Annotated in this window: 29 protein-coding genes and 9 pseudogenes; 10 read left to right on the top strand and 28 right to left on the bottom strand. The window is 64.9% G+C overall.

Annotated features, from left to right (window positions below; genetic code table 11):
• Nucleotides 1-74: 74 nt before the first annotated feature.
• Nucleotides 75-669: pseudogene (locus ACSKB9_RS41435) on the bottom strand (aldehyde dehydrogenase family protein); the annotation flags it as partial.
• Between the two features lie 121 nt (nucleotides 670-790).
• Here ACSKB9_RS41435 and ACSKB9_RS41430 point away from each other — a divergent pair.
• Nucleotides 791-1,705, top strand: a complete 915-nt coding sequence (locus ACSKB9_RS41430) for a LysR family transcriptional regulator (protein ID WP_225641331.1) — start codon at nucleotides 791-793, stop codon at nucleotides 1,703-1,705.
• Nucleotides 1,706-1,720: 15 nt separating this feature from the next.
• Here ACSKB9_RS41430 and ACSKB9_RS41425 read toward each other — a convergent pair whose 3' ends face one another.
• Nucleotides 1,721-1,960: a DUF1127 domain-containing protein gene (locus tag ACSKB9_RS41425; protein ID WP_438079987.1), complete on the bottom strand. Its 240-nt coding sequence runs from the start codon at nucleotides 1,958-1,960 to the stop codon at nucleotides 1,721-1,723.
• Between the two features lie 171 nt (nucleotides 1,961-2,131).
• Here ACSKB9_RS41425 and ACSKB9_RS41420 point away from each other — a divergent pair.
• Nucleotides 2,132-3,709, top strand: a pseudogene (locus ACSKB9_RS41420) (winged helix-turn-helix domain-containing tetratricopeptide repeat protein).
• Between the two features lie 44 nt (nucleotides 3,710-3,753).
• On the opposite strand, the pseudogene ACSKB9_RS41415 reads toward ACSKB9_RS41420, so the two are convergent.
• Both ACSKB9_RS41415 and ACSKB9_RS41410 read right to left on the bottom strand, forming a co-directional pair.
• Nucleotides 3,754-4,433, bottom strand: a pseudogene (locus ACSKB9_RS41415) (TetR/AcrR family transcriptional regulator).
• A gap of 60 nt (nucleotides 4,434-4,493) precedes the next feature.
• A pseudogene (locus tag ACSKB9_RS41410) lies at nucleotides 4,494-5,045 on the bottom strand (PaaI family thioesterase).
• 222 nt (nucleotides 5,046-5,267) lie between these two features.
• On the opposite strand from ACSKB9_RS41410, the gene ACSKB9_RS41405 reads away from it, so the two are divergent.
• The gene (locus ACSKB9_RS41405) at nucleotides 5,268-6,038 is read left to right on the top strand and encodes an enoyl-CoA hydratase (RefSeq protein ID WP_438079985.1); all 771 of its coding nucleotides are present in this window, start codon (nucleotides 5,268-5,270) and stop codon (nucleotides 6,036-6,038) included.
• Nucleotides 6,039-6,221: 183 nt separating this feature from the next.
• Here ACSKB9_RS41405 and ACSKB9_RS41400 read toward each other — a convergent pair whose 3' ends face one another.
• From ACSKB9_RS41400 to ACSKB9_RS41390, 3 genes are all read right to left on the bottom strand, one after another.
• Nucleotides 6,222-7,634: a sensor histidine kinase gene (locus ACSKB9_RS41400; protein ID WP_438079984.1), complete on the bottom strand. Its 1,413-nt coding sequence runs from the start codon at nucleotides 7,632-7,634 to the stop codon at nucleotides 6,222-6,224.
• Nucleotides 7,635-7,775: 141 nt separating this feature from the next.
• Nucleotides 7,776-9,035 carry an MFS transporter gene (locus ACSKB9_RS41395; RefSeq protein ID WP_438079982.1) on the bottom strand — a complete coding sequence of 420 codons (1,260 nt, stop codon included), beginning with the start codon at nucleotides 9,033-9,035 and terminating at the stop codon, nucleotides 7,776-7,778.
• 222 nt (nucleotides 9,036-9,257) lie between these two features.
• Nucleotides 9,258-9,902 (bottom strand): hypothetical protein, encoded by a 645-nt coding sequence (locus ACSKB9_RS41390; RefSeq protein WP_438079981.1) that lies wholly within the window; start codon nucleotides 9,900-9,902, stop codon nucleotides 9,258-9,260.
• 350 nt (nucleotides 9,903-10,252) lie between these two features.
• Between ACSKB9_RS41390 and ACSKB9_RS41385 the strand changes: the two genes are divergently transcribed.
• Both ACSKB9_RS41385 and ACSKB9_RS41380 read left to right on the top strand, forming a co-directional pair.
• Nucleotides 10,253-11,449, top strand: coding sequence for an acetyl-CoA C-acyltransferase (locus ACSKB9_RS41385; protein ID WP_438079980.1), 1,197 nt, complete (start codon nucleotides 10,253-10,255; stop codon nucleotides 11,447-11,449).
• Nucleotides 11,450-11,690: 241 nt separating this feature from the next.
• Nucleotides 11,691-12,995 carry an MFS transporter gene (locus ACSKB9_RS41380; RefSeq protein ID WP_438079978.1) on the top strand — a complete coding sequence of 435 codons (1,305 nt, stop codon included), beginning with the start codon at nucleotides 11,691-11,693 and terminating at the stop codon, nucleotides 12,993-12,995.
• A gap of 27 nt (nucleotides 12,996-13,022) precedes the next feature.
• On the opposite strand, the gene ACSKB9_RS41375 is transcribed toward ACSKB9_RS41380, so the two are convergent.
• The 4 genes from ACSKB9_RS41375 to ACSKB9_RS41360 all read right to left on the bottom strand — a co-directional run bounded on the left by ACSKB9_RS41375 (nucleotide 13,023) and on the right by ACSKB9_RS41360 (nucleotide 16,349).
• On the bottom strand, nucleotides 13,023-13,235 hold the full coding sequence (locus ACSKB9_RS41375) for a carbohydrate porin (protein ID WP_438080623.1): 213 nt from the start codon (nucleotides 13,233-13,235) through the stop codon (nucleotides 13,023-13,025).
• The gene (locus tag ACSKB9_RS41370; protein ID WP_438079976.1) at nucleotides 13,163-14,353 is read right to left on the bottom strand and encodes a carbohydrate porin; all 1,191 of its coding nucleotides are present in this window, start codon (nucleotides 14,351-14,353) and stop codon (nucleotides 13,163-13,165) included. The genes ACSKB9_RS41375 and ACSKB9_RS41370 overlap by 73 nt, the downstream gene beginning before the upstream one ends.
• Nucleotides 14,354-14,401: 48 nt before the next feature.
• Entirely contained in the window at nucleotides 14,402-15,421 is a 1,020-nt protein-coding gene (locus ACSKB9_RS41365; protein ID WP_438079974.1) for a transporter, read from the bottom strand.
• A 142-nt stretch (nucleotides 15,422-15,563) separates the two neighbouring features.
• Nucleotides 15,564-16,349 carry an acetoacetate decarboxylase gene (locus ACSKB9_RS41360; RefSeq protein ID WP_438079973.1) on the bottom strand — a complete coding sequence of 262 codons (786 nt, stop codon included), beginning with the start codon at nucleotides 16,347-16,349 and terminating at the stop codon, nucleotides 15,564-15,566.
• A 221-nt stretch (nucleotides 16,350-16,570) separates the two neighbouring features.
• Here ACSKB9_RS41360 and ACSKB9_RS41355 point away from each other — a divergent pair, with 221 nt between their 5' ends.
• The gene (locus ACSKB9_RS41355) at nucleotides 16,571-17,734 is read left to right on the top strand and encodes a patatin-like phospholipase family protein (RefSeq protein WP_438079971.1); all 1,164 of its coding nucleotides are present in this window, start codon (nucleotides 16,571-16,573) and stop codon (nucleotides 17,732-17,734) included.
• 105 nt (nucleotides 17,735-17,839) lie between these two features.
• Here the strand turns inward: ACSKB9_RS41355 and ACSKB9_RS41350 are convergent.
• Both ACSKB9_RS41350 and ACSKB9_RS41345 read right to left on the bottom strand, forming a co-directional pair.
• A pseudogene (locus ACSKB9_RS41350) lies at nucleotides 17,840-19,400 on the bottom strand (acyl-CoA carboxylase subunit beta).
• Nucleotides 19,330-20,301, bottom strand: coding sequence for an IclR family transcriptional regulator (locus ACSKB9_RS41345; protein ID WP_438079969.1), 972 nt, complete (start codon nucleotides 20,299-20,301; stop codon nucleotides 19,330-19,332). Before ACSKB9_RS41345 ends, ACSKB9_RS41350 begins: the two are co-directional and overlap by 71 nt.
• A gap of 129 nt (nucleotides 20,302-20,430) precedes the next feature.
• On the opposite strand from ACSKB9_RS41345, the pseudogene ACSKB9_RS41340 reads away from it, so the two are divergent.
• The 4 genes and pseudogenes from ACSKB9_RS41340 (at nucleotide 20,431) to glsA (ending at nucleotide 26,058) form a co-directional block, all read left to right on the top strand.
• Nucleotides 20,431-20,653, top strand: a pseudogene (locus tag ACSKB9_RS41340) (acetyl-CoA carboxylase biotin carboxyl carrier protein subunit).
• 153 nt (nucleotides 20,654-20,806) lie between these two features.
• Nucleotides 20,807-21,970, top strand: coding sequence for a TAXI family TRAP transporter solute-binding subunit (locus tag ACSKB9_RS41335; RefSeq protein ID WP_438079967.1), 1,164 nt, complete (start codon nucleotides 20,807-20,809; stop codon nucleotides 21,968-21,970).
• Nucleotides 21,971-22,113: 143 nt separating this feature from the next.
• Nucleotides 22,114-24,176, top strand: a pseudogene (locus ACSKB9_RS41330) (TRAP transporter permease).
• A 22-nt stretch (nucleotides 24,177-24,198) separates the two neighbouring features.
• A complete protein-coding gene (gene glsA / locus ACSKB9_RS41325) occupies nucleotides 24,199-26,058 on the top strand; it encodes a glutaminase A (RefSeq protein ID WP_438079966.1) in 1,860 nt (619 codons plus the stop codon).
• Nucleotides 26,059-26,248: 190 nt separating this feature from the next.
• Here glsA and ACSKB9_RS41320 read toward each other — a convergent pair whose 3' ends face one another.
• The 15 genes and pseudogenes from ACSKB9_RS41320 to ACSKB9_RS41250 all read right to left on the bottom strand — a co-directional run bounded on the left by ACSKB9_RS41320 (nucleotide 26,249) and on the right by ACSKB9_RS41250 (nucleotide 41,843).
• Complete coding sequence (locus ACSKB9_RS41320) at nucleotides 26,249-26,686, bottom strand: carboxymuconolactone decarboxylase family protein (RefSeq protein ID WP_438079964.1); 438 nt, start codon at nucleotides 26,684-26,686, stop codon at nucleotides 26,249-26,251.
• 666 nt (nucleotides 26,687-27,352) lie between these two features.
• The gene (locus ACSKB9_RS41315) at nucleotides 27,353-27,712 is read right to left on the bottom strand and encodes a Zn-ribbon domain-containing OB-fold protein (RefSeq protein ID WP_438079963.1); all 360 of its coding nucleotides are present in this window, start codon (nucleotides 27,710-27,712) and stop codon (nucleotides 27,353-27,355) included.
• Entirely contained in the window at nucleotides 27,709-28,845 is a 1,137-nt protein-coding gene (locus tag ACSKB9_RS41310) for a thiolase family protein (RefSeq protein ID WP_438079961.1), read from the bottom strand. Before ACSKB9_RS41310 ends, ACSKB9_RS41315 begins: the two co-directional genes overlap by 4 nt.
• Before the next feature lie 125 nt (nucleotides 28,846-28,970).
• Nucleotides 28,971-30,137 carry an acyl-CoA dehydrogenase family protein gene (locus ACSKB9_RS41305; protein WP_028344637.1) on the bottom strand — a complete coding sequence of 389 codons (1,167 nt, stop codon included), beginning with the start codon at nucleotides 30,135-30,137 and terminating at the stop codon, nucleotides 28,971-28,973.
• A gap of 11 nt (nucleotides 30,138-30,148) precedes the next feature.
• Nucleotides 30,149-31,348: a CaiB/BaiF CoA transferase family protein gene (locus ACSKB9_RS41300; protein ID WP_438079958.1), complete on the bottom strand. Its 1,200-nt coding sequence runs from the start codon at nucleotides 31,346-31,348 to the stop codon at nucleotides 30,149-30,151.
• Nucleotides 31,349-31,511: 163 nt separating this feature from the next.
• Nucleotides 31,512-31,721 (bottom strand): hypothetical protein, encoded by a 210-nt coding sequence (locus ACSKB9_RS41295; protein ID WP_057019739.1) that lies wholly within the window; start codon nucleotides 31,719-31,721, stop codon nucleotides 31,512-31,514.
• Nucleotides 31,722-31,865: 144 nt separating this feature from the next.
• A complete protein-coding gene (locus tag ACSKB9_RS41290) occupies nucleotides 31,866-33,404 on the bottom strand; it encodes a class I adenylate-forming enzyme family protein (RefSeq protein WP_438079956.1) in 1,539 nt (512 codons plus the stop codon).
• A gap of 1 nt (nucleotide 33,405) precedes the next feature.
• A complete protein-coding gene (locus ACSKB9_RS41285) occupies nucleotides 33,406-34,575 on the bottom strand; it encodes an acetyl-CoA acetyltransferase (protein ID WP_438079955.1) in 1,170 nt (389 codons plus the stop codon).
• 45 nt (nucleotides 34,576-34,620) lie between these two features.
• Nucleotides 34,621-35,271 carry a bifunctional 4-hydroxy-2-oxoglutarate aldolase/2-dehydro-3-deoxy-phosphogluconate aldolase gene (gene eda, locus ACSKB9_RS41280; RefSeq protein ID WP_438079953.1) on the bottom strand — a complete coding sequence of 217 codons (651 nt, stop codon included), beginning with the start codon at nucleotides 35,269-35,271 and terminating at the stop codon, nucleotides 34,621-34,623.
• Entirely contained in the window at nucleotides 35,268-36,224 is a 957-nt protein-coding gene (locus tag ACSKB9_RS41275; RefSeq protein WP_438079952.1) for a sugar kinase, read from the bottom strand. The genes eda and ACSKB9_RS41275 overlap by 4 nt, the downstream gene beginning before the upstream one ends.
• 131 nt (nucleotides 36,225-36,355) lie before the next feature.
• Nucleotides 36,356-37,342: a D-erythronate dehydrogenase gene (gene denD / locus ACSKB9_RS41270; RefSeq protein ID WP_438079950.1), complete on the bottom strand. Its 987-nt coding sequence runs from the start codon at nucleotides 37,340-37,342 to the stop codon at nucleotides 36,356-36,358.
• 52 nt (nucleotides 37,343-37,394) lie between these two features.
• A complete protein-coding gene (locus ACSKB9_RS41265) occupies nucleotides 37,395-38,318 on the bottom strand; it encodes a carbohydrate ABC transporter permease (protein ID WP_057019735.1) in 924 nt (307 codons plus the stop codon).
• Nucleotides 38,311-39,270, bottom strand: a complete 960-nt coding sequence (locus tag ACSKB9_RS41260) for a carbohydrate ABC transporter permease (RefSeq protein WP_225160629.1) — start codon at nucleotides 39,268-39,270, stop codon at nucleotides 38,311-38,313. Before ACSKB9_RS41260 ends, ACSKB9_RS41265 begins: the two co-directional genes overlap by 8 nt.
• Before the next feature lie 109 nt (nucleotides 39,271-39,379).
• Nucleotides 39,380-40,700, bottom strand: a pseudogene (locus tag ACSKB9_RS41255) (ABC transporter substrate-binding protein).
• A gap of 76 nt (nucleotides 40,701-40,776) precedes the next feature.
• Nucleotides 40,777-41,843, bottom strand: a pseudogene (locus ACSKB9_RS41250) (ABC transporter ATP-binding protein).
• Nucleotides 41,844-41,889 lie beyond the last annotated feature (46 nt).

Below are 41,889 nucleotides of genomic sequence, written 5' to 3'. Positions count from 1 at the left end.
CGAACCGAAGAACAGGCACAGCTCAATCGCTAAGGTTAAGCATAGTTCTGCATGAGCCGGGCTGCAGCACCGAGGATGCCGGCCGGCAGGCCCGCCTCGATCATCAGCTCGGCGAGCATCATCGGCACGCCGGGATCGCGCTCCGACGGCTTGAGGATGAAGGCGTTGCCGCAGGCGATCGCCGGCGCGAACTTCCACATCGGGATCATCGCCGGGAAGTTGAACGGCGTAATGCCGGCGACCACGCCGAGCGGTTGGCGCATCGAATAGATGTCGATGCCGGGGCCGGCGCCCTCGGTGTACTCGCCCTTCATCAGATGCGGGATGCCGCAGGCAAACTCGGCGACCTCGAGGCCGCGCTGGATGTCGCCCTTGGCGTCGGGAACGGTCTTGCCGTGCTCGCGCGCCAGCAATTCGGCGAGCTTGATCGTAGTCGCGCTGCACCAGCTCGAGGAACCGCATCATGACGCGGGCGCGGCGCTGCGGGTTGGTGGCGGCCCATCCCGGCTGCGCGGCCTTGGCGTTCTCGACCGCAGCGCGGAGCTCGGCCTTGGAGGCCAGCGCCACCTTGGCCTGGACCTCGCCGGTCATCGGCTCGAAGACGTCAGCCGTGCGGCCCGACGTGCCCTTGACCTCCTTGCCACCGATGAAATGTCCGATTGAGCGCATGGAAAAACCTCCCTGAAGCACCTGAATCGCCGCTCCTCGCGGCGGGATCGCTTTACAAACCCTATTGACCCTGCATTTTATGGGATTCAAGTCCGATAAATTGCACCATAGATGTGCGGAAATGCTGGATCAAGGCGGCGGCACAATCGACTGGGACGACTTCCGTTTCGTGCTTGCCATCGTGCGCGGCGGGTCGGTTTCGGCTGCCGCCAAGCAGCTCGGCGTCGATCATGCCACAGTGATCCGCCGTGTCGACCGGCTGGAGCGCCACCTCTCCGCAAAACTGTTTGATCGGCGCAAGACCGGCTATCTGCTGACCGAGGCCGGCCAGCGCGTCGCCGACAGCGCGGAGGCGATGGAATCCACCATCGTCGCCAACCAGGAGGCGGTCGGCGGCTCGCGCGCCCACCTCACCGGCACGGTGCGGATCGGCGCGCCCGACGGCTTCGGCAGCCACTTTTTGGCCTCGCGGCTGGTCAAGTTCACCGAGCGGTATCCCGATCTCGATCTGCAGCTCGTCGCCACCGCGCGGCTGTTCTCGCTCTCCAAGCGCGAGGCCGACATCGCGATCAGCCTGACCATGCCGAAGGAAGGCCGCATCGTCGGCCGCAAGCTCCTGGACTACACGCTCGGGCTTTATGCCGCACCCGCCTATCTCGCCCAGGCGCCGGCAATTGTTGCGCGCGCCGACCTGCCGCGGCACCGCTTCGTCGGCTACATCGAGGAGCTCCTGTTCACGCCGGAGCTCGACTATCTGCCGCAGGTCTCGCCGAAGATCTCGGCGAAATTCCGCAGCGCCAATCTGATCGCGCAGCTCAACGCCACCATCGCCGGCTTCGGCATCGCCGTGCTGCCGCACTTCATGGCAACGGCCCACCCCGAGTTGCAGCCGGTGCTGCCGGACGAGGTGCGGATCTCCCGCACCTTCTGGCTGCTGATGCACGCCGACAGCAAGGACCTCGCCCGCATCCGCGCGGTGGCGGACTACATCTACGAGACCGTGGAAGCCGAGCGCGCGCTGTTCAGCGGGGTGTAGCGCTCACCGACATCGTCAGACGGACCGGATGCCGCGCGGGTCGGTATCCCGGTTCGAGGCGACGTAGTCGACCTCGCCACGCGAGATCCCGATGTCCATGAGCTCCCGGTCACTCAGGCTGCCGAGATCGGCACGCAGCCGCTCCCATTTGCGCCATTCCTGAATTGCATCCCAAAAGCCCTTGAAGGCGCTCGCGATCCGCGGCGTCGATGCGGTCGCCTGGGCTGAACGCGCTGGATGGTAGGTCGTGCTCATTGCTGCACCTCCGGGATACGTCCTTTCCCACCGGACAAGATGCCCGCGGCATGCGCTTGCGCGCTTAACAGGCGGCTTACAATTTCCTCATCGGCGGCTTATTCTTGGCACACCAAGCGGTGCCAAGGCGCCTCAGCGATCGTTCCGAGGCACACCCAAGGGATTCGCAGCTTGCGCTATCTCTTCGAGGAGTACGCACTCGACACGGACCGGCGCGAGTTGCATCGCGGGACGGACATGGTCTCCGTCGCGCCGCAGGTATTCGACCTGCTCGACTTCCTGATCCGCAACAGGGAGCGCGTCGTCAGCAGAGACGACGTCATCGACGCCATCTGGAATGGGCGCAGCGTGTCCGATGCAGCCTTGACCACTCGGTTAAACGCTGCCCGGAGCGCAATCGGCGACTCCGGTGAGGAGCAGCGCCTCATCAAGACACTGCCACGCAAAGGTTTCCGGTTCATCGGTGCGGTCCGGGAAGAGCGGACGACGAGCAGAGTGCTGCAAGGGGCGCCGAGCCGATAGAGACAGCGGCAGCCTCCCCTCAAGCTCCCCGACAAGCCCTCGATTGCCGTGCTGCCCTTCCAGAACCTTAGCGCCGACCCGGAGCAGGAGTATTTCGCCGACGGCGTCGCAGAAGACATCACGATGGCCCTGTCGCGGTTTCATTGGCTGTTTGTGATCGCGCGCGATTCGAGCTTCACCTACAAGGGCCGGCCCATCGACATCAAGCAGGTCGGCCAGAACTCGCGGTGCGCTATGTGCTCGAAGGGAGCGTGCGCAGAGACCGGAAACCGCATTCGTATCGCCAGTCAGCTTATCGATGCTGAAACCGGCGCGCATCTCTGGGCCGACCGCTTTGACGGCGCGCTCGAAGATATCTTCGATCTACAGGACCAGGTGACGTCTACCGTGGTAGGCGCAATCGCACCCATGCTGCAGCGCGAGGAAATCAAGCGAGCCACGCGCAAGCCAACCGAAAATCTGGACGCATACGACTATTACCTGCGCGGCTTGGCGACCGCTCGCCGGTGGACGAAGGATGCAAACAGCGAAGCGCTCCAGCTCTTCTACAAGGCGATCCAGCTCAATTCCGGTCTGGCGTGCGCCTACGGCATGGCCGGATGGTGCTACATCCAGCGCAGAGCGCGACGCTGGATGACCGATCGTGCGCAGGAAACTGCCGAAGCTACGCGGCTCGGATGGAAGGCCGTGCATCTGGGAGCAGATGACCCGGCTGCGATGTGCATGGGTGCATATGTACTCGCCTTCATAGCCCACAAATTCGATGATGCTATTGCGTTCGTGGATCGCGGACTGGCGATCAATCCGAACTTGGCAATGGCTTGGAATCTCGGTGCTTGGGTCAGAGCCTTCAGAGGCGAGCCCGAACTCGCGCTTGACTACGCTGCGCGTGCGATGCGCCTGAGCCCGCTCGATCCGTCGATGTACGCCAGCCACGGAGCCGTATCGTATGCGCATTTTCTCTCGGGCCACTACGATATGGCATCGTCATGGGCCGAAAAGACATTGCGCGAACGATCCGGATTTCCTGCTGGCCATCTGCATGTTCGCCGCCAGCAATGCGCTCACCGGACGCCTCGAGCCGGCTCAAAAGGCCATCGCACGTGTCCGCGAACGCGCTGCCCAATTTGTGCATCTCCAATCTGGAAGAGCTGGCGCCATTTCGTCGAGCGAAGGATCTTGCGCGCTTCATCAGAAGGTCTCCGCGAAGCAGGGCTTCCGGACTGATCGCCGGTTCGCGGCCTACGGACCGTGGAATCTGAGCGCGCTGTTCAGCGGGCAATAATTTCGCCCTCGTCCCGGCGAAGGACGGGACGACGGCGAGAAGCAGACCGTCTAGATTTCCTCGTCTTCTTCGCCGGTGCCTTGGCCGCGGCGGCGCGCCCCAGCACCGCCTCGCGGCCCGCGCTCAGGATCGTCGTCGGACATTTCGCCGCTGCCGGCGATGCGCGACATTACTATGGTGCCCATCATGGTCGCCAGCGTCGCCATCGCCTGCTTGCGGGCGGTCTTGCGCGGCACGTCGATGATCTGGTCGGCCACCATGTCGATCATCTGGTCGAGCTTGAGGGCAAACGCCTTGCGGGTCTTCGGGCTCTCGCGGGCGATCTCGGCGCCGAGCGCCGGGATCGCGCAGCCCTGGCCGGGATCGTCGCGGTGCACCGCCGAAAGATAGCCGTCGATGATGGTCGAAAGTCGCTTCTCCGGCGGCGTGTCCGCGGCGACCTTGCGCCACGCTCGATGGCGCGGTCCATCGCGTAGCTGAAGGCCTCGATCACCAGCGCCTCGCGCAAAGTCGAAATGCGCCGTAGAAGCCGCCATGGGTCAGGCCGGCGTCCTTCATCAGGTCGGCGACGCCGATGCCGTGGGCGCCCCGCTCGCGCAGCCGCGTCGCGGCCTTCTTGACGATCCGCGCGTGGGTCTCCTGCTTGTGTTCTTTCGAATAGCGCATGCCGGTCTCATGGAATGTTTCTAATCATATAATAGCAGATTTGCGGCCGGAATGCTGCAGTTATTTCGCCTTGCCGGCCATTTTGGGTTCCCCGCCGAGCATCGAAAACGTCGCGGTCGCGTGCACCGCAAGATTGCCCCTGCCGTCGCGGACGAAACCCTCGGTGTAGCTGCTCTGGCGGCCGAGCTTGATCACCTTGCCTTCGGCGCTGATGGTGCCCTGAACGTGCCGACAGCGGCCGCAGATAGGTCAGCTTGAGGTCGAGCGTCACCGAGGTCTGCCCGCCGGCAGCATGGTCGAGATCGCGCAGCCCATCGCGGTATCGAGCAGCGCCGCGGCGGTGGCGCCATGCAGCAGGCCGATGGTGTTTTCCAGGCTCTCATGCGGCTCGAGTTCCATCACGATGCGGCCTTCGTCGACCACCGCCATGCGGAAGCCGATCAGTTTGGCCATCGGGGGCGGCGGCAACCGGCCGTCGCGGATCGCGCGCATCGCCTCGATCCCGGACATCGGCAGCGCCGCCTTCGCCACCGGTCCGGGCGCCTGCCATTCCACCACGCGGGTGCGCAGCAGATCGGGCGAATGAAGATCGATGCTTTCGGCGGCGGTCATGACGGCTCCATTTATATGATGAATATAATTCTATAGATCCGCATCCCTCGGCGCAACCGCCGCACCCGGTCCCTTGACAGAGCCATGCTTTGTCCGGGACATGGCCCAAGTCATTCCGTGACGACGCAAGCGTCGAACCCGGAATCTTGAGATTCCGGGTCTGGTGCTTGCGCACCATCCCGAAATGACTTGTCGATCAATTCCTGCGCCGGGACTTTTTCCATGGACATGCTCAATCCCCACTGCGGCATCGCCCGCGACGACAGAGGCGTCGTCCGCCTCACCATCTGCAACGCCGGCAAGCTGAACATCGTGAGCTCCGCCGTCACCAACGGCGTGCGCGAGGGTTTTGAGCATCTGGCCGCCGATCCGACCATCCGCGCGGTGATCCTGGCCGGCGAAAGCGAGCGCAGCATGATCGGCGGCGCCGACATCAAGGAAATGGCGAGGCTCGACCAGACATCCGCCGAAGCATTCATCAGCCGGCTGCGCGACCTCTGCGAGGCCGTGCGCAAATTCCCGGCGCCGGTGATCGCCCGCCTGCCCGGCTGGTGCCTCGGCGGCGGCCTCGAGGTCGCGGCCGCCTGCGACGTCCGCGTCGCCGCGCATGACGCGATGTTCGGCATGCCCGAGGTGCGCGTCGGCATCCCCTCGGTGATCCACGCCGCACTGCTGCCGCGCTTGATCGGCTGGGGCCGCGCCCGCTGGCTGATGATGACCGCGGAGAACATCGACGCCAAAACTGCGCTCGCCTGGGGCCTGGTCGACACCGTGGCAAATCCCGGCGGCCTCGACGAAGCCGTCGAGCACACCGTCAACGCACTGCTGGAGTGCGGCCTCGAGGCGCTGCGGATCCAGAAGGACCTGTTGCGGCAATGGGAAGAGCTGCCGTTGACCGAGTCGGTGAACCTCAGCGTCGGCGTGTTCGGAAAGTCGTTCCAGACCGGCGAGCCGCAGCGCCTGCTGCAGGGGTTTTTGGATCGGAAGCGGTAGCGGTTCAGCACCTGTGGCCCGTATGAGCGCCGCGACATGTCATCTGTAGCCCGCATGAGCGAAGCGACATGCGGGGGCCGGATGCCCCGGATCTCGCTTCGCTCATCCGGGCGACGCTTGCTGCGCCCTCGCCACACATTCGCCGATGCGTCGATCGGCCAGAGGCCGGGCTACCACCAGCGGCTAGCTCGAGACCGGGATCTCGATCAGCACCAGCGTGCCGCGGCCCGGTTCGCTCTCCAGCGCGATCCGGCCGCTGAGCGACGACACCACGGTATTGAAGGCGATGTGCAGGCCGAGCCCGATATTGCCCCGCTCCCGCCCGGTGGTGAAGAACGGATCGAACACGCGGGCTTGCAAATCCTCGCGGATGCCGACGCCTTGGTCGGCGCAGGCGATCCGGGCGAGCGCCTGATCCGGCTGCGTCACCGTCATGGTGAAGCGTCCGCCGCGGCCGTCGGGATAAGCGTGCGCCGCCGCGTTGAACGCCAGGTTGCTGATCACCTGCGCCAGTGCGCCGGGATAGCTGCTCAGAACGATCCCTTGCGGGCAGTCGAGTTCGACGATCAATCCCTGCCGGGACAGCAGCGGCCCGAGCTTTGCGATCAGCTCGGACAGCCATCCGCCCAGCTCGAACGTGTGACGCTCCTCGTCGGCCTGATGGATGGCGACTTGCTTGAAGCTGTGCACCATCTCGGATGCCCGATGCAGGTTTTCCGAGGTCAGTCGAAGGCCGTTCTCGATCCGTGCAATGCCCCTTGTCAGGTCGGAGCGCCGGACGGCGGTGCCGCTCAGCGCCTCGCCCATCGCGCGAAGGTCCGTCTCCATCGTCGTTGACGTGGTCAGCGCGAGACCAAGCGGCGTGCTGACCTCGTGTGCGACACCGGCGACGAGCTGCCCGAGCGAGGCCAGCTTCTCGGCCTGCACGAGCTGCGATTGCGTCGCGTGCAGATCGCGCAACGAGGCTTCCGAACGCTCCTTTTCCTGCTTGAGCGCCTGCGCCGTTCGAAACTGCTGGCGCGCGCGGAACTCGCGGGCGGCGACGGCGTAAAGCGACAGCGCATAGGCGTTGAGGACCAGGGAATGATTGATGAAGCGCAGCCCCGGCGGCAACGCCGGCCCGAGCGATTCAGCGATGCATAGGGCAATCCATGTCGTGAGACAGAACACCGCCAGCGGCCCGATCCGGAGCGGCAGCATGGTCGAGACGAACAGGATCACCATCATCACGCCGGGTGCCGCATAGGTGAATCCCGAGGGCAGCACGAGGTAGACGCTCGGCAGCACGCAGCCTGGAACGACGCAATAGACGAGGAAGATCGTCTCGGCCCACGGTTTCATCGCCGGCACCGAGAGGAAGGCGGTGAGCGGCAGCAAGACCAGCACGGCGACCCCGCCGCGGATCGCCAGCGTGGTCGCCACGACGTCGGGATAGAGCACCCAATCCCAGAACGCATATCCGGCATAGGTGAAGGCGCCGAGCAGCATCGCGACCTGCGTCCAGCCGATATTGCCCCGCACGTACTGGTCGACAAATCGGCGCTCCTCGACGAGGTCGTCGAAGCGCAGTCCAAGGCGGGTCAAAAGACGGAGCATTACAATATCAAACGAAAAAGGCCTGGCACTGGAACTTGGCACTGGAAATGGGAGCGTCGAAGATGATCTACGACAGCTTGCCCGCGCTGTCGCGTCCTTTTGGCGCATCGGCGACCGCGGCGCGGCATCGCGCCGCGCCCCTCACCGGGCGTTGGCCGGGGCGTGGGTCGGCCAGAGGTCGGCGCGCCAGTGCAGCGCGATCGCCAGCATGGCGATGAAGCCGGCGGCGGCGAGCAGCGTGCCGGTCGCGGTGTAGCCGATCAGGTCGATCAGGCTGCCGGCGGCGAGCAGCCCGAGCGGCAGGCCGTAGATCACCATCATGCGCACGCCCATGACGCGGCCGCGCAGATGCGCGCTGGCATTGCGCATCAGCATCACGGCGGCCGAGATCATCGACATGCTCTGCGCGATGCCGGCGAGCAGCAGGCAGGCCATCGCGACCGGCATGGTCCGGAGTTCGACGAACACCAGCAGCATGGCGTACCAGGCGAGCGTGGCGCCGATCAGAAGCCGCGCGATACGTACCCCGCCGGCCATGCTGAGCGTGATCGAGCCAATCAGCGAACCCACCGCGAAGCTTGCCGAGAGATAGCCGAGCCCGGTCTGGTCGGTATGGAAGATGTCGCGCGCGACATAGGGCAACAGACCGTTGGTGAGCGGAAACGCGGTGAGGTTGGCGAGGAACGCGACGCAGAGTGCGGCGCGCATGCCCGGGCCGCTCCAGGCATAGACGATGCCCTCCTTGAGGTCGCGCAGCAGCTTTGAACCCGGCGCGTCGCCGGCGGCGAGATCGGTCGTGCCATGCGACTTGGGGCGGCTCATGCAGAGCATCAGGATGGCGGCGACGAAATAGAAGCCGGCGATCCCGACATAGACGTAGCCGATGCCGAGCGCCGCGAACAATCCGGCCCCGGTCAGGGCTCCTGCGATGCGCGCGGAGTCCTGCGTGGTGCGCGCCAGGCTGATGGCGCCGACCAGCTGCTCCGGCGGCATGATGTCGGCGAGCAGCGCGCCGCGCACGCCGAGATCCGACGGGCGGATCACACCCATGATCGCGACGATGATCATGACGTTCAGCGGGGCGAGATGCCCGGTCAGCGCCAGCGTCATGATGGTGCCGGCGAGCGCCGTATAGGCAAAGCGCATCACGGCGAGCAGATCGCGGTGCCCCATGCGGTCGCCGATCATGCCGACGACCGGCGCGACCAGCGTGCCGACATATTGCAGCGACGCCAGCACGGTCAGCAACAGCACCGAGCCCGTCTCGACCATGATGTACCAGCCGAGCACCAGCGTCTCGACCTCGAACGCCCAGGAGGTGAGCAGATCGGACGGCCATTGAAAGCGATAGCTGCGGATGCGAAATGGCGCGAGCGCGGAGGTCCGCGTGGTCCCGCTCAAGACGCGATGACGCGTGTCACGGCGTGTCCTGCCCTTTTTCCTTGTTCTTCTGGGTCTTGCTTCTTGGTCGTGCTTGCGGCGCTTTGAATTGTCTTGAGTCGCTGGGAAAATGCCCTGTTCCCGCAGCGTACCGCCGAGGCGATTGGTGTCAATCGAAGCCGCCGCATGCGGCGATGCACGATGGTATCCGCAGCGACGGGATGGCGTAGCGAGTTGCAGGCCCTACATCGGCGGCACGGCGCGCCGCAGCATGAAATGGGTGGGTATGAAGGCGAGCAGCGGCAGGCCGATCATCAGGCCGGCCAGCCACACCAGCGGCGGCACGAAGCCTTGCGCCGCCCTGTCGCTGGTGCCGAAGACGTAGTTGATGTTGACCGGAGTCATTCCCGGGTCCGGCCGCGGTCCTGGCATCACAAAGTAGCAGATCAGCAGCAGCGCCCATGCGAGCACGCTCCAGGCGATCAGCGCGCGCTGGTCATAGCCGAGCCGCCAGACCAGGAACAGCAGCAGGAACGGCAGCCAGCCGTGGAAGCCCGACAGGAACCGCAGGAACAGCGACAGGTTCTGGTCGAACATGTAGTCGGTCATTCCGGTGAGCGAGTAGCCGGCGACATGGGCGAGAAAGTCGATCACCCAAAATGTTTGCGGCACAAGGAGTCCGACGGCGCACATCGAAATCAACAGCGCGCTCTCGGTCCAGACCCCGATCAAGGTGAGGATCAGGCAGACGTCGCAGAAATACAGAAAGTTGGTCGGCCCGTAGCAGTAGGTGTACACCGGCACCAGGACGGCCATGAAGGCGCTGAAGCCGATCTTGACGGTGAGCGAAATGCGGGCGGACGGCTGCTCGACGGCGATTACGGACATTGCGGTGGGACTTTCCATTGCACAATCCGCCAGCCCTAGCGCCGGATCGGTAAACAGACCCGTATTCCGCAACCTTGAATTGATCGGCGTTCGGGAATTCGGTTAACGCCAACTCAGCGGCGCCGGTACAGTTTTATCCGCCCGCGCTCGAGGTGGCCGCTGCCCCTCCAACAACACCAGTCGGTGGCTATGGGTCCCGGCCTTCGCCGGGACGACATTAGTGATGGCGGAACGATCCCATCCCCAACTCATGCGAACACGACATTTTGTCATGGCAGTTGCATTTTTTGCATTGCATCATATGATGACAATAATTCAATCAAATCCCCGACATTGAAGGGACTCCTGCCATGGCAACCAGCACCGATCCCGTCGTCATCCTCTCCGCCGCCCGCACCCCGCTCGGCCGCTTCATGGGCGAGCTCTCGCCATTGCCGGCGCACAAGCTCGGCTCGCATGTGATCGGGGCGGCGCTCGAGCACGCAAAACTCGCGCCCGAGCGTATCGACGAGGTGTTCATGGGCAACGTGCTGACCGCCGGTCAGGGGCAGGCCCCTGCCCGCCAGGCCGCGCGCGGCGCCAGACTGCCGGATGCCACCGGCGCCACCACCGTCAACAAGGTCTGCGGCTCCGGCATGAAGGCGACCATGCTCGCCCACGACATCATCAAGGCCGGCTCGGCCGAGATCGTGCTGTCCGGCGGCATGGAGAGCATGAGCAATGCGCCGTATCTGTTGCAGAAGGCGCGCGGCGGGTATCGCGCCGGCCACGACCGCATCATCGATCACATGATGATGGACGGGCTCGAGGACGCCTATGAGACCGGCCGCTCGATGGGCGATTTCGGCGAAGCGACCGCGGAGGCCTATCAGTTCACCCGCGCCGACCAGGACGCGTTCGCGATGGAGACGTTGAGCCGCGCCCGCAAGGCGGTCGAGGGCGGCGCCTTCAAGGCCGAGATCGCCCCGATCACGCTCGCCGAGAAGGCCGGCCCGCGCATCGTTGCCAATGACGAACACCCGCTGAAGGTCGATCCAGCGAAAATCCCCGGCCTGAAGCCGGCATTCCGCGCGGGCGGCACCATCACGCCGGCCGCCTCATCGGCCAATGCCGACGGCGCCGCAGCACTGATCCTCAGCCGGCGCTCGCTCGCCGATCGCGATGGACTGCCTGTTCTGGCCGAGATCAAGGGCCACGCTACCCACAGCCAGGAGCCGCAGTGGTTCACGACAGCGCCGATCCCGGCGATCAGAAAACTGCTCGACAAGGTCGGCTGGAGCGTCGGCGATGTCGACCTGTTCGAGATCAACGAGGCGTTTGCGGTGGTCGCGATGGCGGCGCAGCGCGACCTCGGCATTCCCAGGGACAGGCTGAACATCAACGGCGGCGCCTGCGCGCTCGGCCATCCGATCGGCGCCACCGGCGCGCGGCTGATCGTGACGCTGCTGCACGCGTTGGAGGCGCAGAACCTGAAGCGCGGCGTTGCGGCGCTGTGCATCGGCGGCGGCGAAGCCACCGCGATCGCCGTCGAGCGGGTCGCGCACTGATCCGGTATGCCGTCATTGCGAGCGAAGCGAAGCAATCCATCTCTTTTCACAAACCGAACGATGGATTGCTTCGTCGCTTCGCTCCTCGCAATGACGGTTAGTTATGAAAGGCGTCCATGAGGCAGTACGACGGCCTGGCGCCTGAGTCCGAAAACGAGGGAACTATGGCATTTTAGCCATGGCTCTCTCGTGCCATATTGCGCATCACGCAAAGCTTTCATCGCAATCGATCCGGAACACAATGATCTCGAACTGGCTTGCTTCCACCCTCGCCCGCCGCAACATCCACTACGGCTGGGTGATGGTGGCCGTGACTTTCCTTGCCGCGCTGATCTCCGCCGGCACCGTCGGCGCGCCCGGCGTGTTCATCGTGCCCCTGCAGAAGGAGTTCGGCTGGTCCACCGCCGAGATTTCCTCGGCGCTGTCGATCCGCTTCATCCTGTTCGGGCTGATGGCGCCGTTCGCCGCCGCGCTGATGAACCGCTACGGCCTGCGCAACGTGACGCTGGCGGCGCAGCTGATCGTGGTCTCCGGTCTATTGGCCTCGCTCGCCATGACCCAAGTCTGGCAGCTCATCCTGCTGTGGGGCGTCGTGATCGGAATCGGCACCGGGATGACCGCGCTGGTGCTCGGCGCGACCATCGCGGCGCGCTGGTTCGTGGCGCGGCGCGGCCTCGTGGTCGGCATCCTCACCGCAAGCGTCGCGACGGGACAGCTCGCCTTCCTGCCGCTCCTGGCGACGCTGACCGAGCGCTACGGCTGGCGTGTCGCGCTTGGGCTGGTCTGCGTCATGCTCGGCGTCGCCGCCTTTGCCGTGCTGATGGTGATGCGCGACCGGCCGAGCGACGTCGGCCTGCGTCCGTTCGGCGACGAGGGAAGCACGCCGCTTCCCGCGCCGCCGCCGGCCAATGCGCCGATCGTGGCCGCCGCGCTCGGCACGCTGCGCGACTCCGCGAAGTCCTCGGTGTTCTGGATCCTGTTCGCGACCTTCTTCGTCTGCGGCGCTTCGACCAACGGCCTGGTCCAGGTTCACCTGATCCCGATGTGCCTCGACTACGGCATCCCGCAGGTGCAGGCGGCAAGCCTGCTCGCCGCGATGGGGATCTTCGATTTCTTCGGCACCATCGTCTCGGGCTGGCTGTCGGACCGCTACGACAACCGCTATCTGCTGTTCTGGTATTACGGCCTGCGCGGCCTGTCGCTGCTGTTCCTGCCGTTCTCCGACTTCACGTTCTACGGGCTGTCGCTGTTCGCGATGTTCTATGGCCTCGACTGGATCGCGACGGTGCCGCCGACGGTGCGCCTCACCGCGCAGCGCTTCGGCGCCGAGCGCGCCAATCTGGTGTTCGGATGGATCTTCGCCGGCCACCAGCTCGGCGCAGGCGCCGCCGCGTTCGGCGCCGGACTGTCGCGCACGATCTATCAGAGCTACCTGCCGGCGTTCTTCATTGCCGGTGCGCTGTGCATCTTTGCCGCGCTGATCGCGCTGGCGATCGCGCCGCCGCAGCCGAAATCGGTGGCGGAGCCTAAGCCGGTCGCGGCCTGAGGCCGCCGCCTGCGCGACGTCCGCCGGTCAGTACGACAGGATGGTGCGCATCCCGAACACCACACTGTCCTTGATCCGATGCGTTTGCGTCGGATCGTTGGGATCGACGGCGCCGCCGCCGGGATGGGCGATGTATTGAAACATCGGCTGCATGGTGAAATTCGGGTTCACCACGTGCTGGTAGGTGATCTCGAGGATCGCCTCGTAGTCGCGGATCGGATACGGCGTGCCCGTGAAGATCTGGGTGTCGCGGTCGAGCGCACGCGCGGCGTCGGAAATCCTGGCATAGATCGCGGCGCATAGATCGCGGCGATGCCGAACCGATCGTCCGAATACGCCTCGCTGAAGCCGGTGAACAGGAAGCCGCCGTCGACATAGGTGCTGATCAGGTTGCGGTCCGACGGGCTGACCGAGGCGCGCATGAAGAACGCGACGCCCCTGTCAGCGTCCGGCCTGGCGCGCGCAAGCAGCTGCTCGTAGACCATGAAGATGCCGTTGTCCCGCCGCAGCCAGCGCGTGTCGCCGGAGCTGTTGGGATCGGCGAGCGACAGCCCGTCGGCCGAGAAGCGCTGGTCGGCAAACGAGCCCATGTGATACCAGGCGCCGCCGGTGATGGTCGCCGGCAGCCTGCTCTCGCCGATCTCGAACTTGTATTTGAGCTGGCCGATCCACCATGGCGGATCGTTGACCCGGAAATTGAGCCCGTGGGCGTTCAATATCTGCGGATCGTCCGTCCCCTGCGGCGGCGAAGCCGAACCGTCGAACAAGGCCAGATAGGCGGTGATGCGGTCGGACAGATTGGCCTTGAACCGGATGCCGGGCACCGCAAGTGGCGGCGACGGTCCGCCGGCCGGCAGAATGGTGCCGACAATGCCGGGCCAGCCGAGCGCCGAATTGATGAAGATGTCGTCGTACTGGCTGTCGATGAACTCGACGTCCGAGCCCTGCTGGCCGACGCGCACCGAGAGTTTGCCGCCGAGCAGCTTCTGCTCGATCCAGAGTTCATAGAGCCGCGTCGCCGGCAGCGACTCGACGCCGGACACCAGGAACAGGTTGCCGACATAGCTCCGCGACAGCCCGTCGCCGTGGATCTGGTACATGTTGGCGTGGAAGGTCGCACCGGTCCAGCCCATCGCCTTCTCGAGGTCGATGGTGGTGCCGAGATCGAGACGGCCGGTATAGGCCGCGCCGTTGCTGACACCGCCGGAGACGTTGGAAAACCCCTCACCGATATAGGTCAGGCTGAACTGGTAGCCGGCCTCCTCGAGCGCAGCCCGCGTATTAGCAATCCGGTCGGCGACCGGCTTGTCTTCCGCATGCGCCGGCGCGCCGAGCGCGAGGGCCGCGGCTACCAACATCGCGCGGGAAAGAACTCTGCACATCGGGAATGCCGCGGTGCGCTCGCGCTATTTGACGATGCCGAGCCGCCGCATCAGCAGATAGGCCAGCAGCGCCGACCCGATCAGAAGGCCGGCCGCGACCAGGAACCCGCTGTCGACGTCGGTCAACGGCAATCCCTTGGTGTTCATGCCGAAGATGCCGGTGACGAGCGTCGGCGGCAGCAGCATCATGGTGACGACGGACAACGCGTGGAGGTGCTTGTTGCTCTCCTCCTCGAGCTTGAAGCGCAGCTCCTCCTCGAGCAGGCGGCTGCGCTCGTGCAGTTCGACGATGTCGTGGTCGAGACCGTCGAGCCGCTGCGCGAGCTTGCCGGCCTGCAGCCGCAGCGCCGGGCTGAGATTGTCGGTGCTCTTCTGCTCGAGCCGGTGAAACAGCACGCGCAGGCCGGCGAGCTGGCGATGCAGTCGCACACAGGTGCGGCGCATCCGGCTCAGATTCTTGCGCAGCTCCGATCCGGTATCCTCGGCGAGCACCCGCTCCTCGATCGCATCGATATCGGTGCCGATCTTGTCCGCCATGCGGTCCATGGTGTCGGCGATCTCGTCGACGATCTTCTCCAGCAGCGCCGCGACGCTGCCGACGCGATGGCCGCCCTCGAGCACGCGGCGCGTCGCATCGGCGGAGCACAGCGCCTGATGGCGGCCGCTGACCAGGAGGCGTTCGGTCATCGCAAAGCGGAGAAAGCCGGTCTCCCGGGTCGCGGCGTCGATATCCCGCACCAGATCGGAAAACACGCCGTAGACGCAATTGTCGACGACGTGGATCTGCTGGAAATTGTCATTCGACAGCAAGAGATCCCGCGCGAGCTGCGGGATGTGCATGTTGGCGATCCATGCCCGGGTGCGGACGTCGGTCAGGTTGAAGTGCAGCCACAACCTTCCGTCGTGGCTCGGCTCGATCGGCGCATCGATCGGAAGCGCCTCGGCGCGGCCGTCGTGGTGCAGGCGGAACGCCCAGACCAGACCGGGGACCGCCTCACGGGTCAGCAGCGACCCGACCGGAGCGGGAGGTGGATCAGCCAGCATGGCCCGCCCCCAAGTCAATCGACAACGCAACCGCGCGAAATGACATCTTCAAGACCTCGCCCACGCGCAACGCTGAGCAAGCGCGTCCCCTCGACGCAACATAGGAGGACGCGCCTGTTACAGTTTTATGTCAGCGACCGCCCTACTCCGCCGCAAGACCGGTCGGCGCCGCCGCCTCCGCGGCCTCCTTGTTGTAGTCGTGCACGACGCGGCCGAACGGCAGCGTCAGATCGGCGAGGAAATGATGCGCGCCGACGACACGCTTGACCGGGAAATCGGCGACCGGTGCATTGACATGCGGCACCAGGTGCAGCCGGCCGGGTCCGATCCAGGAGCCCTTGACGACGATGTCGGTGAGGTTGATCGCGACCAGCTGGCAGACCTCGAGATGGCCGTCGACGCCGGGGATCATCTTCAGATTAACTTGCGTCTTCGACAGCGTGGCGCGGGTGACGTCGCCATTGCCCGCCATGCTCTCGTGCTTGTAGCCCATCGTGCCCATCGCAACGAGCTGGCCGGCATATTCCAGCGTGCCGGTCAGCGTGTCCTTGACGATCTCGAGCTTGGGATGGGCGTATTTCTTGGGAAAGCCCCAGATCTCGCGGCCGGCCGCGATCGGCGGATCATCGTCGAGATACATCTGGCAGACGAAGTTGACCTCTTCGCCATTCAGGCGCGCGGGGATCACGAGGCCGGACTCGGTGTAGCTGCCGAAGCCGGAGCTGTCGGGCATCTTGATCCATTCGTAATGCACGATCGCCTGCTCGATCGGCTCCAGCGGCTCGGGCAGGCCGGCGCGGATCAACTCCGGATCGGTCTCATAGGTGATGACGAGGAATTCGCGATCGATGAAGCGATACGGACCGGCGGGATAGCTCGGGCCGGCGGCCGGCATCGACGGAAGCTTGAGCAGATCTTCCCTGCGCATCGCAATAACCCCCTGTTTGAAAAGTTTGCCCGAAAGCTAGCGGCCGAGATTGACAGCGATGTGAGGAATTTCCGTCAGGCGCATGACCTGCGTTTCGTGGTGGAGCCCAATGCTAACCATGCAAGCGGGCATGCCGGATGCGCCGTGCGCGGGCGCCGCAATTGTCATCACGGCGTCATCGGCGCGCTGAATTCTCGCCGCGAATTTTTGGAGTGTCTGATATGGACGCGCGAACCCCGCATTTCGACGATATCGATCACGCGACGCCGGGCTGGCGTCCGGAAGGCTGCGATCGCGTGGCCCTGGTCCTGCAGGGCGGCGGCGCACTCGGCGCCTATCAGGCTGGCGTCTATCAGGCGCTGCATGAATCCGACATCGAGCCCGACTGGGTCTGCGGCGTCTCGATCGGCGCGATCAACTCCGCGATCATCGCCGGCAATCCGCCCGAAAAGCGGCTCGAGCGGCTGCACACATTCTGGGATCGCATCACCAGCCGCAAGATCTGGCACTACACCCCGGACGGCGACATCTTCCGCAAGGCGCGCAATTTCACCAGCTCATGGCTGACGACGACGCTCGGACAACCCGGCTTCTTCACCCCGCACCAGGCCAATCCGTGGTTCAGCCCGGCCGGCGCGCGCACCGCCACCAGCTACTACGACACCACGCCGCTGCGCGAGTCCTTGCTCGAGCTGGTTGATTTCGACCGCATCAATTCCAAGAAAATACGGTTCGCGGTCGGCGCAGTGAACGTGCTCTCCGGCAACTTCATCTATTTCGACAATGCCCATGACGAGATCATTCCCGAGCACATCATGGCGAGCGGCGCGCTGCCGCCAGCGCTGCCGATGGTGAAGGTCGGCACCGATCATTTCTGGGACGGCGGCATCGTGTCCAACACGCCGCTGCAGCATCTGCTCGACCAGGAAGACAACATGAATTCGCTGGTGTTCCAGGTCGACCTGTTCTCGGCGCGCGGCGCGCTGCCGCGCGACATCCAGGACGTGATGGCCCGGCACAAGGACATCATGTATTCGTCGCGTACCCGCTACAACACCGACGTCTATCGCAAGACCTACAATCTGCGCACCGCCCTGCACAATGCGCTGGGAAAGATCCCCGACGATCAGCTGTCGGACGAGGAGCGCCAGCTCAAGAAGGCAAACGCTCGGCTGCCGGGGATCACGCTATTGCAGCTGATCTATCAGCAGAAGGCCTATGAGGGCGACGCCAAGGACCACGAATTCTCCGGCACCTCGATGCGCGAGCATTGGGTGAGCGGGCACGAGGATACCAAGCGCTCGCTGAAGCGGCGCGAATGGATCAAGATGCCCGAGAACGGCATGGGCATCGTGATCCACGACGTGCATCGCGAAGCGGAGTAAATACGTGTCGTCATTGCGAGGAGCGCGGCGACGAAGCAATCCATACCTCAGCACATGGTGATATGGATTGCTTCGCTACGCTCGCAATGACGATTGAGGCGCCGCTTACGGCCGCGTCGACATGTTGCTCGGCGGACCAGCCTTGCGGATCGGTTCGGCGAGGCGCGCGAACTCGCAGAGCAGCGAGCGCGTCTTGCGCGGATCGATCACCTCCTCGACCCAGAACTTCTCGGCCGAGCGGAACGGCGAGCGCAGCTTGTTGAGGCGATCCTCGATCTCGCGCAGCTTGGCGGCGGGATCGGCGGCCGCATCGATCTCGGCGCGATAGGCCGCCTCGATGCCGCCCTCCAGCGGTAGCGAGCCCCAATAGGCCGACGGCCACGCGTAGCGCATCGAGAAACGGTTGGCCGGCTGATGCACCACGCCGGCGACGCCGAAGGCGTTGCGGATGATGATGGTGCACCACGGCACCGTGCTCTGGTTGACCGCCGCCATCGCCCGCACGCCATGGCGGATGGTCGCCGTCTTCTCCGCCTCGAGCCCGATCATGAAGCCGGGGCAGTCCATCAGGTAGACCACCGGCAGATGGAAGGTCTCGGCGAAGTCGACCCAGCGCACCACCTTCTGGCAGGCGTCCGCGGTCCAAGAGCCGCCATAGTGGAAAGGATCGCTGGCGAGCAGCAGCACCGATCTGCCCTCGATCCGCGCCAATCCGGTGATGATCGGGCGGCCGAAATTGGTGCCGACCTCGAAGAACGAGCCCTTGTCGACGACGGCGTCGATGATCGGCCGCATCTTGTAGACCTGCCGGCGGTTGCGCGGCACGGCCTTGAGCAGCGATTCCTCGGCACGCTCCGGATCGTCGGTGCAGGGAATGGTCGGCGGCAGGTCGTAGACCGACGGCGGCAGATAGGACAGGAAGCGCCGCGCGTAGTCGAACGCCTCCTCTTCGGTCTCGACGGCCTGATCGATCGCGCCGGCGCGGGTCTGGATGTCTGCGCCGCCGAGCTCCTGCTTGGTCAGATCCTGACCCAGGCGCTTCACCACCGGCGGGCCGGCGACGAACATCGCGGAGCTCTTGGTCATGACAGAGTAATGCGTGGCGGCAAGCCGCGCGGCACCGAGGCCCGCGACCGAGCCGAGCCCGAGACCGACCACCGGCACGCGGGCCAAATTGGCGGTCGTGTACCAGTACCAGCGCGTGCCGCCGACGCCGCCAGGCAGATTGGCCGCGCCCCTGCGTCTCGATCGTCTTCACCGAGCCGCCGCCGCCGGAGCCCTCGATCACGCGAACGATCGGCAAGCGGAAGTCGTGCGCCATCTCCTCCGCCATCAACGGCTTGGCGGAAATCGATGCATCCGCCGAGCCGCCGCGCACGGTGAAGTCGTCGCCGACCACGACCACGGTGCGGCCGTCGACCCTGGCGCGGCCGAACACGCAGTTCGCCGGCGTCAGGTGCTTGAGTTCGTTGCTCTCGTCATATTCGGCGATGCCGGAGATGGCACCGACCTCGTGAAAGCTGCTCTGGTCGACGAGCTTGTCGATGCGCTCACGAACCGTGAGCCGGCCCTGGTCGCGTTGCCGCTTGACCTTGTCAACGCCTCCCATCTCCCGCGCGAACGCTTCGCGGCGGGCGAGGTCGTCGAGTTCCGGCTTCCAGTTCATTCACTGCTCCCGTCTTGAGGATTTTGTTGTTATGGGCGGTCACCGGAAGCGACTTGCGTTCGATCCGATTGCTGAAGATGTCGCCGTCGGCGCCTTCGAGCAGGCTGCCGAGTGCGGCCGCGAGCTCGACCATTTGCGGCGCCACCTCACGATGTAGCCGCGCCTCGTCATACATCGCCGAGAGCAGGCCGATCGTGGTGACCACATAGGTCTGGTACTGCGGCGACCACAGCGGCACCGCGACGCCGTTGATGTGCGGGCTCCACAGGCCGCAGGCGACGACGTAGCCGTGCTCCTGCAAATGCCGGCGGTTGGCCTCGATGCGCGGCGTCAGCATCTTGGCGCTGTCGGGCAACTCGCCTTCCATCTCGGCGATCAGCGCGTCGCCGACCGCGGGATCGAGCGCGGCCGTATAGGCGTGGCCGGCCGCGGTGGTCGCCATCGAGATCCGGCTGCCGGTGGCCTCATGCAGGCCGAGCGCGTTGGCCGCGCGGGCGAACTCCAGATAGACCAGGTGAAAGCGGTCGGGGATGACGAAGCCCACCGTGCCGGGCAACTGATCGGCGACATCCTGCAGGCGCAGCCGGATCAGATTGCGCAGCTGCAGCCCCTTCATCATCGTGGTGCTCATCGCGACCGCGCTCGGGCCGATGCGATATTTCTGGTCGCGCGGCAGATAGACCAGTTGCCCCATCCGCGTCAGCGTGTGCGTCAGCCGCGACACCGTCGAACGCGGCAGACCGCAGCGGTTCGAGATCTCGAGATTGCCGAGCCGGGCCTCGTGTCCCTCGAAGCACCGCAACACGTCGAAGGCGCGCGACACCACCTGGATGACATCGCCATCGCCTGTCTCGCTGGCGAGCATTCCCTGCCTGCTAAGCCGTTCCGAGCGCCTTCCCATCTGTTTGGCTCCATTCCGTCCTGCGGAATAAAATTCCACTTGCAGAACAAGCTACCTCAGGCAATCTGGCGCCACAACAAAAAGCCGTTCGCCGGATGAAATTTCCGCAAGACGGTATCGGAGAGTGGAATGCCAGAGATCAAGGTTGTGACCGAAGTTGCCGGGCGCGTTTGCGCGCTTCCTGTCGAGAACGGCAGCAGCATCGGCAATGGCGACGAGATTGCGTTCGTCGAAGCGATGAAGATGGAAATACCGGTCACGTCGACTGCAGCAGGCAAAATCAGAGTCGATCTTGGTCAAGATCGACGATGTCATCGCCGAAGGCCAGGCGGTCGCGATCGTCGAGACCTGAGATCCCGTCCTTCCAGTCCAGCCGCGACAATCTGTCCGGTGATGCAGCGGCCGAAATCGCCGGCTTGCGCCGGAGGTAGCGTTGCCATCGCCGGATCACGATGCAATCATCCCGCCCGGAAAAGTTTCGCACAGCGAAACAAGGGGAGGAATTATGATCCATTGGCTGATGGCGCTCGCGCCTGCCGCTCTTGCCGGCATTTCGATCTTCGCTGCCCTGCCCGCCTCGGCCGAGGACATCAAGCTGCCGCCGACCATGGCGGTGACCGCCTACGACACCGGCACCGCCGGCTTCAACATCGCGGTCGGCGTCGGCAAGATGATGAAGGACAAATACGGCACCGACGTCCGCGTGCTGCCGGCCGGCAATGACGTCGCGCGGCTCGCGCCGCTGCGCGCCAAGCGCGCGGTCTCCTCGGCGATGGGATCGGGTACCTATTTCGCGCAGGAAGGCGTGTTCGAGTTCGGCGCCAAGGAGTGGGGCCCGCAGCCGCTGCAGCTCATGCTGTCGTCGGTCGACTGCAATTGTGGCGCGCTCGGCGTGGCAGCCGATGCCGGCGTCAAGGAAATGAAGGACCTTCGCGGCAAGCGCGTCGGCTTCGTGGTCGGCTCGCCGGCGCTGAACCAGAACTCGCTCGCGATGCTCGCGTTCGGCGGCCTCACCCAGAAGGACGTCAAGATCGTCGAGTTCGCAAGCTATGGGGCGATGTGGAAAGGCCTGATCAACAACGACACCGATGCCGCCTTCGGCACCACGATCACCGGCCCCGCCAAGGAAGCCGAGACCTCGCCGCGCGGCCTGATGTGGCCGCCGCTGCCCGCCGACGACAAGGAAGGCTGGGCACGGGTGAAAAAGGTCGGCTCGTTCTTCTTCCCGCAAACCGCAACCTGCGGTGCCGGCATCTCGCCGGACAAGCCGATCCAGCTCGGCAATTACCCCTACCCGATCTTCGTCGCCTATGCGGCGCAGCCGGTCGACCAGATCTACGCGATCACCAAGGCGATGATCGTCAACTACGACGCCTACAAGGATTCGGCGCCCGGCGCCGCCGGGCTCGGCGCCGACCGGCAGACCAAGAACTGGGTCGTTCCCGTGCATCCCGGCGCGGTGAAGGCGCTCAAGGAAACCGGCCACTGGAGCGACGAGCAGGACGCGCACAACAACACGCTTTACAAGCGCCAGGAGGTGCTCGCCGCCGCCTGGACGGATTACGGCAAGTCGAACCCGCCGTCGGACGACAAGGCCTTCCTCGATGGCTGGATGAAGGCGCGCGCCGCCGCGCTTGCGAAAGCCAATATGCCCAACGGCTTTGAGTGAGACCCGCCGACGCGCGATGAGATCGGGTTAATCGTCATCGCGCTTCAACCCGTTCGAGCATGGTGCTTCCGGAAAACCGCTTCACACTTTTCCGGATCATGCTCTAGGCTACAGGCAAAACCGACAACATTGGGGGATGCGTAATGCCCGAGAACGCCGCGGCTGCGCCTGCGAAAAGAATCGAGTTTGAAGATCCGCATGCCGGTCTGAACATCTGCAGGAGGCCGAGGTCACGCGCGTGCGCACCCTGCGCGGGGTGTGGCGCTGGGCGCTGGTGGTCGCAACCGCCGCAACCATCCTGCTCTGCATCAACCAGCAATTCTCACTGCGCTTCTTCATCGACTATACCCAGCTCAACACCGAATATTTCTATCTCCTGATCGCGTTGATGCTGCCCTTCACGTTCCTGATCTTCCCGGGATCGGAGCGCGCGCCGCTGAACCGCATTCCCTGGTATGATCTCGCGCTCGCCGTCGCGACCTTCGCCGCCTCGATCTGGCTGATGCTGAACGTGCGCAAGGCGGCGCAATATGGCTGGGAGTCCGACGGCGCGCCCAGGAACGTCATCATCGCCGGACTCGTGATGTGGGTGATGCTGATGGAGGCGCTGCGCCGGACCGGCGGCTGGAGCCTCCTGCTCAGCGTGCTGCCCTTCACCGTCTATCCGCTGTTCGCCGAGGCCAGCTGGCTCGGGCCGTTCCGCGGCTCGCAGCTCACGCTCGACCAGACCACCGCCTACCACGTGCTGTCGGGCGAGAGCCTGCTCGGCATTCCGATCCAGGCCTTCGCCGACACCGTGATCGGCTTTTTGGTGTTCGGCACCGCGCTGATGATGACCGGCGCCGGAAAATTCTTCATCAACCTCGCCTTCGCGCTGTGCGGCACGTTCCGCGGAGGCGCCGCCAAGGTCTGCATCTTCGCCTCCGGCCTGCTCGGCATGATGTCGGGCTCGATCGTCTCCAACGTGCTGACCGCCGGCACGATGACGATCCCGGTCATGAAGAAGAGCGGCTTCCGCGCCTCCTATGCCGGCGCGATCGAGGCCTGCGCCTCCACCGGCGCCGTGCTGGCGCCGCCGGTGATGGGCGCCACCGCGTTCGTGATCGCGCAGTTCCTCAATATCAGCTACGCGGAGGTCGCGGTGGCCGCGATCATCCCTGCGGCGCTCTACTATGTCGGCCTGTTCATGCAGGTCGATTCCTACGCCGCGCGCCACGGGCTGAAGGGCATTCCGCGCGCCGAGCTGCCGCGCGTGATGGATACGATCAAGGACGGCTGGTACTACGTCTTCGTGATCGCGCTCCTGATCGTGATGCTGCTGTATTTCAAGCGCGAAAGCCACGCACCGTTCTACGCCACCGCGCTGCTGCTGGTGCTGAACCAGATCTTCTCCAAGGAGACCCGCTGGACGCTCGGGACGATCGCAAAGTTCCTCGAGGTCAATGGCCGCACCTTCGTCGAGCTGGTCGGCATCCTCGCCGGTTGCGGTCTTCTGATCGGCGCGTTCTCGATGACCGGCGTGGTCTCCAGCCTCGCCAACGATCTTTTGACGCTCGCGGGCGACAACGCGTTCCTGCTGCTCGCGATGTGTGCCTTCACCAGCCTGATCCTCGGCCTCGGGCTGACCACCACCGCCTGCTACATCTTCCTCGCCATCCTGGTCGCGCCCGCGCTGGAGAAGCTCGGGCTGAACCGGATGGCGGTGCACATGTTCATCTTCTATTGGGGCATGCTGTCGTCGATCACCCCGCCGGTGGCGATCGCCTCCTTCGCCGCGGCCGGCATCGCCGGCTCGCCCGCGATGAAGACCGGATGGGAATCGATGTGGGTCGGCAGCATCATCTATTTCATCCCGTTCTTCTTCGTGCTGAACCCGGCGCTGGTGATGCAGGGGCCGAGCCCCTATCTCGCCGGCCTCGGCCTGATGGCGCTCGCGGCATGCGGCACGCTGTTCATCTGCGGCGGCATCCAGGGCTATCAGGCCTTCGTCGGCGACCTCCGCGGCGCCGGTGCCCTGGAATGGCCGCTCCGGGTGCTGCTGGTGATCGGCGGCTTCGTGCTCGCGACGCCTGGCGGCGGCATCAACCCGCTGTCGCAGCTGCAGGTGTCGCTGCTGGGGCTCGCGATCCTCGCCCCGACGGTGCTGATCGCCTTGCTGCTGGTCCGCCGTCAGGCGCTGGTTCCGAACCAGTTGCGCGCGCCCTGATTGCGTTGCACAACAGGAGGCGATGAAACGATCGCCTCCTCCCGTCACCGCCACCACCACGGCTTGGTCCAGCTCGAAGCCGCCGCTGCTGCGGTTTCTGCACACTTGTTACGCAGACTTCCTGCCGGAGGCCGCCGGCGCGGTGGCCGACTACATCCCCGAGCTCGGCAAGGCCGACCCTGCCCATTTCGGCATCAGCCTGGCGACGCTCGACGGCCACGTCTACGAGGTCGGCGACACCAGGGTGCCGTTCACCATCCAGTCGATGTCGAAGCCGTTCGTGTTCGCGCTGGCGCTGGACACGCTGGGCGCCGAGCGGGTGGAAAGCGTGATCGGCGTCGAGCCGTCCGGCGACCCCTTCAACTCGATCCGGCTCAATGCCGAGAACCATCCGTTCAATGCGATGGTCAATGCCGGCGCGATCGCTTGCTCCGGCCTGCTCCACGCCGACAAGGGCGACGGCGCGTTCGACTATATCCTCCATGCGCTCGGCCGCTTCGCCGGCCGGGAACTCGATGTCGACGAGGCGGTCTACGCCTCCGAGAGTGCCACCGGCGACCGCAACCGGGCGATCGGTTATCTCCTGCGCACCAACAGCGTGATCACCGAGAACGTGCCTGCGGTGCTCGACGTCTATTTCCGGCAATGCTCCATCCTGGTCACCGCGCGCGACACCGCCGTGATGGCGGCGACGCTCGCCAATCGCGGCATCAACCCGCTGACCGAGGAGCAGGTGGTGACGCCCTACGCCATCGCGCGCACGCTATCGGTGATGACCTCGTCGGGCATGTACGACTATGCCGGCGAATGGATCTACCGCGTCGGCATTCCCGCCAAGAGCGGCGTCGGCGGCGGCATTCTGGCGGCACTGCCGGCGCGGCTCGGGCTCGGCAGCTATTCGCCAAAACTCGACAAGCACGGCAACAGCGTGCGCGGCATCAAGGTGTGCGAGACGCTGTCGGCGCATTACGACCTGCATATGCTGAACCGCAGCGACGACGCACGCCACAGCATCATCGCCGACTACAATATCGGCAAGAACCCGTCGCGGCGGGTACGCCGGCCGCAGGAGCAGGAGATCCTGGCAAGGCACTTCCAGGAAGTCCGCGTGATCGAACTGGTCGGCACCCTGTCGCTCTCCAATGTCGACTATGTCTCGCGCCGCCTCGCCGGCAGCCCGCGGCCCGAATTCGTGATCTTCGATCTGCGCCGCGTCACCTCGACGACCCGCGCCGGCGCAAGGCTGGTGGCCGAAGCTTTCCAGGAGCTCGCCGAGCTCGGCGTCACCGTGATCCTGTCCGGCATCAAGCGGACGTCGCGCGAATGGGCCACGATCAGCGAGTGGACCAGGCGGCTCGGCAATATCAGGGATTTCTATCTGCTCGACACCGCGATCGAGTGGGCCGAGGACCAGATCGTCTACCGCTATGGCGGCTCGATCGACTTCCTCGAGACCACGGAGCTTTCCGAGCAGCCGCTGCTCACCGGATTGAGCGAAGCCGAGATCGCCGATCTCACCTCGCTTTGCACGGTCCGGACCTACCAGCAGAATGAAAAGGTCATCGCCGCGGGCAGTGAGGCCACCTCACTGTTCTTCCTGCGCAGCGGCGTGGTTCACGTCACCCTGCCGGACGGCATCCGGCTCGCGACGCTGACTGCCGGCATGGCGTTCGGCGAGATGGCGCTGCTGGAGCCGAAGCGGGTCGCGGACGTGGTCGCCGACATGTCGGCGACCACCTACGAAGTGACGATCGAGGATTTCGAGCGCTTCCGCGAGCGACATCCGCGCGCCGGCGAGCGGATCATGCGCAACCTCGCGCAGATCCTCGCCGATCGGCTGATCGTGGCGAATGCCAAGGTGGATCTGCTGACGTCGGGGTAGGTCTCTCTGTTCTCCCTCTCCCCGCCCTTCGCGGGGAGAGGGTCGGGGTGAGGGGCTGCATCCGCAAAATAACTTCGAGTCAGACTTCGCGGAGATTCCCCCTCACCCGGACCGCATTCCGCTTCGCTGCATGCGCTCCGGCCTCTCCCCGCAGGCGGGGCGAGGCGAAGGACTCCGCGACGCGATCCGCTCAGCTCACCACTTCCGTCACCGGCTGCATGTCGATCTCGAACGTTTCGAGAAATTTCGACGTCATGATGTAGAAGCCGACCGAGAGTTGCAGCTCGATCAGCGCGGCCGGCGTCAGCTTCGCCGCGATGGTCTTGAAGGTCGCGTCGGTCGGCTTCTTGAGCTTGACGATCTCGTCGGTGAAGGCGAGCGCAGCGCGCTGCACCTCGTTGAAGCAGGTCGCGGACCGCCAATCCTCGAGCGCGGCGTTCTGCTCGTCGGTGACGCCGACATTCTTGCCGATCCGCTTGTGCGCGACGATCTCGTAGGGCGCCTCACAGAGAATGCCGGTGCGCGTGATCGCAAGCTCGCGGACGACGGGATCGAGCTCGCCCTTGTGGCGGATCGCGCCGCCGAGCCGGCAATACTGTTCAAAGTAGCTTGGCGAATGCGCCATCATGCGAAAGATATTGGCGTTGCGGTTCTTGTCGAGGATCTCGCGGTCCGCGGGCTTGCCTTCGCGGGATCGGAGTAGTCGATACGGGCCATTTCCTAACCTTGATCTTGCTGTCGTTTCTGTCGGGTTCCGAAACACTAGAGCTTTTTCCGTTCCGATGAAATCGGAACGGGGCCCTAGATCCTTGTTTTGACGCGTTTTCTTCACGCGAACCGATATCCACTTCGCTCGAAAACGCTCTGTACGGGCTGCTGTCGCAGGAGCAACACGCGCGAGTCAAATTGCCGCCGCATTCCCAGACAACGCTGTCACAGTCGATATTCGCTGAGTGGGGACTCGTCAAAAGCGAATACTCGACACGGGGTGTTCCGAGTAAAAAATCCGGCCGTCTTGCGCGCAATTCGCGCAACGATGAGTCACGCCCAAGTCTAGGGGAAACGCATGAAGGAAGCCACCAAGAGGGCGGCCTCGGAAGCGCTTGCGCAAATGCTGGCGGTGACGGCAATGCTCGTCATCGCCAGCGTGATCTTTTATTGGCACTGAGGCATGATCCCGAAAAGTGTGTAGCGGTTTTCGGAAAGATCATGCCCAAAATGATCCGCAAACTATGAGGGGCAAGAGCGAACCTGTTCAGCCTGGTCTTGCGTTCTGACTGGATCGTTCAGCCCCTCATTTCGCCTTTGCGAAATATGGAACCAGCCTCCCCGCGAATTGCGTGAAGCGCGCCGCGACCTTGTCGCCGATGGCGAGGCCGTTGTCGCCATGGGCCATCATGCGAAAGCCCTCGTCGGCATCGACAAGCACGATGTTGTACGGCACATGCGCCCGCGTCTCCGGCGTCGCGGCGCGGCAGACCAGCGAGGTCGCATACACCGTCCCTGCCCCGCTGGCGCGATGCTCGGCCAGATCGGGCGAACCGCAGGCGGCGCAAAAGCTGCGGCGGAAATATTGCCGCGCGCCGCAGCCGTTGCAGGACTGGTAGACGATGGCTTCGGTGCCCTTGGTCCAGTCCACGATCGGTCCGCTCATCGCACGCACTCCAGGAACATGCTGACATGTGACGACAGCACTCCGCCATCGCCGTGCAGCAGCGCCACCGAGGCGTCGCGCACCTGGCGATTTTCGGCGCGCCCGGTCATCTGCAGATGGGTCTCGACCAGATGCGCCATCGCGCCGCCGACACCGCAATGGCCATAGCTGAGCAGGCCGCCATGGGTGTTGAGCGGCATCTCGCCATCCTGATTGAAATAACCGGCGCGCACCCGCGCCGCCGCCTCGCCGCGTCCGGCAAGGCCGAGATCCTCCAGCAGCATCGCGAGCGTGATCGTGAAGCTGTCGTAGACCGCGGCGTAGCGCACGTCCGGGATCGCGACGCCCGCCGCCTGCTTCGCTTTCGCGATCGAAATCTCGGCGCCGAGTTCGCTCAGCGCAGGCGCTGCGGTGACGTGCTGATGGGTGTGTGCCTGGGCGCAGCCGCGGACGCGGACCTGCCGCTCGCCGGTCGGCTCGCGGCTGATCACACAGGCCGCACCGCCGTCCGACACCGGGCAGCAGTCGAGCAGCTTGAGCGGCATCGCCACGGGCTTGGAGGCCATCACGTCGGCAACCGTGATCGGCTCGTGGAATTGCGCGCCGGGATGCGTCAGCGCGTGCTTGCGCATCAGCACCGCGAACTCGGCGAGGTCTTCCTGCGTGAGGCCGTATTCATGCATGTAGCGGGTCGCGACCAGGCCGTAATAGGCCGGGATCGTCGGCCCCAGCGTCACCTCGTAGTCGGGATGCCCGACCTGGGCCAGCGCCTGGATCGAGGCGTCGCGGCTCTGCCCGGTCAGCCGGTTCTCGCCGCCGACCACCAGCACGTGTTTTGCAACACCGGCGTCGACCAGGTGATGCGCCAGCATGGTCATCGCAAGCCCGGTGGCGCCGCCGACCTGCACGGCGTGCGCGTAAGACGGGTGAATGCCGAAATGCTCGGCGAACACCGTGGCCAGCATGATGTGCGGCGAGACCGTGGAGTAGCCGCACAGGATGCCGTCGATCTCGGAGCGCTTCAGCCCGGCATCCGAGATCGCAAGCTCGGCCGCCCTGCTCATCAGGTCGAGCGAGGACAGGCCCTCATGTTTGCCGTAGGACGTGAGGCCGACGCCGGTGACGAAGCTCATTTCAGCGCACCTATCTCAGAGCGTCATTCCGGGGCGATGCGAAGCATCGAACCCGGAATCTCGAGATTCCGGGTCTGGTCCTTCGGACCATCCCGGAATGACAACCTACAATGACTTGCGTCATCTCAATACGACTTCGGAAGGCCGAGCACCTTCTCGCCGATGAAGCTGAGGATCAGCTGCGGACTGATCGGCGCGATGCGCGGGATCAGCGATTCCCGCAAGTAGCGCTCGACGTGATACTCCTTGGCGTAGCCGAAGCCGCCATGGGTCATCACCGCTTGCTCGCAGGCATGGAAGCCGGCTTCCGCCGCGAGATACTTTGCGGAGTTCGCCGCGGGGCCGCAGGGCAGGTTCTGGTCATACTGCCAGCCGGCGCGCAGCACCATCAGCCAGGCGGCCTCCAGTTCCATCCAGCACTTCGCCAGCGGATGCTGGATCGCCTGGTTCATGCCGATCGGACGGTTGAACACGATGCGACCCTTGGCGTATTCCGACGCCCGCTTCAGCGCGATCTGGCCGAGGCCGACCGCTTCGGCCGCGATCAGGATGCGTTCGGGATTCATGCCGTGCAGGATGTATTCGAAGCCGCGGCCCTCCTCGCCGATGCGGTCTTCGACCGGGATCTCGAAATTCTCGAAGAACAGCTCGTTGGAATCGACCGGCTTGCGGCCCATCTTCTCGATCTCGTGCACGGTGACGCGCTTGCGGTCGAAATCGGTGTAGAACAGGCTGAGGCCATGGGTCGGGCTGCGCACCTCCTCCAGCGGCGTGGTGCGCGCGAGCAGCAGGATCTTGTTGGCGACCTGGGCGGTCGAGATCCACACCTTCTGGCCGTTGACGATGTATTTGTCGCCCTGGCGCACCGCGCGGGTCTTGAGCTGCGTGGTGTTGAGGCCGGTGTTCGGCTCGGTCACCGCGAAGCAGGACTTGTCGCGGCCGTCGATGATCGGCGGCAGCATGCGCTGGCACTGCTCCTTGGTGCCGAACACCACCACCGGATTGAGCCCGAACACGTTCATATGCACCGCGGACGCGCCGGACATGCCGGCACCGGATTCGGAGATCGTGCGCATCATGATCGCGGCATCGGTGATGCCGAGCCCGGAGCCGCCATATTCCTCGGGGATGCAGATGCCGAGCCAGCCGGCATCGGCCAGCGCGCGGTGGAAGTCGGCCGGATAGCCGCCCTCCTTGTCCTTCTTCAGCCAGTAGGCTTCGTCAAAGCGCGAGCAGATCTTGGCGACGGCATCGCGGATCGATTCCTGGTTGGCGGAGAGTGCGAAATCCATCTGTCGTGCTCCTATGCCTGCACCGCTTTGGCCGCGCCGTCGCGCACCATCGCCGCGATCTCCTCGGTGGAGAAGCCTGCCTCCCGCAAGATCTCCGCGCTGTGCTCGCCGAGCCGCGGCGCCAGCCGGCTCGGCTCAACCTTGGTCTCCGACCAGCGCGCCGACGGAGTCATGCTGCGGATCCGGCCCTCGGTCGGGTGATCGACCACGGGGAAGACGCCGGTCGCGACCATATGCGGGTCCTCCAGCAGGCTCTCGAGATCGTGCATCGGCATCACCGGCACGTCGGCCTTCTCGAGGATTTCGTTCCACTCGGCTGTCGTCTTGGTCTGCAGGATGCGCGCGAGCTCGGCGTAGACGACATCGATATTGGTGGCGCGGCCGGCGAAGGTCGCGAATTTCGGATCGCTGCGCAGATCGTCGCGGCCGGTCGCCTTGAAGAAGTTCTCCCACTGCTTGTCGTTGTAGACGATCACGCAGATATAGCCGTCGAGCGTCTTGTACGGCCGCCGGTCCGGCGACAGATGGCGCGCATAGCCGCCCTTGTCGAGCGGCGGATCGTAGGTCAGGCCGCCCATGTGATCGCCCATGACGAACCCGGCCATGGTCTCGAACATCGGAATGTCGACGCGCTGGCCCTGCCCGGTACGGTCGCGATGCACGAGGCTCGCACAGATCGCGCCGACCGCGGTGAGGCCGACGATGCGATCCACCAGCGCGTTCGGCACATAGCGCGGCACGCCGTCCGAGGTTTGCGCCATCAGCGCCGGCAGCGCGGTCGCGCCCTGGATCAAATCGTCATAGGCGGGCTTGGCGGCATAAGGTCCCTCCTGGCCGAAGCCGAACACGCCGGCATAGATCAGCCGCGGGTTGACCTTGGAAACGACGTCATAGCCGAGCTGCAGCCGCGCCATCGCCTGCGGGCGCACATTGTAGACCAGCACGTCGGCCTTCGCGATCAGCCGCAGCACCGCCTCGCGCCCCGCCGGCTTCTTCAGATCGAGGCAAACCGAGCGCTTGCTGCGGTTGGTGTTGAGGAACACCGGTCCCATGCCGGAATGCCGCGTTGGGCCGATCTGCCGCGTCACGTCGCCGTCGGGCGATTCCACCTCGATGACGTCGGCGCCGTAATCGCCAAGCATCTGCGTGGCGTAGGGTCCCATCAGCACGGTCGTCATGTCGACGACCTTGATACCCTGCAGTGGTCCCATCGTCCTGTTCGCTCCCGGATGTCGTGGTTATGGAGCTAGTAACGGGAGCTATTCCAAGAGATCAAGCTGCGCCGGGCGTATGGGCGTATGCATGGCTGCGGCCGGGCCGCTTCCGTGCGGCGGAATGCAGGGTGGGCAAAACGAAGCGGATTCACCGCCGCCCTTATGCCGGCGACTGCCCCGTCATCACCTCGCGCGCCTTCAGGAGCTTTTCCAGTTCCGCATTCTGCTGCTCGAGCCGCTCGGCGATGCGCTCCTCGACTTCGGCGCCGGCAGCGCCTGCGGCCTGCTCGATCAGCTGCCTGATATTGTCCCGGAGGATCGCGATACGATCGTTCACTTCCGACAGCGACAGAGACGTCTCGATTCCCATGGTCCGTTCTCCCGGTGACAAGCACAGGCAGCTTAGCGCGGCGGGAGGTCCGGGCATATCCCTTAACCGCCTTAGCAACCCCGATCCCTACTGTGCATGGGGTTGTTTTCGATGTTTTCGATTTAACCCAGCCTCGCCCCCGCTTTAGCCCATGCCTTTGGCCAGCATCTCCCGCAGCGCGGTCTTCAGCACCTTGCCGTAATTGTTCTTCGGCAGGGCATCGAGATAGACATAGCGCTTCGGCCGCTTGAAGCGGGCGATCGAGGCAAGGCAATGCGCGTCGAGCTTGCCGTCGTCGGCGGCGGCGCCGTCCGCGAGCACGACGCAGGCGACGACGATCTCGCCCCATTCCGGATCCGGCACACCGACGGCCGAGACCTCACGGACATCGGGATGGGTCAGCAGGGCTTCCTCGACCTCGCGCGGATAGATGTTGGTGCCGCCGGAGATGATCACGTCCTTGGAGCGGTCCGACAGCGTGAGGAAGCCGTCGGCGTCGAGCCGGCCGACATCGCCGGTGCGCAGCCAGCCGTCCTTCAACGTCTCGGCATTGGCCTCGGGATTGTTCCAGTAGCCGAGCATCACGGTCGCGCCCTTGACCTCGATCTCGCCGGTCTCCCCGGCAGGCAGCGGCGTGCCGTCCTTGTCGGTGATGCGCACGGTGACGACGCTCTGCGCCAGCCCGACCGAAGCCAGCCGTTGGAGATAGCGCGGGTGATCGCTCCGGGCGTGCCAGCCGCGCGACAGCGCCGTGATGGTCATCGGCGACTCGCCCTGGCCGTAGATCTGCACGAAGCGCTGGCCCATCGTCGCCATCGCATCGGTGATGTCGGCCGTGTACATCGGACCGCCGCCATAGATGATGGTGCGCAGCCCCTCGCCGTTCTCGCCGCGCCTCTTGGCGACATCGACCAGGCGGCGCACCATCGTGGGGGCCGCGAACATCACGACATTGTCGAGCTGGCGGCCGAGGTTGAGCACCTCGTCCGGATCGAAGCCGCCGGACTCCGGCACGACGTGGCGGCCCCCCATCCGGACGTGCGGGAAATTGTAGAGGCCGGCGCCATGCGAGATCGGCGCGGCATAGAGCGAGGCATCCTGCGGCGTCGCCGGATCGACGTCGGCGAGATAGCACAGCGACATCGCGACCAGATTGCCGTGGCCGAGCATCACGCCCTTGGGACGGCCGGTGGTGCCCGATGTGTAGAACAGCCAGGCAAGATCGTTGCTCTCGCGCGGCAGCGGCGCGGGTCGGCCCTCGCCGCTTCGCATCGACTTGTAAGCGTCGCTGTCGACCGACAGCGTGGTCATGCCGGCGGGGCAGTCGTCCTTCGCCTCGTTCAACGCACCGATCGTATCGTCGGAGACGAAGGCGAGCTTGGCACCGCCATTGCCGCAGATCCATGCCGCCTCGCGGCCGTGCAGCTTGGCATTGATCGGAATCGCGGCGGCGCCGATCCACCAGATGCCGTAGAGGCATTCGAGATATTGCGTGCAGTTCGACGCAAACAGCGCGATGCGGTCGCCGGCGGCAATGCCGTGATCGCGCGCCAGCGCCGCCCCGATCGAGGCGGCGCGGCGGGCAAAGGTGGCGTAGTCGGCATCGAGATCGAAACCGGTCAGCAGCGCCGGCGCGTCGGGACGCGCCCGTGCCGTCGCCGCCAGCCATTCGGCAATGTTCAAGCTACTTCGCCGGCTCGAGGATCGAGACGTAGTTGGCGACCGCGGCGCCGCCCATGTTGAAGATGCCGCCAATCTGCGGGTTCTTGAGCTGCATGCCCTCGGGCGCTTGCCCCGTGAGCTGCATCGCGCTCATCACGTGCATGGAGACGCCGGTGGCGCCGATCGGGTGGCCCTTGGCCTTGAGGCCGCCGGACGGATTGACCGGCAGCTTGCCGTCCTTCTGGGTCCAGCCTTCCATGATCGCGCGCGCGCCCTGTCCCTTCGGCGTCAGGCCGATCGCTTCATATTCGATCAGCTCGGCGACGGTGAAGCAGTCATGGGTCTCGACGAAGGACAGGTCGGAGAGCTGCAGGCCGGCCTTCTGCAGCGCGCGCTGCCAGGCGGTGGTGCAGCCTTCGAACTGCAGGATGTCGCGCTTCGACATCGGCAGGAAATCCTGCGCATGCGAGGTGGCGCGGATGTTTACCGCCTTGCCCATGGTCTTGGCGGTCTCGGCGTCGGTCAGCACCAGCGCGGCGGCGCCGTCCGAGACCAGCGAGCAGTCGGTGCGCTTCAAGGGACCGGCGACGAACGGGTTCTTGTCGCTCTCGGCGCGGCAGAACTCGAAGCCGAAATCCTTGCGCATCTGCGCATAGGGATTGGCGACGCCGTTCTTGTGGTTCTTGGCGGCGATCATCGCCAGCGCATCGGACTGGTCGCCGTATTTCTGGAAATAGGCCTGCGCGATCTTGCCGAACACGCCGGCAAAGCCGCCGACCGTGTCGCCGTCCTCGGGCAGATACGAGGCCTTGAGCAGGTTCTTGCCGATCTCCGGGCCCGGCGTCTTCGTCATCTGCTCGACGCCGACCACCAGTACGATCGTCGCGGCGCCGGCTTCGATGGCGCGGATGCCCTGATGCACGGCGGCCGATCCGGTGGCGCAGGCATTCTCGACCCGGGTGGTCGGCTTGAAGCGCAGCGCCGGATTGGCCTGCAGCACCAGCGAGGCCGTGAAATCCTGGGGCGAGAAGCCGGCGTTGAAATGGCCGAGCATGATCTCATCGACGTCGGACGCGGCGATGCCGGCGTCAGCCAGCGCCTCGTTGGCGACCTTGACCACGAGACCCTCGACGGTCTCCGCGTCGAACTTTCCGAATGGCGTGTGCGCCCAACCCACGATGCTGGCGGTCATGGCTGTATCTCCCTGTCCCTGTTCGGAGAGTTATGTAGCGTATCTTCAGGCGGCTTTCAGCGTTTTCATCGCCTTCGCGCACATGGCGGTTATGCCGGCCCAATTGCCGGCGCGGATATCGGCCGCCGGGCACAGCCAGGAACCGCCGACTGCCAGCACATTCGGCTCGGCGAGCCAGGTCGCCGCATTGGCCTCACTGACCCCGCCGGTCGGGCACACCCTGACCTGCGGAAATGGCCCGGCCAGAGCCCGCAGTGCCTTGATACCGCCCGCCTGCTCGGCCGGGAAGAATTTGACGACGTCGAAGCCGTGGGCCAGCGCCTGCATCAACTCGGAGGCGGTCGCGATCCCCGGCGCGAAGGGCAGCTGGCTGGAGGCTGCCGCCGCCAACAGCTCGGGCGTCGCACCCGGGCTGATGCCGAATTTGGCGCCCAGTGCCTCGGCGCGCATCAGGTCGTCACCATTGAGGATCGTGCCGATCCCGACGATCGCCTCCGGCACACCGGCGATGATGGCCCTGGCCGCGTCGACCGCGACCGCCGTCCGCAGCGTCACCTCGAGCGTCCGCACGCCGCCGGCGACCAGCGCCTTCGCCAGCGGCACCGCGTCCTCGAGCCGGTCGATGGTCAGCACCGGGATCACGGTGGCCTGGCGGATCAGCTCGGCGATCCGGTCCTGCTTCGATGTCGTTGTCATTGCGAGGCCTTGCGGGATGGTGGGAGACGAAGCGCCTTTTTCGGCGGCATGGCGTAACGCGGAATGATCGCGCCGGGATAGCACACCACGACACCGGCCAGCCGATGGCCGGCGCGCGCCGCCTCCTCGGGCTCGGCGCCGCCGAGCCGGGCGGCGAGATAAGCGGCGGCAAAGCTGTCGCCGGCCGCGGTGGTATCGACCACCGGCTTGGTAAGCTGCTCCGCCTTCACCTCGCGCGTTCCGCCGGCCGAGCGCACGATGCAGGCCGGCTCGGCGAGCTTCAGCACCACCTCGGGGCTCGAGATGCCGGCCAGCAGCGCCGTGTTGCTCTCGCCGGGATAAAGCGGTGCCAGATCCTCGGTCGAGGCAAGCACGATATCGGCCGTCTCGAACGCGCTGCTGAAGACCTTCCGCGCGACGTTCAGCTCTGGCCAGCCGCGGGCGCGGAAATTTGTGTCGAACGCAAACCGCGTCCCCAACAGCCGCGCACGCTTCAGCGCCGCCAGCAATCGCTCCTGCCCGTCCTCGCGCAGGATCGAGAGCGTGATCGCCGAGAGATAGACGACGTCATAGGTCGCGAGCGAATTCAGGATGTCTTCCGTTTCGGGCAGATCCATCAGGTCGCGGGCGGCGGCGCTGTCACGCCAGTGGAAGAAGCGCCGCTCGCCCTTGTCGTCGGTCTGGATCAGATAGAGGCCGGGCAGCTTGCCCGCCGATCGCGCGACATGCTTGGTGCCGATGCCCTCGCTCACCCAGCCCGCGATCATCTCATCGCTCAGCGCATCATCGCCGAGCGCCGTGAAGTAATCGACGTGGATGCCGAGCCGGGACAGATAGACCGCGGTGTTGAGCGTGTCGCCGCCATAGGAGCGCGAATACAGCCCGCCGAGCTGCCCGCCAGGGGCCTGGCGCAGCTCGATCATGCATTCGCCGATGCTGGCAACTCTGGTCATCTCGAGCGCCGCGCTGAAAGCGCGATGAAGCCTGGTTGAATCTTCATCGCGCCTTAGCCCCTTGTCTGAGCATGATCTTTTCGGAAAACCGCTTCGCACTTTTCCGGATCATGCTTTAGCCCGGACGTTGCTCAGGCGGCGAACTTGCCGCCGAGTTCGTCCTCGATATGGATCCGGATGATGTCGTCGAACGTCTTCTCGGCCGTGGTGAAGCCGAGCTTCAGCGCGCGGTCGGTGGCGAAATCGCGCGGCCAGCCCGAGACGATGCTGATGATGGTCGGATCGGGCACCCGCTTGATGCGCGCGGTGACGTTCTTGCCGGCGACGCGCTCCAGCGACGCGATCTGCTCGCCGACGGTGACGGACATCCCGGGCATGCTGAGATTGCGCCGCGGCCCCATCGCATTGAGATCCATGGTGCCGGCGTGAACCAGAAAGCCGACCGCCGATTTCGGCGAGGCGTGCCAGTGCCGGACGTCCTCGGAGACCGGCAGCACCGCCTCCTCGCCCGCCAGCGGCTCGCGGATGATATTGGAGAAGAAGCCGGACGCCGCCTTGTTCGGCTTGCCCGGACGCACGCAGATTGTCGGCAGGCGGATCGAGATCCCGTCGAGCAGGCCCTTGCGGGTGTAGTCGTTGATCAGGAGCTCGCAGATCGACTTCTGGGTGCCGTAGCTCGTCAGCGGCGTATGGAAGAACTCGTCGCCGATCTTCTCGGGGAACGGCGCACCGAACACCGCGATCGAGGACGTGAACACCAGCCGCGGCTTGTAGCCCCCGCCGACGGCACGGATGGCGTCGATCAGATAGCGGGTGCCGTCGAGGTTGATCCGGTAACCCTTGTCGAACTCGGCCTCGGCCTCGCCCGAGACGATCGCGGCGAGATGGAAGATCACGTCGGGACGCTCGGCGATCAGGGGCGCCGCGGCGCCGGCATCGGCGAAATCGGATGCGACGACATTGACCGGGATCGAGGCGTTGGCGGGCTTGGCCGGCGCGACCACGTCCTGCAGCGTCATCCGGGTGATCTCTTGCTTGCCGAGGCGGCCCTCGCGCAAGAGACGCTCGGTCAGCTTGCGGCCGACCATGCCGGCGGCGCCCAGAATCAGAATGTGCACGACCCTGCTCCTTTTCTTGTCTTGTTCGAATTCAGCTGCGGGCCTTGCGCGCTCATTCCTTCACGGCACCCGTCATCGCCGAGACATAATGCTCTACGAAGAACGCGTAAAGAATAACCAGCGGCAGCGAGCCGCATAGCGCCCCTGCCATCAGGGACCCCCAGCGATAGATGTCACCGTCAACGAATTCGTTGACGATGGCGACCGGCACGGTCTTGTTCGGGGTCGATTGCAGGAACGTCAGCGCATAGATGAATTCGTTCCAGCACAGCGTGAAGCAGAAGATGAAGGCCGAGATCAGGCCGGGGACGGCGAGCGGCAGCACGATCTTGATCAGTATCTGCCAGCGGCTGGCGCCGTCGATCAGCGCGCATTCCTCGAGCTCGAACGGGATCGTCTTGAAATATCCCATCAACAGCCAGGTCGAGAACGGAATCAGGATCGTCGGATAGGTCAGGATCAGCGCCAGGGGCGAGTCGAACAGGCCGTACTGAAACACGACGGTCGCGAGCGGAATGAACAGGATCGACGGCGGCACCAGATAGGCCAGGAAGATCAGGCCGCCGACGACGTTGGCGCCCTTGTAACGCAGCCGCACGATCGCATAGGCCGCGAGCACACTCGCGATGATCGACAGCACGGTGGCACCCACCGCCACATACATCGTGTTCCAGAGCCAATGCGGATAGTAGCTCTCGAACAGCAGCTTGTGGACGTGCTTGAAGGTCGGATTCCAGGTCCAGAACGGATTGTACTTGTCGAGGTCGAGCAGTTGCTCGTCCGGCTTGATCGCCGTCAGCCCCATCCAATAGAACGGGAACAGCAGGATGATCACGATGATCGACAGCGGGATGTAGAGCGTCACGATCCGCCGCGGCACCGACTGCAGGTAGCTCATGCCCTCGCTGTTGTCGACGCGCGACGGCGTCGACAGGATGCTCTTGAGGTCGACCTTGGAGGCGGGAAGATCAGTCATTGCTCTCTCCCTGCTGCCACTTCCTGCGTTGCAGGCCGAACCATGACACCATGATCGCGGCGAGCAGGAACGGGATCATCGCGCTCGAGATCGCGGCGCCCTCGCCCAGCTGCCCCGCGATGATCGCGCGCTGATACGACAGCGTCGCCATCAAATGAGTGGCGTTGACCGGGCCGCCGCGCGTCATCGCCCAGATCAGCTGGAAGTCGGTGAAGGTGAACAGCACCGAGAACGTCATCACGACGGCGATGATCGGCGTCAGCAAGGGATAGGTGATGTAGCGGAACATCTGCCAGCGCGAGGCGCCATCCAACGTCGCCGCCTCATACAGCGACGGCTGCACGGTCTGCAGGCCCGCCAGCAGCGTGATCGCCACGAACGGTACGCCGCGCCAGATATTGGCGAAGATCACGCAGATCCGGGCCCAGGTGGTGTCGCCGAGGAAATTGATGTTCTGGGTGATCAGGCCGAGATGCTTCAGCGACCAGGAGATGATCGAGAACTGGGAATCGAAGATCCACCAGAACGCCAGCGCCGACAGCACGGTCGGCACGATGAAGGGGATCAGCACCGCGGCACGCAACAGCGCCTTGAACGGCATGCGCTCGTTGAGCAGCAGCGCCAGATAGAGTCCGACCGCGAACTTCACGGCGCTCGCGATGAAGGTGTAGATCAGCGTGTTGAAGACCGACAGCCAGAAGATGGCGTCGTCCCACAGCCATTCATAGTTCTCGGTGCCGATGAAATGACCGACGCGGCCGATGCGGGTGTCGGTGAAGGACAGCCAGATGCCGAGCCCCAGCGGATAGGCTAGGAAGAAGATCAGGAACGCCATCGCCGGCAACATGAACCAGAAGCCGAGCCAGTTCTTGTTGTGGCGGAGCTGATCCCAAGCGGTCGCTTCACGGATTTCGGTTTTCGCACGTCGCGGCGCAAGGGCGATGTCAGCCATAGGCGATGTCCCGATTGCTCAACGGATTGAGCATGACTACGCAATATTCCAATGATGGCATTCCAATGATGACGCGGGCGGCGGCTCTCCGCCGCCCGCGGCCATCACATCAGCGATAGATGCGCTTCAGCTGCCGTTCGGCTTCCGCCATCGCGGCCTTGCCGTCCTTGGCACCGGTGCAGTAGTTTGCGAACATGTCGACCACAATGAAGTCGGCGATCGCGGTCGCGGCCTTCTCGCCGGGCGTGCCGATGCCGGAGGCCGGCAGCGCGCGCTTCGAGGCCTGGCCGAACACCGCGTTCTTCGGATCGGCGGTCCACACCGGAGCCGAGTCGTAGGCATTGAGCGTGTGGGTGAGATAACCCCGCGCGCCCGACAGCCACTTCTCGAAATTCTCCTTCTCCAGCATGAAGGCGATGAACGCCTTTGCCGCGTTCGGATATTTGCAGAAGTTGAAGGCGAGGATCGGAACCGCGAGTTGCAATTCGGTCGGCTTGCCGATCGAGCCGACCGGCCACAATGCGTGGTCGATGTCCTCGGCGAGCTCCTTCTTGCTCGGATCGTCCTTGGCCGCGACGTAGATCGAGATGCCGTTCGAGGTCAGGAACAGCTCGCCCGACAGGAAGGCCTTGTTGTTGGAGGAATCGTTCCAGGATGCGACACCCGGAATGAAGGTCTCCGACAGCGCCTTGGCATACTCCAGCGCCTTCATCGTCTCCGGCGAATTGATGATGACCTTGTCGTCCTTGTCGACGGTCCAGGCGTTGTGGCCCCAGAGGATGTTGTGCACCCAGGCATTGGCGTCGCCGGTGGCATGGCCGAGCGCGAAGCCGGCCGGCGTGTTGTTCTTCTTCAGCGCCTTGCACAGTTCGAGATAGGCCGGGAAATCGGACGGCACCTGCTCGAAGCCGGCCTTCTCGACCGCCGACTTGCGGTAGGTCAAATAGCCGCCGATGGTCGCGACGGGAATGCCGAGCCAGTCATTGCCCTGCTTGCAGGTCTTGGCCGCGGCTTCGGTCCAGCCGCCATATTTGTTGCCGAGATAGTCGGCAACGTCGTTCATCTTGAGAACCTTGGTCGGGAACAGCTGCGGCAGCGTGTGCAGGCCCCAGGCGAGGTCGAGACCCGAGCCGGTGTTGGCGGCGACCGAGGCCTTCGGCTGCACGTCCTCGAAGGACTCTGCCGAACACGTTCATCTCGGTGCCGGTTGCCGACTTAAAGGCCGCGACCATGGCGTTGAATGCATCGTCTTCCGCGGGCACGAAGCGCTTCCAGCGCATCACGGTGAGCTTGGCGCCGGGCTCCGCCTTCCAGGGCGCGCTCTGCGCCCAGGCCTTGGCGAAGTCAAACAGCGCCGGCCCGGTGAGCATGCCGGTTGCAGCCAACGCCGTGCCGCCCTGAAGTAGCGAGCGGCGAGTAAAATCGTGCATCGTCCTTCTCCCTATGATTGTGTTTTTGTTGTTTTTGATCTGGCCTGTTGGTCGGCCATTAAGATCGATCGGTCCGTCAGCTGTTCAGTCGCTTCCCCGTCGAATCGTCGAACAGATGGACCAGCGACGGATCCGGCTTGAGCCGAACCTTGTCGCCCGGGTTGAACAGATGGCGCTCGCGGAACACGGCGACGACCTGCTCGCCGCCGAGCTTGGCGAACACCTGGGTCTCCGACCCGGTCGGCTCGACCACCACGATCTCGGCCTCGGCGCCGTCATCGGCGATGGTGAAATGCTCAGGCCGCACGCCGTAGACCGCGGGTTGGCCGTCGGAATTGGCCGGCGCCGATTTCAGCGGCAGCTTGACGCCGTTCGGTCCCTCGAAGAGGCGGCGCCGTTCACCTTCACATTGCCCTTAAGGAAATTCATCGCCGGCGAGCCGATGAAGCCGGCCACGAACTGGTTCGCCGGCGTGTCATAGAGCTCGAGCGGCGAGCCCATCTGCTCGACGATGCCGTCGTGCATCACGACGATCTTGTCGGCCATGGTCATGGCCTCGATCTGGTCGTGGGTGACGTAGACGGTCGTGGTCTTCAGCCGCTGGTGCAGCTCCTTGATCTCGGTGCGCATCGCAACGCGCAGCTTGGCGTCGAGGTTCGAGAGCGGCTCGTCGAACAGGAACACCTGGGGATCGCGCACGATCGCGCGGCCCATGGCGACGCGCTGGCGCTGGCCGCCCGAAAGCTGGCGAGGATAGCGCTCGAGCAGCGGCGTCAGTGCGAGGATTTCCGCGGCGCGCTCGACGCCGGTCGAGATTTCCTCGGGCTTGGCGCCGCGCAGCTTGAGCGAGAAGCCCATGTTGTCGGCGACGGTCATATGCGGATAGAGCGCGTAATTCTGGAACACCATCGCAATGTCGCGCTCTTTGGGCTGGACATTGTTGACGACGCGATCGCCGATCGAGATCGTGCCGGAGGTGATGTTCTCGAGCCCCGCCAGCATGCGCAGCAGGGTCGACTTGCCGCAGCCGGAGGGGCCGACCAGAACGACGAACTCGCCGTCCTCGATCGGGATCGACACGCCGTGCAGGACCTCAAAATTGCCGAACGATTTCCGCACGTCGCGAATCTGGACCGACGACATCCACTTCCCTCCCTCAAGTTCCCGACGACGTACGACGAGTGCCGCC

This window comes from Bradyrhizobium sp. BR 1433 (assembly GCF_051547665.1).
Classification (GTDB): Bacteria; Pseudomonadota; Alphaproteobacteria; order Rhizobiales; family Xanthobacteraceae; genus Bradyrhizobium; species Bradyrhizobium australafricanum.
This window is presented reverse-complemented; position numbering and strand designations above follow the sequence as displayed.

Excerpts from the sequence above, each read along its gene's own strand:
- ACSKB9_RS41430 (WP_225641331.1), top strand. The coding sequence starts at position 791 with ATGCTGGATCAAGGCGGCGGCACAATCGACTGGGACGACTTCCGTTTC.
- ACSKB9_RS41425 (WP_438079987.1), bottom strand. The coding sequence starts at position 1,960 with ATGAGCACGACCTACCATCCAGCGCGTTCAGCCCAGGCGACCGCATCG.
- ACSKB9_RS41405 (WP_438079985.1), top strand. The coding sequence starts at position 5,268 with ATGGACATGCTCAATCCCCACTGCGGCATCGCCCGCGACGACAGAGGC.
- ACSKB9_RS41400 (WP_438079984.1), bottom strand. The coding sequence starts at position 7,634 with ATGCTCCGTCTTTTGACCCGCCTTGGACTGCGCTTCGACGACCTCGTC.
- ACSKB9_RS41390 (WP_438079981.1), bottom strand. The coding sequence starts at position 9,902 with ATGTCCGTAATCGCCGTCGAGCAGCCGTCCGCCCGCATTTCGCTCACC.
- ACSKB9_RS41385 (WP_438079980.1), top strand. The coding sequence starts at position 10,253 with ATGGCAACCAGCACCGATCCCGTCGTCATCCTCTCCGCCGCCCGCACC.
- ACSKB9_RS41380 (WP_438079978.1), top strand. The coding sequence starts at position 11,691 with ATGATCTCGAACTGGCTTGCTTCCACCCTCGCCCGCCGCAACATCCAC.
- ACSKB9_RS41370 (WP_438079976.1), bottom strand. The coding sequence starts at position 14,353 with ATGTTGGTAGCCGCGGCCCTCGCGCTCGGCGCGCCGGCGCATGCGGAA.
- ACSKB9_RS41365 (WP_438079974.1), bottom strand. The coding sequence starts at position 15,421 with ATGCTGGCTGATCCACCTCCCGCTCCGGTCGGGTCGCTGCTGACCCGT.
- ACSKB9_RS41360 (WP_438079973.1), bottom strand. The coding sequence starts at position 16,349 with ATGCGCAGGGAAGATCTGCTCAAGCTTCCGTCGATGCCGGCCGCCGGC.
- ACSKB9_RS41355 (WP_438079971.1), top strand. The coding sequence starts at position 16,571 with ATGGACGCGCGAACCCCGCATTTCGACGATATCGATCACGCGACGCCG.
- ACSKB9_RS41345 (WP_438079969.1), bottom strand. The coding sequence starts at position 20,301 with ATGGGAAGGCGCTCGGAACGGCTTAGCAGGCAGGGAATGCTCGCCAGC.
- ACSKB9_RS41335 (WP_438079967.1), top strand. The coding sequence starts at position 20,807 with ATGATCCATTGGCTGATGGCGCTCGCGCCTGCCGCTCTTGCCGGCATT.
- glsA (WP_438079966.1), top strand. The coding sequence starts at position 24,199 with ATGAAACGATCGCCTCCTCCCGTCACCGCCACCACCACGGCTTGGTCC.
- ACSKB9_RS41320 (WP_438079964.1), bottom strand. The coding sequence starts at position 26,686 with ATGATGGCGCATTCGCCAAGCTACTTTGAACAGTATTGCCGGCTCGGC.
- ACSKB9_RS41315 (WP_438079963.1), bottom strand. The coding sequence starts at position 27,712 with ATGAGCGGACCGATCGTGGACTGGACCAAGGGCACCGAAGCCATCGTC.
- ACSKB9_RS41310 (WP_438079961.1), bottom strand. The coding sequence starts at position 28,845 with ATGAGCTTCGTCACCGGCGTCGGCCTCACGTCCTACGGCAAACATGAG.
- ACSKB9_RS41305 (WP_028344637.1), bottom strand. The coding sequence starts at position 30,137 with ATGGATTTCGCACTCTCCGCCAACCAGGAATCGATCCGCGATGCCGTC.
- ACSKB9_RS41300 (WP_438079958.1), bottom strand. The coding sequence starts at position 31,348 with ATGGGACCACTGCAGGGTATCAAGGTCGTCGACATGACGACCGTGCTG.
- ACSKB9_RS41295 (WP_057019739.1), bottom strand. The coding sequence starts at position 31,721 with ATGGGAATCGAGACGTCTCTGTCGCTGTCGGAAGTGAACGATCGTATC.
- ACSKB9_RS41285 (WP_438079955.1), bottom strand. The coding sequence starts at position 34,575 with ATGACCGCCAGCATCGTGGGTTGGGCGCACACGCCATTCGGAAAGTTC.
- eda (WP_438079953.1), bottom strand. The coding sequence starts at position 35,271 with ATGACAACGACATCGAAGCAGGACCGGATCGCCGAGCTGATCCGCCAG.
- ACSKB9_RS41275 (WP_438079952.1), bottom strand. The coding sequence starts at position 36,224 with ATGACCAGAGTTGCCAGCATCGGCGAATGCATGATCGAGCTGCGCCAG.
- ACSKB9_RS41265 (WP_057019735.1), bottom strand. The coding sequence starts at position 38,318 with ATGACTGATCTTCCCGCCTCCAAGGTCGACCTCAAGAGCATCCTGTCG.
- ACSKB9_RS41260 (WP_225160629.1), bottom strand. The coding sequence starts at position 39,270 with ATGGCTGACATCGCCCTTGCGCCGCGACGTGCGAAAACCGAAATCCGT.